51 protein-coding genes and 4 pseudogenes (2 of these 55 cut by a window edge) are annotated in these 56,279 nt (G+C 61.5%); 27 read left to right on the top strand and 28 right to left on the bottom strand.

The genetic code is table 11. The features are described from left to right. From ACETMP_RS00525 to ACETMP_RS00515, 3 genes and pseudogenes are all read right to left on the bottom strand, one after another. A protein-coding gene (locus ACETMP_RS00525) for an aspartyl/asparaginyl beta-hydroxylase domain-containing protein (RefSeq protein WP_375159519.1) crosses the window boundary here: on the bottom strand, positions 1–303 show its start. It extends 627 nt beyond the left edge of the window; the window shows 303 of its 930 coding nt (coding positions 1–303); the start codon lies at positions 301–303; the stop codon falls past the left edge of the window. Positions 304–439: 136 nt separating this feature from the next. Continuing rightward, on the bottom strand, positions 440–595 hold the full coding sequence (locus tag ACETMP_RS00520; RefSeq protein WP_007612486.1) for a hypothetical protein: 156 nt from the start codon (positions 593–595) through the stop codon (positions 440–442). Positions 596–739: 144 nt separating this feature from the next. Beyond that, positions 740–1,663 (bottom strand): annotated as a pseudogene (locus tag ACETMP_RS00515) (LysR family transcriptional regulator). Positions 1,664–1,880: 217 nt separating this feature from the next. Between ACETMP_RS00515 and ACETMP_RS00510 the strand changes: the two are divergent. Together ACETMP_RS00510 and ACETMP_RS00505 are read left to right on the top strand one after the other, a co-directional pair. After that, entirely contained in the window at positions 1,881–2,591 is a 711-nt protein-coding gene (locus ACETMP_RS00510; RefSeq protein ID WP_375159518.1) for an SDR family NAD(P)-dependent oxidoreductase, read from the top strand. A 16-nt stretch (positions 2,592–2,607) separates the two neighbouring features. After that, entirely contained in the window at positions 2,608–2,844 is a 237-nt protein-coding gene (locus ACETMP_RS00505; RefSeq protein ID WP_375159517.1) for a 4-oxalocrotonate tautomerase family protein, read from the top strand. Between the two features lie 97 nt (positions 2,845–2,941). Here the strand turns inward: ACETMP_RS00505 and ACETMP_RS00500 are convergent, their stop codons facing one another. The 4 genes and pseudogenes from ACETMP_RS00500 to ACETMP_RS00485 form a co-directional block, all read right to left on the bottom strand. Then, the gene (locus ACETMP_RS00500; protein WP_375159516.1) at positions 2,942–4,402 is read right to left on the bottom strand and encodes a flavin-containing monooxygenase; all 1,461 of its coding nucleotides are present in this window, start codon (positions 4,400–4,402) and stop codon (positions 2,942–2,944) included. A gap of 161 nt (positions 4,403–4,563) precedes the next feature. After that, a complete protein-coding gene (gene ahcY, locus ACETMP_RS00495) occupies positions 4,564–5,985 on the bottom strand; it encodes an adenosylhomocysteinase (protein ID WP_028137566.1) in 1,422 nt (473 codons plus the stop codon). Between the two features lie 123 nt (positions 5,986–6,108). Next, positions 6,109–7,306: pseudogene (gene metK, locus ACETMP_RS00490) on the bottom strand (methionine adenosyltransferase). 61 nt (positions 7,307–7,367) lie between these two features. Next, positions 7,368–8,724: pseudogene (locus ACETMP_RS00485) on the bottom strand (hypothetical protein). 173 nt (positions 8,725–8,897) lie between these two features. On the opposite strand from ACETMP_RS00485, the gene ACETMP_RS00480 reads away from it, so the two are divergent. Continuing rightward, positions 8,898–10,616: a caspase family protein gene (locus ACETMP_RS00480; RefSeq protein ID WP_375159515.1), complete on the top strand. Its 1,719-nt coding sequence runs from the start codon at positions 8,898–8,900 to the stop codon at positions 10,614–10,616. A 106-nt stretch (positions 10,617–10,722) separates the two neighbouring features. Here the strand turns inward: ACETMP_RS00480 and ACETMP_RS00475 are convergent, their stop codons facing one another. The 6 genes from ACETMP_RS00475 to ACETMP_RS00450 all read right to left on the bottom strand — a co-directional run bounded on the left by ACETMP_RS00475 (position 10,723) and on the right by ACETMP_RS00450 (position 16,599). After that, complete coding sequence (locus ACETMP_RS00475) at positions 10,723–11,841, bottom strand: cobalamin-independent methionine synthase II family protein (protein WP_375159514.1); 1,119 nt, start codon at positions 11,839–11,841, stop codon at positions 10,723–10,725. 77 nt (positions 11,842–11,918) lie between these two features. After that, positions 11,919–12,635 carry an ABC transporter ATP-binding protein gene (locus tag ACETMP_RS00470; RefSeq protein WP_375159513.1) on the bottom strand — a complete coding sequence of 239 codons (717 nt, stop codon included), beginning with the start codon at positions 12,633–12,635 and terminating at the stop codon, positions 11,919–11,921. After that, complete coding sequence (locus ACETMP_RS00465) at positions 12,628–13,383, bottom strand: ABC transporter ATP-binding protein (RefSeq protein ID WP_375159512.1); 756 nt, start codon at positions 13,381–13,383, stop codon at positions 12,628–12,630. Before ACETMP_RS00465 ends, ACETMP_RS00470 begins: the two co-directional genes overlap by 8 nt. Further along, positions 13,380–14,408, bottom strand: coding sequence for a branched-chain amino acid ABC transporter permease (locus ACETMP_RS00460; RefSeq protein ID WP_028137573.1), 1,029 nt, complete (start codon positions 14,406–14,408; stop codon positions 13,380–13,382). The genes ACETMP_RS00465 and ACETMP_RS00460 overlap by 4 nt, the downstream gene beginning before the upstream one ends. 8 nt (positions 14,409–14,416) lie before the next feature. Beyond that, positions 14,417–15,286, bottom strand: a complete 870-nt coding sequence (locus ACETMP_RS00455; protein WP_028137574.1) for a branched-chain amino acid ABC transporter permease — start codon at positions 15,284–15,286, stop codon at positions 14,417–14,419. Positions 15,287–15,420: 134 nt separating this feature from the next. After that, the gene (locus tag ACETMP_RS00450) at positions 15,421–16,599 is read right to left on the bottom strand and encodes an ABC transporter substrate-binding protein (RefSeq protein WP_375159511.1); all 1,179 of its coding nucleotides are present in this window, start codon (positions 16,597–16,599) and stop codon (positions 15,421–15,423) included. Positions 16,600–17,120: 521 nt separating this feature from the next. Here ACETMP_RS00450 and ACETMP_RS00445 point away from each other — a divergent pair. Next, the gene (locus ACETMP_RS00445) at positions 17,121–17,405 is read left to right on the top strand and encodes a hypothetical protein (protein WP_375159510.1); all 285 of its coding nucleotides are present in this window, start codon (positions 17,121–17,123) and stop codon (positions 17,403–17,405) included. Between the two features lie 119 nt (positions 17,406–17,524). On the opposite strand, the gene purU is transcribed toward ACETMP_RS00445, so the two are convergent. Continuing rightward, on the bottom strand, positions 17,525–18,388 hold the full coding sequence (gene purU / locus ACETMP_RS00440) for a formyltetrahydrofolate deformylase (protein ID WP_375159509.1): 864 nt from the start codon (positions 18,386–18,388) through the stop codon (positions 17,525–17,527). 176 nt (positions 18,389–18,564) lie between these two features. Between purU and ACETMP_RS00435 the strand changes: the two genes are divergently transcribed. Both ACETMP_RS00435 and ACETMP_RS00430 read left to right on the top strand, forming a co-directional pair. After that, on the top strand, positions 18,565–19,407 hold the full coding sequence (locus ACETMP_RS00435) for a uroporphyrinogen-III synthase (RefSeq protein ID WP_375159508.1): 843 nt from the start codon (positions 18,565–18,567) through the stop codon (positions 19,405–19,407). A 120-nt stretch (positions 19,408–19,527) separates the two neighbouring features. Further along, the gene (locus tag ACETMP_RS00430) at positions 19,528–20,790 is read left to right on the top strand and encodes an MFS transporter (protein WP_375159507.1); all 1,263 of its coding nucleotides are present in this window, start codon (positions 19,528–19,530) and stop codon (positions 20,788–20,790) included. A gap of 7 nt (positions 20,791–20,797) precedes the next feature. Here the strand turns inward: ACETMP_RS00430 and ACETMP_RS00425 are convergent, their stop codons facing one another. Further along, a complete protein-coding gene (locus ACETMP_RS00425) occupies positions 20,798–21,472 on the bottom strand; it encodes a Crp/Fnr family transcriptional regulator (protein ID WP_028137580.1) in 675 nt (224 codons plus the stop codon). 336 nt (positions 21,473–21,808) lie between these two features. Here ACETMP_RS00425 and ACETMP_RS00420 point away from each other — a divergent pair, with 336 nt between their 5' ends. The 6 genes from ACETMP_RS00420 to ACETMP_RS00395 all read left to right on the top strand — a co-directional run bounded on the left by ACETMP_RS00420 (position 21,809) and on the right by ACETMP_RS00395 (position 29,009). Further along, on the top strand, positions 21,809–22,630 hold the full coding sequence (locus ACETMP_RS00420; RefSeq protein ID WP_028137581.1) for an ABC transporter ATP-binding protein: 822 nt from the start codon (positions 21,809–21,811) through the stop codon (positions 22,628–22,630). Continuing rightward, a complete protein-coding gene (locus ACETMP_RS00415; RefSeq protein WP_375159506.1) occupies positions 22,627–24,558 on the top strand; it encodes a long-chain fatty acid--CoA ligase in 1,932 nt (643 codons plus the stop codon). The genes ACETMP_RS00420 and ACETMP_RS00415 overlap by 4 nt, the downstream gene beginning before the upstream one ends. Positions 24,559–24,737: 179 nt before the next feature. Continuing rightward, positions 24,738–25,631 (top strand): branched-chain amino acid ABC transporter permease, encoded by an 894-nt coding sequence (locus ACETMP_RS00410; protein ID WP_018317428.1) that lies wholly within the window; start codon positions 24,738–24,740, stop codon positions 25,629–25,631. A gap of 3 nt (positions 25,632–25,634) precedes the next feature. Beyond that, the gene (locus ACETMP_RS00405; protein WP_375159505.1) at positions 25,635–26,708 is read left to right on the top strand and encodes a branched-chain amino acid ABC transporter permease; all 1,074 of its coding nucleotides are present in this window, start codon (positions 25,635–25,637) and stop codon (positions 26,706–26,708) included. A gap of 44 nt (positions 26,709–26,752) precedes the next feature. Continuing rightward, positions 26,753–28,036, top strand: a complete 1,284-nt coding sequence (locus tag ACETMP_RS00400; RefSeq protein WP_375159504.1) for an ABC transporter substrate-binding protein — start codon at positions 26,753–26,755, stop codon at positions 28,034–28,036. Between the two features lie 133 nt (positions 28,037–28,169). Continuing rightward, positions 28,170–29,009, top strand: a complete 840-nt coding sequence (locus ACETMP_RS00395) for an ABC transporter ATP-binding protein (RefSeq protein ID WP_375159503.1) — start codon at positions 28,170–28,172, stop codon at positions 29,007–29,009. Positions 29,010–29,021: 12 nt separating this feature from the next. On the opposite strand, the gene ACETMP_RS00390 is transcribed toward ACETMP_RS00395, so the two are convergent. Next, positions 29,022–30,176 (bottom strand): AGE family epimerase/isomerase, encoded by a 1,155-nt coding sequence (locus ACETMP_RS00390; RefSeq protein WP_375159502.1) that lies wholly within the window; start codon positions 30,174–30,176, stop codon positions 29,022–29,024. An 86-nt stretch (positions 30,177–30,262) separates the two neighbouring features. Here ACETMP_RS00390 and ACETMP_RS00385 point away from each other — a divergent pair, with 86 nt between their 5' ends. The 5 genes from ACETMP_RS00385 (at position 30,263) to ACETMP_RS00365 (ending at position 34,759) form a co-directional block, all read left to right on the top strand. After that, positions 30,263–31,486 carry a phenylacetate--CoA ligase family protein gene (locus ACETMP_RS00385; RefSeq protein WP_375159501.1) on the top strand — a complete coding sequence of 408 codons (1,224 nt, stop codon included), beginning with the start codon at positions 30,263–30,265 and terminating at the stop codon, positions 31,484–31,486. Between the two features lie 530 nt (positions 31,487–32,016). Beyond that, complete coding sequence (locus tag ACETMP_RS00380; RefSeq protein WP_375159500.1) at positions 32,017–32,427, top strand: hypothetical protein; 411 nt, start codon at positions 32,017–32,019, stop codon at positions 32,425–32,427. Positions 32,428–32,513: 86 nt separating this feature from the next. Further along, the gene (locus ACETMP_RS00375; protein WP_375159499.1) at positions 32,514–33,800 is read left to right on the top strand and encodes a site-specific DNA-methyltransferase; all 1,287 of its coding nucleotides are present in this window, start codon (positions 32,514–32,516) and stop codon (positions 33,798–33,800) included. 138 nt (positions 33,801–33,938) lie between these two features. Further along, the gene (locus ACETMP_RS00370) at positions 33,939–34,322 is read left to right on the top strand and encodes a DUF5681 domain-containing protein (protein WP_375159498.1); all 384 of its coding nucleotides are present in this window, start codon (positions 33,939–33,941) and stop codon (positions 34,320–34,322) included. Between the two features lie 131 nt (positions 34,323–34,453). Then, positions 34,454–34,759: a hypothetical protein gene (locus ACETMP_RS00365; protein ID WP_375159497.1), complete on the top strand. Its 306-nt coding sequence runs from the start codon at positions 34,454–34,456 to the stop codon at positions 34,757–34,759. Here ACETMP_RS00365 and ACETMP_RS00360 read toward each other — a convergent pair. Continuing rightward, positions 34,743–35,258 (bottom strand): hypothetical protein, encoded by a 516-nt coding sequence (locus ACETMP_RS00360; protein ID WP_028137592.1) that lies wholly within the window; start codon positions 35,256–35,258, stop codon positions 34,743–34,745. The two genes, ACETMP_RS00365 and ACETMP_RS00360, sit on opposite strands and share 17 nt — an antisense overlap. A 179-nt stretch (positions 35,259–35,437) precedes the next feature. Here ACETMP_RS00360 and ACETMP_RS00355 point away from each other — a divergent pair, with 179 nt between their 5' ends. The 5 genes from ACETMP_RS00355 (at position 35,438) to ACETMP_RS00335 (ending at position 38,665) form a co-directional block, all read left to right on the top strand. After that, entirely contained in the window at positions 35,438–35,683 is a 246-nt protein-coding gene (locus ACETMP_RS00355; protein ID WP_028137593.1) for a helix-turn-helix domain-containing protein, read from the top strand. A gap of 158 nt (positions 35,684–35,841) precedes the next feature. Continuing rightward, on the top strand, positions 35,842–36,069 hold the full coding sequence (locus ACETMP_RS00350; RefSeq protein ID WP_375159496.1) for a hypothetical protein: 228 nt from the start codon (positions 35,842–35,844) through the stop codon (positions 36,067–36,069). A 124-nt stretch (positions 36,070–36,193) separates the two neighbouring features. Next, a complete protein-coding gene (locus ACETMP_RS00345; protein WP_375159495.1) occupies positions 36,194–37,870 on the top strand; it encodes a recombinase family protein in 1,677 nt (558 codons plus the stop codon). Positions 37,871–37,920: 50 nt separating this feature from the next. Next, positions 37,921–38,103, top strand: coding sequence for a hypothetical protein (locus ACETMP_RS00340; RefSeq protein WP_028137595.1), 183 nt, complete (start codon positions 37,921–37,923; stop codon positions 38,101–38,103). Positions 38,104–38,458: 355 nt separating this feature from the next. After that, positions 38,459–38,665, top strand: a complete 207-nt coding sequence (locus ACETMP_RS00335; RefSeq protein ID WP_257175623.1) for a hypothetical protein — start codon at positions 38,459–38,461, stop codon at positions 38,663–38,665. Positions 38,666–38,845: 180 nt separating this feature from the next. Here ACETMP_RS00335 and ACETMP_RS00330 read toward each other — a convergent pair whose 3' ends face one another. The 3 genes from ACETMP_RS00330 to ACETMP_RS00320 all read right to left on the bottom strand — a co-directional run bounded on the left by ACETMP_RS00330 (position 38,846) and on the right by ACETMP_RS00320 (position 40,793). Continuing rightward, positions 38,846–39,058 (bottom strand): hypothetical protein, encoded by a 213-nt coding sequence (locus tag ACETMP_RS00330; RefSeq protein ID WP_080672243.1) that lies wholly within the window; start codon positions 39,056–39,058, stop codon positions 38,846–38,848. Between the two features lie 426 nt (positions 39,059–39,484). Further along, entirely contained in the window at positions 39,485–39,790 is a 306-nt protein-coding gene (locus tag ACETMP_RS00325; RefSeq protein ID WP_375159494.1) for a hypothetical protein, read from the bottom strand. Between the two features lie 217 nt (positions 39,791–40,007). Further along, the gene (locus ACETMP_RS00320; RefSeq protein ID WP_375159493.1) at positions 40,008–40,793 is read right to left on the bottom strand and encodes an outer membrane protein; all 786 of its coding nucleotides are present in this window, start codon (positions 40,791–40,793) and stop codon (positions 40,008–40,010) included. A gap of 88 nt (positions 40,794–40,881) precedes the next feature. Between ACETMP_RS00320 and ACETMP_RS00315 the strand changes: the two genes are divergently transcribed. Continuing rightward, positions 40,882–41,505, top strand: coding sequence for a DNA-binding protein (locus ACETMP_RS00315; protein WP_375159492.1), 624 nt, complete (start codon positions 40,882–40,884; stop codon positions 41,503–41,505). 1,194 nt (positions 41,506–42,699) lie between these two features. On the opposite strand, the gene ACETMP_RS00310 is transcribed toward ACETMP_RS00315, so the two are convergent. Beyond that, positions 42,700–42,960, bottom strand: coding sequence for a hypothetical protein (locus tag ACETMP_RS00310; RefSeq protein WP_375159491.1), 261 nt, complete (start codon positions 42,958–42,960; stop codon positions 42,700–42,702). A gap of 42 nt (positions 42,961–43,002) precedes the next feature. After that, the gene (locus ACETMP_RS00305) at positions 43,003–43,566 is read right to left on the bottom strand and encodes a D-glycero-alpha-D-manno-heptose-1,7-bisphosphate 7-phosphatase (RefSeq protein ID WP_375159490.1); all 564 of its coding nucleotides are present in this window, start codon (positions 43,564–43,566) and stop codon (positions 43,003–43,005) included. 412 nt (positions 43,567–43,978) lie between these two features. On the opposite strand from ACETMP_RS00305, the gene ACETMP_RS00300 reads away from it, so the two are divergent. Genes ACETMP_RS00300 through ACETMP_RS00290 form a run of 3 tightly spaced genes read left to right on the top strand, consistent with a single transcriptional unit; the run spans position 43,979 to position 46,546 of the window. Beyond that, positions 43,979–44,797, top strand: coding sequence for a YqaJ viral recombinase family protein (locus ACETMP_RS00300; protein ID WP_375162054.1), 819 nt, complete (start codon positions 43,979–43,981; stop codon positions 44,795–44,797). Beyond that, positions 44,781–45,944 (top strand): ERF family protein, encoded by a 1,164-nt coding sequence (locus tag ACETMP_RS00295; RefSeq protein WP_375159489.1) that lies wholly within the window; start codon positions 44,781–44,783, stop codon positions 45,942–45,944. The genes ACETMP_RS00300 and ACETMP_RS00295 overlap by 17 nt, the downstream gene beginning before the upstream one ends. After that, positions 45,941–46,546 carry a hypothetical protein gene (locus ACETMP_RS00290; RefSeq protein ID WP_375159488.1) on the top strand — a complete coding sequence of 202 codons (606 nt, stop codon included), beginning with the start codon at positions 45,941–45,943 and terminating at the stop codon, positions 46,544–46,546. Before ACETMP_RS00295 ends, ACETMP_RS00290 begins: the two co-directional genes overlap by 4 nt. 969 nt (positions 46,547–47,515) lie before the next feature. On the opposite strand, the gene ACETMP_RS00285 is transcribed toward ACETMP_RS00290, so the two are convergent. From ACETMP_RS00285 to ACETMP_RS00270, 4 genes and pseudogenes are all read right to left on the bottom strand, one after another. Continuing rightward, positions 47,516–48,466 carry a GDP-L-fucose synthase family protein gene (locus tag ACETMP_RS00285; RefSeq protein ID WP_375159487.1) on the bottom strand — a complete coding sequence of 317 codons (951 nt, stop codon included), beginning with the start codon at positions 48,464–48,466 and terminating at the stop codon, positions 47,516–47,518. Continuing rightward, positions 48,447–49,517 (bottom strand): GDP-mannose 4,6-dehydratase, encoded by a 1,071-nt coding sequence (gene gmd / locus ACETMP_RS00280; protein WP_375159486.1) that lies wholly within the window; start codon positions 49,515–49,517, stop codon positions 48,447–48,449. The genes ACETMP_RS00285 and gmd overlap by 20 nt, the downstream gene beginning before the upstream one ends. 1,324 nt (positions 49,518–50,841) lie before the next feature. Continuing rightward, a complete protein-coding gene (locus ACETMP_RS00275; RefSeq protein ID WP_375159485.1) occupies positions 50,842–51,858 on the bottom strand; it encodes an NAD-dependent epimerase in 1,017 nt (338 codons plus the stop codon). Between the two features lie 23 nt (positions 51,859–51,881). Next, positions 51,882–53,155 (bottom strand): annotated as a pseudogene (locus ACETMP_RS00270) (nucleotide sugar dehydrogenase). Between the two features lie 185 nt (positions 53,156–53,340). Here ACETMP_RS00270 and ACETMP_RS00265 point away from each other — a divergent pair. Continuing rightward, complete coding sequence (locus ACETMP_RS00265) at positions 53,341–54,315, top strand: GDP-mannose 4,6-dehydratase (RefSeq protein WP_375159484.1); 975 nt, start codon at positions 53,341–53,343, stop codon at positions 54,313–54,315. Positions 54,316–54,335: 20 nt separating this feature from the next. On the opposite strand, the gene ACETMP_RS00260 is transcribed toward ACETMP_RS00265, so the two are convergent. Together ACETMP_RS00260 and ACETMP_RS00255 are read right to left on the bottom strand one after the other, a co-directional pair. Continuing rightward, positions 54,336–55,295, bottom strand: coding sequence for a UDP-glucose 4-epimerase family protein (locus ACETMP_RS00260; RefSeq protein ID WP_375159483.1), 960 nt, complete (start codon positions 55,293–55,295; stop codon positions 54,336–54,338). Continuing rightward, positions 55,292–56,279, bottom strand: partial view of a glycosyltransferase family 4 protein gene (locus tag ACETMP_RS00255; protein WP_375159482.1) — the 3' portion only. It continues 167 nt past the right edge of the window; the window shows 988 of its 1,155 coding nt (coding positions 168–1,155); its start codon lies beyond the right edge, outside the window; its stop codon occupies positions 55,292–55,294. Before ACETMP_RS00255 ends, ACETMP_RS00260 begins: the two co-directional genes overlap by 4 nt.

The following is a 56,279-nucleotide window of genomic DNA, read 5'->3' as shown; positions in this document are numbered from 1 at the left end:
ATTGTTCTTGGCCGCCGCGCGGATAAAACCTTCGTCGAACAGGCGCACGGCCTCGTCGCGGATGGTCTCCCAATTCTCGCTCAGCGGCTTCAGCTCCGGAAACTGCTCGACCGGGATCACCGGCTTGTTCGGCACCGCCGAGCCCGCATACATCAGCACATTGTAAGGTGCCAGATAGGTCGAGTGATCGCCGAGCTGGCGGGCAAAACGCAGCCGCTGCTTGCCGCGGAAGTGAACGTAAATCGTCGAGGCCGCCAGCACGTAAAGAATGACAAGTTGCGGCGCAAAAAGCTGTTTCAACATCTCCCCGTTCCCCAGTGAACCCAGCCGGGGACGTCATCTACTCCGGCCGAACGTGTGCGACAAGATACTCGCTGCTGGGTTGCGTTCACACTGGGGAGAGCAGATTGGCGGACCTGGGGCGGTCAATCGACCCAGGTCACGCCCGGGACAGCGCCTGGAGACCCTTGAAGGTCAGGCGCTTGGGATCGGTGACGCCGGCCAGATAGAGACGGCGGATGAAGGCGATGACGGCATCGCGGTCGCAATCGGTCAGCGCGACGACGGCATCGACGGCGATTCTCTGGGCTTCCATTGGGCTCACCTCGGCCTTGCGAGTAACCCCGGCCGAGACAGGCTAGGATTGATCCGTAAATTCGGCGTTAACCGTTCGGGAACATGGCCCGATTCAGCGAGGCGGCCGTATACGCAAAACAACGCATTGCCAGGCGCCGGCCGCTCAGCGCGCCTTGATGCTCTTCCTCAGCTGCGAAAACTGCTTCTTCAGCCGGGGCACGGCAAAATCGGCGAAGGCGCGCACCTTCGGCACCGCGAGCCGGCCCTGCGGGCAAATCAGGTGGGCCGGCATTTCAGGATCCGCATCACCAGCCAGTACAATCTCGAGGCTCGCCGCGGGCGACCTGCTCGGCCACCTGGTACGAATACATCCGCGCAACGCCGCGCCCAGCGACCGTGGAGGCTACCGCCGCATAGGTGCTGTTGACGACAAGCCGAGGTGTGAACTGAACCGTGCGCGGCACTGACGTGCCGGCCTGCGGGGCAAAGGTCCAGGAATTGGGCAGGTGCGCCATCGCCACGATCTGGTGCTTGGCGAGATCGCCGGGCTCGTTGATGTGTGGATGCTGCTTGAGATAGCGCGGTGCTGCCACGACGATGCGGCTGATCTCGCCGACTCGCATCGCGATCATCGCAGAATCCGCGAGAGGCCCGATGCGAAGCGCGATATCGATGCCCTCTTCGATCAGGTTGACCGCCCGGTCGAACAACAGCAGCTTGGCCGACACGGTCGGATAAGCATCGAGGAACGCATCGAGGATCGGCCGCAAGACCATTTCCCCCGAGACCACCGGAGCCGTGATCGTGAGCAGGCCGCGCGGTGCGGTGCGCGGTCCAGCCGCGATGTCATCCGCTTCCTCGAGCTCGGCGAGCACACGGCGGCAAATCGCGGCATAGCGTTCCCCCTCCTCGCTCAGCTTGATCGCGCGAGTCGTCCGGTGCAGCAGTACGGCGCCGACGCGTTCTTCCAAAACGCGATGGCCCGGCTCACCGCAGCCGGCGAGCGGCCGAGCTTGCGCCCGGCGCCAGCCAAGCTGCCCTCGTCCACGGCCAGGACGAACACTTTCATCGCATCAAGACGATCCATTCCCTTCCCGTCGCCCCCTGAGCTTCCGCTCGCAGGCTAGGCGCTCGCCGCAAGCTCGACAACCACCGCCGGGGCGGCCGCCCCCGCATTCGTTCGCGCGGCGAAAGAGTGTCTGCCGGACAGCGGATATTCGCGACCGGCCCGTCGCAGCGTACCTCAGCACGCAAGCCGGCCGCTGCCGGCACAGATTCTCCAGAGGCAACAACAGGAGCCCATCATGGGTATCGAGCAGAAGGTCGCCATCGTCACCGGTGCATCGCAGGGCATCGGCGCCGCATTGGTGCAGGGTTTTCGCGATCGCAACTACCGCGTCGTCGCCACGGCGCGCTCCATCAAGCCGTCTGGCGACGATGATGTCCTCGCCGTTCCCGGCGACATCGCCGACCGTTCCACTGCCGAGCGCGTAGTCTCACAGGCGATCGGCCGCTTCGGCCGGGTCGACACGCTGGTCAACAACGCCGGCATCTTCGTCGCAAAGCCGTTCACGCAATACACGGCCGAGGACTATGCGGCGGTGATGGGAACGAACGTCGCGGGCTTCTTCAACATCACGCAGCTCGCCATCGCCGAGATGGAGAAGCAGGGATCCGGCCACGTGGTGCAGATCACGACCACGCTGGCGGATCAGGCCAATTCGAACGTACCCTCCGTGCTGGCCTCGCTGAGCAAGGGTGGATTGAACGCCGCGACCAAGTCGCTCGCGATCGAATACGCCAAGCGCGGCATCCGGGTGAACGCGGTCTCGCCCGGCATCATCAAGTCGCCGATGCATCCGGTCGCAACGCATGCGCAGCTCAGTGCGCTGCACCCGGTCGGCCACATGGGCGAGGTGTCCGATATCGTCGACGCGGTCCTCTATCTCGAGGGGGCCTCCTTCGTTACCGGCGAGATCCTGCACGTCGACGGCGGGCAGAGCGCCGGACATTGAGACGAGAAGACGCACGATGCCCATCGTCACCATTCAAGTGACCCGCGAGGGAACGACGCCGGGAGCGACGTCGCTCTCGGCGGCGGAGAAGGCCGCACTGATCGAGGGTTCGAGCCAGCTCCTGCTCGATGTGCTCGGCAAGCCGCTGGAGTCCACCTTCGTCGTGATCGAGGAAGTCGATACCGCCAATTGGGGCTGGGGCGGGCTGCCCGTGCAGGAATTCCGACGCCGGCGCGCTGCCCAGACGGGATGATCGGCCGGTCATGCGCGCAAGGGGGGCGCCGTGACCGAGGCAGACACGAAGCAGTCCGTCGCGCCCCGGCCGAAACCGCATTGCGAAGGGGGCGCCGTCAGGAGTAGCGCATCACGCCGTCGTCGATCCGGCCGAAGCGCAGGGACACGATGTCGAGCGCGTAGTTCTGGTACAGCCGCCACGGCCGCTTCGAGCCCTGCTTCGGCATCTTGGCCACCGAGCGCTGCACATAGCCCGAGGTAAAATCCAGCGACGGCTGCGCTGTGATGGTCGAATCGTCGTTGTGCGGCACGCATTGACGGAAATTGTGCCGGTCCATGTAGTTGATGAGACGGCAGACATATTCGCAGGTGAGATCGCATTTCAGCGTCCAGGACGCGTTGGTGTAGCCGAAGGCCGAAGCCATGTTGGGCACGTCGGCATACATCATGCCCTTGTAGGTCAGGGTATTGGCAAAATCGACGGCGCGGCCGTCGACACTGACCTCGAGGCCGCCGACGACCTGGAGCACCAATCCGGTCGCCGTCACGATGATGTCGGCCGCAAGCTCGCTTCCGTCCTTCAGGCGGATGCCGTCACGCGTGAACGTGTCGATCTCGTTGGTCACGACGCTGGCGCGCTGCTCGCGGATCGCCTCGAAGAGGTCGCCGTCCGGCACCAGGCACAGCCGCTGGTCCCAGGGATTGTAGCGCGGGGTGAAATGGGTTGCGACGTCGTAGTCGGGACCGAGCGCCATTCGCACACCCTTGAGGATGAGGTCCTTGACCTTCGCGGGCTTGCGCCGGCTGAGCTGGAAGAAGAACATCCCCCACATCACGTTGCGCCAGCGGATCAAATGATAGGCCAGCCGCGCCGGGAGGTTGCGCCGCAATTTGTTGGCGAGCGGATCCTGCGCCGGCCGCGATACCACATAGGTCGGCGAGCGCTGCAGCATGGTGACCTGCGCCGCCTTCTTGGCGAGCTCCGGCACCAGCGTGACCGCGGTCGCGCCCGAGCCGATCACGACGACGCGCTTGCCCGCATAGTCGATGTCCTCGGTCCATTTCTGCGGATGGACGATGCGGCCGGCAAAATCAGCAACGCCCTTGAACTCCGGCGTGTAGCCCGCCTCGTATTTGTAGTAGCCCGAGCACATGAAGAGGAAATTGCAGGTCAAGCGAACCAGCTCGCTCGCGCCCTCTTCCGTGATGCGCTCGGCTTCGACGGTCCAGCGTGCCTCGCTGGTCGACCAGGAAGCGCGCTTGACGCGATGGCGGAAGCGGATGTGCTTGTCGATGCCGTTCTCGCTGGCTGTCTCGCGCACATAGTTCAGGATCTGCGGCCCGTCGGCGATCGCCTTCGGGTCGGTCCACGGCTTGAACGAATAGCCGAGCGTGAACATGTCGCTGTCGGAGCGGATGCCGGGATAGCGGAACAGGTCCCAGGTGCCGCCGATGCAGTCGCGTCCCTCCAGGATGACGTAGCTCTTGGTCGGACACCTGGTTTGCAAATGATAGCCCGCGCCGATGCCTGATAGCCCGGCACCGACGATGAGGACGTCGAAATGTTCTTGTTGCATGGTTTCCTCCGCCGGGGAGGATTGTCCGCCCGCCGCTGCTGGCCGTCAATTGGCAATCGGCCGTGTCGCGAACGCAAAGCGAGTTGAATTCCATGCGCCGAAACAAATGAAGCCCCGGATCACTCCGAGGCTTCGCGTCGATGGTCGATCAGATCACTCGATCAGTAGCGGTAATGGTCGCTCTTGTACGGGCCTTCCTGCTTCACGCCGATGTAGTCGGCCTGGTCCTTGCGCAGCTCGGTGAGCTTGACGCCGATCTTGGCGAGGTGCAGGCGGGCGACCTTCTCGTCGAGGGTCTTCGGCAGCACATAGACTTCCTTCTTGTACTTGCCGTCCTTGTTGTTGGCGAACAGCTCGATCTGCGCCAGCGTCTGGTTGGTGAAGGACGCCGACATCACGAAGGACGGATGGCCCATCGCGTTGCCGAGATTCACGAGACGGCCTTCCGACAGCAGGATGATGCGGTGCTTGTCAGGGAATTCGATTTCGTCGACCTGCGGCTTGATGTTGGTCCACTTCAGGTTACGCAGACCCGCGATCTGGATCTCGTTGTCGAAGTGACCGATGTTGCAGACGATGGCGCGATCCTTCATCGCGCGCATGTGCTCGATGGTGATGATGTCCTTGTTGCCGGTCGCGGTGACGAAGATGTCGGCACGGGGAGCCGCGTCTTCCATGGTCACGACCTCGTAGCCTTCCATCGCGGCCTGCAGCGCGCAGATCGGATCGACTTCCGACACCATGACGCGGCAGCCGGCCTGGCGCAGCGAGGCGGCCGAACCCTTGCCGACGTCGCCGAAGCCGGCGACCATCGCGACCTTGCCCGACATCATCACGTCGGTGCCGCGGCGGATGCCGTCGACCAGCGATTCACGGCAGCCATAGAGGTTGTCGAACTTCGACTTGGTGACGCTGTCATTGACGTTGATGGCGGGCCACAGCAGCGTGCCGGCCTTCTGCATGTCGTAGAGACGATGCACGCCCGTGGTGGTCTCTTCCGAAACGCCCTTGATGCTCTCGGCAATCGCGGCGAAGTAACCCTTCGGCTTCTCCTTGAGCTGCTTCTTCAGCAGCGCGAAGAAGACTTCCTCTTCTTCGGAGCCGGGCTTGTCGAGGAAGGCGGTGTCACCCTTCTCGGCGCGCAGGCCGAGATGCACATACATGGTGGCGTCACCGCCGTCATCGAGGATCATGTTCGGGTGACCGCCGCCGTGCCAGTCGAACAGCTTCGCGGTGTAGTCCCAGTACTCGGTCAGCGTCTCGCCCTTGACGGCGAAGACGGGAATGCCGGCGGCCGCGATCGCGGCGGCGGCGTGATCCTGCGTCGAATAGATGTTGCAGGAGACCCAGCGGATGTCGGCGCCGAGTGCGGCCAGCGTCTCGATCAGCACGCCGGTCTGGATCGTCATGTGCAGCGAGCCGGCGATGCGGGCGCCCTTCAGCGGCTGCTTCGGGCCGTACTCCTCGCGGGTGGCCATCAGGCCGGGCATCTCGGTCTCGGCCAGCGAGAGCTCCTTGCGGCCGAAATCGGCGAGCGAAATGTCCTTGACGATGTAATCGGTGAAGCCGGGCTTCGCGTTCATAGGAGGTTCCTGTTTGTTTGGCTCGTCATTCCAGGGCGCTGGTGAAGCGAGCGAACCTGGAATCCGGAAGTGCGAGATTCCGGGTTCGCCGCGGTTGCGGCGCCCCGGAATGACGCAAGTGACTTAGAGCGCGCGCTTGAGCTGCTCGACGAGGTCGGTCTTCTCCCAGGAGAAGCCGCCCTCGTTGTCTGGCGTGCGGCCGAAATGGCCGTAGGCCGAGGTGCGCGCGTAGATCGGACGGTTGAGGTCGAGATGGGTGCGGATGCCGCGGGGCGTCAGATCCATCGCCTGCGCCGCCGCCTTCTCGAAGCTGCTCCTCCGGCACCTTACCGGTGCCATGGGTGTCGATGTAGATCGACAGCGGACGCGCCACGCCGATGGCGTAGGCGAGCTGCAGCGTGCAGCGGTCGGCCAGGCCAGCGGCAACGATGTTCTTGGCGACGTAGCGGGCGGCATAGGCCGCCGAACGGTCGACCTTGGTCGGATCCTTGCCGGAGAACGCACCGCCGCCATGCGGGGCCGCGCCACCATAGGTGTCGACGATGATCTTGCGGCCGGTCAGGCCGGAATCACCGTCCGGGCCGCCGATGTAGAACTTGCCGGTGGGGTTGATGTGCCAGATCGTCTTCGGCGTGATCCAGTCCTTCGGCAGCGCCTCGCGCACATAGGGCTCGACGATCTCGCGGACCTGGTTCGAGGTGAGGTCCGGAACCAGATGCTGGTGCGAGACCACGATCTCGCGCACGGCCACCGGCTTGCCGTTCTCGTACTGCACGGTGACCTGGCTCTTGGAATCCGGTCCGAGCACCTTCTCCTTGCCGGAGTGGCGGGCTTCGGAGATCAGGCGGAGGATCTTGTGGGCATAGAAGATCGGCGCCGGCATCAGATCGGGCGTCTCGTTGGTGGCGTAACCGAACATGATGCCCTGGTCGCCCGCGCCCTCTTCCTTGACCTCGCCCGGCTGCAGCGCATCGACGCCCTGGGCGATGTCGGCCGACTGCGGATGCAGCAGGATCTCGATGTCGCAGGTCTTCCAGTGGAAGCCTTCCTGCTCGTAGCCGATGTCCTTGATCGCACCGCGGACGACGCCCTCGATCTGCTCGTTGGTCACCGACTTGGGACCACGGGTCTCACCCGCAATCACCACCTTGTTGGTGGTGGCGAGCGTCTCGCAGGCGGCGCGGATCTGCCAGGGGTCGATGCCGGCCTTCGGGCCTTCGCGGTAGAACAGATCGACGATCTCGTCGGAAATGCGGTCGCAGACCTTGTCCGGATGACCCTCGGACACGGACTCGCTGGTGAAGAGATAGGACGCGCGCATCAGTAACCCCTTGTTCCGCCGCTAAGCCGGCGGGCGTTTGCGATGTTTACTTTTGATGATGTCAATCACGCCGGCGCGAGATGACGTAGGATTCGTCGAGAAACCAGAGCCCATTGTACTTTCGCAGCACGTCCCTGGCGGCATCCAGAGTGCGGCCGTTTTGAGTCATTTCTGTCAATCGGTCGTCCTCAATCTGAGCGACATACACCGCCGCATTCCACGCTGCAAAGGCCGTGGAGGTCCCGATCGTACCGGTGACCTCGTTGGGCAGCGCTTCCATATCATACCTGAAGATCGAACGGTTATCCGCATAAGCATTAAAATTTAAGTCGCGGCCCACCGATCCGAGTTCATACTTAACGGCGCGCAATAGCTCATGACGGCTGACCGCGAAAGGATTTTCTCCGGGCCAGATCGCCTGGATCATTTCCATGCCCGGATCCTGGCCATGGGAGTGGATCCCGATCAGCCGCCCTCCCGGCCGCAGCGCCCGCGCAAGAGGTGCGATGATCCGCTTGGCCCGGAAGTTCACCGACGACAGGGCGCGGTAGGGCTGGGAGGCGATGACGAGATCGAAATTGGCCTCGGTCTGGCCCGGCCGCGGAATGGTCGAATCCAGCAGGAACCTGTGATCCTCGCGATACAGCACCAGAACGACGGGCCGCTCATACAGCGGCATGGCGGTGCGCGGGCTGATCGCGGCGCGCCAGTTCTGCTCCAGGAACGGCCTCAGCTCGGCGATCTGCTGCTCGAACTCGCCCGATGAGGCGCCCCGCAGCGGGACCTCGTGCCAGACGGTCGCGGCCGCCGCCGCAGGCGATGCCGGCGTGAGCCAGGGGGGCCTCCGAATAGAACATGTTGGTGAAGACGAACACCGACGCCGGGTGCTCGAAAATGCGGTCCGGCACCTTCTCCAGCGTCAGGCGCAAATCCTCGAGACTGAGCTCCTTGCCGGCGACGTAGAACGGCATGTGGGGAAAGCGCTGGTGCGTTGCGCGCAGCACCCGCGCCAGCACGGTGCCGTCGCCGACGCCGGCGTCGAACAGGCGCAGGGCCGGGGGCCGCGGATGGATCGAGGCGAGCTCCAGCGCGACCCTGTCCGCGACCACCCGCTTTTCGCTGCAGGTATGGACGAACAGCAGGTATTTCTGGCGGTTCTCGAAGAAGCGGAAATTGCCGCGCGGATCGCGCTTCTCGGGCGGCACCTGAAGCCCTCGCGGTGGCGGCATGCCGCCGGCCATCGAGGCCGCCATGTAGGCCTGGATCCGCTCCAGCGTGTCGATGGTGATGCGCTTGCCCTCGCGCAGGCGATGCACCAGCTTCCCATCGTTCACCGCGCGCCGGCCAAATGTCGATTCCGCCATGTCCGCCTTGCGGCAGAACTCCGTGATCTGGCTGAGGATTTCGTCGTTCTTCATGAGGTGGGACGCGGTGGGCAGACTGGGTGGGACGCCCCCTCCTAGCAAAGTCTGCCCACTAAGGGAATAGCGGATCGAAGCGCGTCCCCTGCCGTTCGTGTCGGCGCCAGCCCTGAACCGCTGCGGTCTGCCCGGCAACAAACAGGCGCCTCTCCTCTGAAGGGCCATTCGCCATGCGCCGCCTGCTCGTCGCGCTCAGCCTGCTCACGGCAATCCTTGGATCCGCACCGGCGGTCGCGCAGGCGCGCAATCAGCTTGGGCCGCTCTGCACCACCGAGACGACGCCGGCGGAGCAGATGATCGATGCCTGCAGCAAGATCATCGCGTTGAAGGTGTTTCGGGGCGAGCAGCTCGCGACCATCCATTTCTGGCGCGCGGTGGGCTGGAACAAGAAGGGCAATTACTCGAAGGTCATTGCCGATGCCACCGAAGCGATCCGGCTCCAGCCTAGCCAAGCGGCCTACAATCTCAGGGGATCGGCTTATTACGACAAGGGCGACTACGAGATCGCCATCGCCGATTTCGACGACGCACTGAAGCTCGGACCGCCCAGCGGCACCATCTTCCACAATCGGGGCAACGCCTGGCGCGGCAAGCACGACTTTTCCAAGGCCATCGCCGACTACGACATGGCGATCAAGGCCGATCCGAAATCGGCATTCTCGTTCCAGAACCGCGGCATCTCAAAACAGGCACTCGGCGACCTCGACGGTGCGCTCGCCGAAATCAACCAGGCGATCCGGCTTGACCCTTCGCTGCCGCAGCCGCTGATCAACCGCACCGCGATCTGGCGCGCCAGGGGCGAGCTCGATCGCGCCATCGCCGACGGCAGCGAGGCGATCCGGCTGGCCAAGGACAAGCCACCGGTCAACATCATGACGCCGCCGAACAGCGTGCTGATCTCCGGCTATACCCATCGCGCGCTGGCCAATGAAGCCAAGGGCGACTACGCCCGCGCGCGCGACGACTACCAGGCGACGCTGGCGATCGTGGCATCCGACGCCGGCAGCAAGGCCAACCAGGCCACCGCCAAGGTACGGCTGTCGCTGCTGACGGATGCGGGCGCGCCGATCCCGCGCGATGCGCCCTCGCCGAGGACGCAGCCGGCGAATAATCCCGCCCTACAAGAGACCGGCGCGGCAGCTGCGCCCTCGCCTGCTCCGGCCGCTCGCGTCATACGCATGGCGCTGATCATCGGCAACGGCGCCTATGCCCATGTCAAGGCGCTGCCCAATCCCGCCAACGACGCGCGCGCCGTCGCCAAGAGCCTGCGCGATATCGGCTTCACCGTGTCGGAAGGGATCGACCTCGATCGCGCCGCAATGCAGAGGATGACGCGCGACTTTCTTCGCGCGGCCGCACGGGCGCAGGTGGCATTGGTCTATTATGCCGGCCATGGCGTGCAGGTCGACGGCCGCAACTATCTCATTCCGGTCGACGTCGCGCTCAAGCCGGGCGCTGGCATGACCGAGGCGATGATCGACATGGACACGATCATGGCCGGCCTCGACGACCAGGTTCGCACCAACATCCTGATCTTCGATGCCTGCCGCAACAATCCCATGGCGCAGCAAGTCGCGTCCGCCGGCCCCAATCGCGGCATCGAAAGCGCCCCGGGCCTCGCGGCACCGACGAGCCTGGGCGCTGGCGCGACATTGGGCGCCGGCACGCTGATCGCCTTCGCGACCGCGCCGGGCCAGGTCGCGCTCGACGGCGAAGGCGCCAACTCGCCGTTTTCCGCCGCGCTCTCCCGCCATATCGGCACGCCGGGGCTGGAGGTGCAGCAGATGCTGACGCGAGTGCGGGCAGAGGTGGTCTCGACCACCAGGAACAAGCAGGTGCCGTGGTCGAACTCGTCGCTGCTGGGCGAGGTTTATCTGGCGGAGAAGTGACGAGGCGTTGACGCGTCGTCATCCCGGGATGGTGCGCAAGCACCAGACCCGGGATCTCGAAATTCCGGTTTCGATGCTTCGCATCGCCCCGGAACGACACTTGACGTCAGTTGCCCCACACTTCCTTGGCGATCTCGACAGCGAGGCTGAGCTTGGCCCATTGCTCTTCCTCGGAGAGGATGTTGCCTTCTTCCGTCGAAGCGAAACCGCATTGCGGGGAGAGCGCGAGCTGCTCCAGCGGCGCGAACTTGGCGGCCTCCTCCAGGCGGCGCTTGATGTCGTCCTTCTTCTCGAGCTCACCGAACTTCGAGGTGATGACGCCGACCACGACGACCTTGTTGCCCTTGGGCAGGAAGCGCAGCGGCTCGAAACCGCCGGCACGATCAGAATCGTATTCCAGGAAGTAGCCGTCGTAATTGGTGCCGGCCAGCATGGTTTCGGCAACGGGCTCGTAGCCGCCCGAAGAAATCCAGGTCGAGCGGAAATTGCCGCGGCAGACATGGGTCGTCACCACCATGTCGGCAGGCTTCTCGGCCAGCGCGTAGTTGATGATGCGCGCGTAGATCTGCTGCAGACCATCCGGATTGTCGCCGCGCTCGCGCGCCTTCTGCAATTCGTCCTGCGAGCAGAGATAGGCCCACACGGTGTCGTCGAACTGGAGATAGCGGCAGCCGGCGTCGTAGAACGCCTTCACCGCCTTGCGATAGGTCCTGCCGAGGTCCTCGTAGAAGGCCTCTAGATCGGGATAGACGTCCTTGGAGATCGACTTGCGGCCGCCGCGGAAGTGCAGCACGGCAGGCGACGGTATCGTCATCTTGGCGGTGACGTGGGCCTGGTCGGCGACCTTCTTCAGGAAGCGGAAGTGGTCGAGCATCGGGTGATCGGCGGGAAAGTCGAGCTTGCCGATGACGCGCACCGCGTCGTGACGGGTCTGCACGCCCGCGAACTGGATGCCGGTGTCGGGGTGGAACAGCTCGCAGCCGGTGAGCTTGGCCAGGAAGTCGAAATGCCACCAGGAGCGGCGGAACTCGCCGTCGGTCGCGAGCTTGAGCCCGATCGAGGCCTGCTTGTGCACGACCTTCTCGATCTCCATGTCCTCGATCTTGCGCAGATCGTCGGCCGAGATCTCGCCCTTCTCCAGCCGGGTGCGGGCTTCCTTGATCTTGGCCGGACGCAGGAGGCTGCCGACCTCGTCGGCGCGGAAGGGGGCTCTGGTTCGCTGCATTCTTGTTTCTCCCGAAATTTCAGTCGGCGCTCGTTGTACCTCCTCTCACCGCAAGCGGGGAGAGGCGAAGAAAAAAGTCAGTGGGCCGCCGCCCCCGCGACGCCGAGATGCCGCTCCAGGACCGAGGAGTCGGCCCTCAGCGCGGCGCTCGGGGCGTCGTGGACGATCGTTCCGCGCTCCAATATCACAACGCGGTCGGCCAGCCCCAGAATCTTTTGGGCATTCTGCTCGACGATGATCGAGCAGATGCCGCCCGCCCGGGTGATGGTCCCGATCGCCTTCAGGAGCTCTTCGACGATGATGGGGGCAAGGCCCTCAGTCGGCTCGTCCAGCAGAAGCACTTTCGGGTTGAGGGTGAGCGCGCGCCCGATTGCCAGCATCTGCTGCTCGCCGCCGGAGAGCTGATTGCCAAAGTTGGTCCGCCGCTCCTTCAGTCGCGGGAACATCTCGTACACCTTCTCGACCGTCCAGAGGCCCGGCTGGGCCACCGCGGTCATGTTCTCCTCGACCGTGAGCGAGCGGAAGATGTTGCGCTCCTGCGGCACCCAGCCGATGCCGGCGCGCGCGCGCTGGTCGGGCCGCAAGCTGGTGATGTCGGTGCCGGCCAGCACGACCGAGCCGGAGAAGCGGCGGGTGACGCCGACGACGGAGTTGATCAGCGTGGTCTTGCCGGTGCCGTTGCGGCCAAGCAGCGCCAGGACCTGCCCCTCGGCGAGGCGCAAGGACATGTTGGGCAGCACCACCGCTTCGCCATAGCCGGCGCGAAGTGAGTCGATCGCGAGCAGGTCAGACATTGACCGCCTCCTCGCCGAGATAGACCGCCTTGACCTGCGGATCGCGCGCGACCTGCTCGGGCGGCCCTTCGGTCAGCAGCGCGCCGGAGACCAGCACCGAGATGCGGTCGGCAAAGGAGAAGACGAGGTCCATATCGTGCTCGATCAACAGCACGGTGACGTCGCGCGGCAGCGCGCCGACCACGGCGAGGATGTCGTGGCGCTCGCTCTCGGGCACGCCCGCGGCGGGCTCGTCGAGCAGCAGCACGCGCGGCTTGGCCGCGATCGCGACCGCGATCTCGAGCAGGCGCTGCTTGCCGTAAGGCAGCGTCACGGTCTGCTCGTTCATGACGTCGAGCAGGTGGAAGCGGGTCAGGAGATCGGCGATCTCGCCGTTGACGTCGCTGCGCGTGCCCATCCGCCGCCACCAATCGCCGCCATGGCCGAGACGTTCGGAGACGGCCAGGCCGATGGTTTCGAGTGGGGTGAGATCGGGATAGAGCTGGTTGATCTGGAAGGTGCGCGACAAGCCGAGCAGCACGCGCTTGTGCACGGGCAGATCGGTGATGTCCTGGCCTTCGAGCAGGATGCGGCCCGAGTTCGGCTTCAGCACGCCGGTGAGCTGGTTGATCACCGTGGTCTTGCCGGCGCCGTTCGGGCCGATCAGCGCGTGGCGCGCCCCCTGCTCGATCCTCAGGGACAGATCGCGGGTGACGCGCAAGCCGCCGAACTGCTTTTCGAGCTTCTGGGTTTCGAGCGCGATGGTCATGCATCGCTCTCCGGCACGGCGACGACCGCCTTACGGCCTGCAACCTGCCTGATAACCAGATTCGGCACATACAGCACCCAGCGATGCAGGCGCTGCCGGCCGACCAGCACGATCACGACCAGCACGAGGCCGATCCAGAACTGCCAGTATTGAGGGGTGATGGTGGAGAACAATTCCTGGAGCATGCGGAAGATCACCGCACCAATCAGCCCACCATAGAGATAGCCGGTGCCGCCGATGACGAGCACCAGCATCAGATCGGCCGAGCGCTCGAAGGCGAAGACGTCGAGCGAGGCGATCGCGGTGGTCTGGGTGAACAGCGCGCCCGCGATGCCGGCATAGAACGCAGCCAGCGTGTAGATCGCGATCAGGCGGCGGTTGACGGGAATGCCGATCGCCGCAGCCCGCAGCGGGTTGTTCTTGATAGCGCGCAGCGACAGGCCGAACGGCGAATGCACGACGCGGCGGGCGAACAGGAACAGCAGGAACAGCACGGCCAGCGAGTAAAAGAAGCCGGCCTTGCCGAACATGTCGAACGGAATCTGGCCGAGGATCGGCTGCATCTCGATGCCCTGCAGGCCGTCGGTGCCGCCGGTGATGTTGGAGAAGCGTTCGGCGAGCGCTTCCAGCAGCAGCGCGATGCCGAGCGTCACCATCAGGCGCGTGAGGTCGACGCCGCGGATCACCAGGAAGCTGGTGGCAAAGCCAAGCACCATCGCGGCCAGGCCCGCGACGAGCAGCGCGAGCACGGGCTCGTTGACGATACCGTGAAGCGCGAGAAGTCCCGCGGCATAGGCGCCGACCCCGAAGAAGGCGGCGTGGCCGAGCGAGACGATGCCCGCATAGCCAAGGATGAGATCGAGCGACATCGTGAAGAGCGCCAGGCGCAGGATGTCGGTCATGATCAGATAGCGCGAGGGAAAGGCGAAGCCGCAGGCCAGCACGATCAGCCAGAAGGCGATTTCGCCGTAGTGCCAGCGCGCCTGGCGCTGGGCGTGATAACCGACGTCGGAAGCAGCGCTCATCGGCGAACTCAACGCGCGGCCGTGCGGCCGAACAAGCCGTTCGGGCGCCAGATCAGGATCACGATCATCATGGTGTAGATCACGAAGGGGCCCATCTTCGGTACGTAATATTTGCCGGCGACGTCGCCGATGCCGAGCAGGAGCGAGGCCAGGAACGGGCCTGTTATCGAGGAGGAGCCGCCGACGGTGACCACGATAAGGAAGTAGATCATGAACTTCAGCGGGAAGTACGGATCGAGGCCGAGGATCTCGGCGCTGAGCGCGCCGCCGAGGCCTGCGAGCCCGCAACCAAAGGCAAAGGTGAAGGCGAACACCTGCGGCACGTTGATGCCGAGGCCGCTCGCGGCACGGGGATCGTCGACGGCGGCGCGCAGGCGGCTGCCGAAGCGGGTCTTGGCGAGCACCATCTGCAGAGCGATGGTGAGCAGGCCGCAGATCACGATGATCATCAGCCGGTAGCGGCCGATGCCGACGCCGAACAGGTCGAACTGGCCCTGGAGCGCGGCCGGCAGATTGATGAAGACGCGCGATGAGCCCTGGATGTAGTCGACGGCGGCAACCGACATGAAGGTCAGGCCGATGGTGAACAGCACCTGGTCGAGGTGGCTGCGCGTATAGAGGTGGCGATAGAGCGTCCGTTCGAGCGCAATGCCGATCGCGGCCGAGGAGACGAAGGCGAGCGGCAATGCGGCGAAGAACGGCCAGCCCATCCGGTTGACCAGCACCATGCAGATATAGCCGCCGGCCATAGCGAAGGCGCCGTGGGCGAGGTTGACGAAGTTCATCAGCCCAAGCGTGACCGCAAGCCCGCAGGCGAGCACGAACAGCAGCATGCCGTAGGCAACGCCATCGAACAGGTTGGTGAGGATTGCGGTCATCGGGAGCGGGTGAATCCTGGTAGTCACTAGTCATTCCGGGGCAGCGCGGAGCGCTGAACCCGGAATCTCGTTTCAACAATCTCGAAATCCCGGATGCGCGCCATGCGCGCGCCGGGATGACGCGCTTTCGCGCGTCACTTCTTGGTCTTGCCGAGATCCTTGACCGCCTCGAAGGTTGCGAACTCGACATTGTACAGCTCGCCGTCGACCTTCTCGACCTTGCGGATGTAGATGTTCTGCACGATGTCGCGGGTTTCGGGGTCGATCGAGATCGGACCGCGCGGGCTCTCCCACTTCTGGCCCTTCATGGCTTCGATCAGCTTGTCGCCGTTGGTATCGCCGCCGGTCTTCTTCAGCGCTTCGTAGATCAGGTGGATGCCGTCATAGCCGCCCACCGCCATGAAGCCCGGACGATTGCCGAACGCCTTCTTGTAGGCGGCGACGAAATCCTTGTTCATCTGCGAAGGGTGCGCCGCGGAGTAGAGATGCGCGGTGACCGTGCCGAGCACGGCGTCGCCCATGTTGTTGAGCAGGTCGTCGTCGGTGACGTCGCCTGGTCCGATCACCTTGATGCCGGCCTTGTCGAGGCCGCGCTCGGCATACTGCTTCATGAAGTTGCCGCCCTGGCCGGCCGGCACAAACACGAAGATCGCGTCGGGCTTAGCGTCCTTCATGCGCTGCAAGAACGGCGCGAAGTCGGGGTTCTGCAGGGGAACCTTGACCTCTTCGACCACCTCGCCGCCGCCCGCGGTGAAATTCTGCTTGAAGAAGTTCAGCGCGTCGTTGCCCGGCGCGTAGTCCGAGGTCAGCGTCGCCACTTTCTTGATGCCGTTCTTCGCCGCCCAGTCGCCGATGATGGTCGAGGACTGTGCCAGCGTGAAGCTGGTGCGCACGATATAGGGCGAGCGCTCGGTGATGATCGAGGTGCCGGCCGCCATGACGATTTCCGGAATCTTGGCCTGCGTTGCCAGCGGCGCCGCCGCGAGTGCGGCGGGCGTCACGCCGAAGCCGGCGATGAAGTTGACCTTGTCGTTGACGATCAGCTCCTGCGCGGCGGTCTTGGTCTTGTCCGGGATCGCGGCATCGTCCTTGAGGATGATCTCGATCTTCTTGCCGGCGACGGTGTCGCCCTTCTGCTGCATGTAGAGCTTGATCGCGTTCTCGATCTGCTTGCCGGTCGAGGCTTGGCCGCCTGTCATCGGCAGGATCAGGCCGATCTTGACGCTGTCCTGAGCCTTCGCAGGCCCGACGGCCGCGAGGCTTGCGATGGCGGCCGCGACGGCAGTCCGCGAAAGAATCTTGCGTTCGAACATCAGATGTCCCTCCCCTTCATTCCTGCTCTTGTGCCCTGGACCGAGTACCCGGCCCTTGCCTCAAACTTAGCCGACGCGCGAGCAACAATCGCTGGCCACATGGGCGTCTTTCGCGCCAACCTTGTCAATCGAACGTTTGGCGACTATTCGGCGAGCCGTGCGTTCCGATGACTTACCGGCCGAAGCGGCGACCCGGGTCACGTCGGTTTCCCTGCGGCAACTCGCCCGCCTCTCATTTGTACGAATGTACAAAGAAAATGGACTTGTCAACGAGAACCCCGCCGCCAACCCACGCCATGTTGTCGCGAGCGCCGCATTGCAGTCTAGAACCGGCAGGGATCGCAGGCATGGAGGATTTCGTCTTTCGCTTGCAGAATATGTACATCCGCGCGCCCGGGCTGCCAGCATCTCGGTAACAAATTACCTATCTCGAATAAGTCTATTTTACCTTGTTCAAGGCTAATCTTCCGCCCTTGCCGGCCCAGGCTGGCGTCCACTGACCGACTGCGCGCTCCCACACAATGTCCAAGACTTTTCGTTCCGCCCTCGTCCTTGCTGCGCTCGCTGCGGGACTGTCCGGCTGCGGGACGGTCAACGAAAAACTCTCCGCCGGCATGGGCGACTATGTTCCGCAATGGGCCGGCGGCCTGCCGGCCGATGCCCCGCCGCGACCGGGCACACCGCAATACGACGCTTACATGAAGGAACGCGAGCGCAAGCGGCTGCTGCCGGCGGCGGAGCGCGAGAAGGAAGAGCAGGCGCAAAAGGGCGCGACGGGAACGACGTCGGCCGGCACGGTGCGCTAGGTTTTGGATCGTCATTCCGGGCGCCTCGCAGAGGCGAACTATGGTGCGCAATTGCGCACCTGAGAATCTCGAGATTCCGGGTTCGATGCTGGCGCATCGCCCCGGAATGACTCCCACGATCAATCCACGAACACCACGGTCTTGCGGCCGTTGAGAATGACGCGGTCGTCGAGATGGTAGCGGATCGCGCGAGCGAGCACGCGACGCTCGATGTCGCGGCCCTTGCGGACGAGATCCTCGGGCGTGTCGCGATGGCTGATGCGCTCGACGTCCTGGTCGATGATCGGGCCTTCGTCGAGATCGCGCGTGACGTAATGCGCGGTGGCGCCGATCAGCTTGACGCCGCGCTCATGGGCCTGGTGATAGGGCTTTGCGCCCTTGAAGCCCGGCAGGAACGAGTGGTGGATGTTGATGCAGCGGCCCGAGAGCTTGGCTGACAGATCATCCGACAGGATCTGCATGTAGCGGGCGAGCACGACGAGATCGGTCTTCGTCTTGCCGACGAGGTCCATGATCTGCGCCTCCTGCTCTCGCTTGGTTTCCTTGGTCACCGGCAGGTGGTGGAACGGGATGCCGCCGAAATCGAGCCCACCATAGACCTCGCGCGGATGGTTGGAGACGATCGCAGTCACCGTCATCGGCAACTCGCCTGTGCGCCAGCGATAGAGGATGTCGACCAGGCAGTGGTCGGATTTCGACACCAGCAGCATCACCTTGCGATGAGCGGCGCGGTCGCGCATCTGCCATTCCATGCCGAAACGCTCGGCGATCGCGGCAAAGCCGGTCTGCAGCGCCGACAGTTCCACGGCAAGGTCGGCCGCGGTGAACACCACGCGCATGAAGAACTTCTTGGTCTCGACGTCGTCGAACTGCTGGGCGTCGAGAATGTTCTGTCCATTGTGGGCGAGAAACGTCGACACCGCCGAGACGATGCCGGGCCGATCCGGACAGGACAAGGTCAGAACATATTGATGGTCGGGCATGTTGATGGACGGGCTTGGATCTTGATGAAGGTTTGTGCAGCGGAACGACCCCGCGATTTGCGCCCTGCTCTAGCACCGACGCCGCCCTTGCGCCAATCCCAAGACAACCCCAAGACTTGCTTCGACATCATGCGCGGAGTCAGGATGAACGGACGATTGCGATTACGGAGAATCCCATGGCCGACCGCCTGAACGGCTACCACATCCTGATCCTGGAAACGCGCGAGGAGGCGCAGTTTTCCAAGCTGCTGGCCGAGCAAGGCGCCGAGGTCGTGCAATGCCCGATGTTCACCATCCTCGACGCGCCGGACCCGGCCCCGGTCGAGGCCTGGATCCGCCGCGCCATCGACAAGCCGCTTGACGATCTCGTGCTGATGACCGGCGAAGGCCTGCGGCGGATCATGAAGCTTGCCCGCGCCCGCGGGATCGACGCCGCCCTTGTCGCCGCGCTCGCCAAGACGCGGACATTCACCCGCGGCCCAAAGCCCGGCAGGGCGCTGCGCGAGGTCGGCCTGGAACCGCAGCAGACGACCGAGAAACCGACCACCGAAGGCGTGATCGAGATGCTGGGCAAGCTCGACCTCACCGGGCGGCGGCTCGGCCTGCAGCTCTATCCAGACAAGGACCATAGCGCACTGACCGGCGCGCTGGCCGCACAAGGCGCCGCTGTCGATACGGTGCTGCCCTATGTCTACGATTCCAAGGCAGCCGATACCAACATCATCGCCGCCGTCGACGACATGGCCGCGGGACGGATCGACGCCCTCGCGCTCACCAATCTCGGCCAGGTCCGCCGCCTGATCGAGGCCGCGAAGGCGCATGGCAGCGAGGCCAAGCTGCGCGCCGGCCTCGAACGGACGCTGATCGCGTCGGTCGGCCCGGCGGTCTCCGGCGAGCTCGCCGCCCACGGCCTGCGCACCGACGTTTCGCCGGCGGAGGAAGCGTACTTCATGCGACCGCTCATCTCGGCGATGGCCTCAGCCCTGGCGCAGCGGAAGCCGAGAGCCGCGGCGAGGTAAGAGCCGAACGCGGGGGCGGCCTGCGGCAGCTGCGATTGACACAAGCATCGCTGGCGCTAGCTTGCGAGCAAGAAGAAACCACACGGGCTGGGGAATCGCCGTGATACGAGCCTTCGCGCCTTGAGCAGAGCCGCACGACCTTCCGCGCTCGCGCCGTTCCGCATTCGCAATTATCGCTTTCAATGGCCGTCGGATCTGCTCACCTCCTGGGCGTTCGAGGTCGAGACGCTCGTGCTCGGCTGGTACATCCTGGTCGAGACCGGTTCGGTGCTGCTGCTCACCGTGCTTGCCTCGCTCCAGTTCGTCGGGACATTGGTCGCGCCAGTGTTCGGCATGATCGGCGATCGCATGGGCCATCGCGATCTCCTGATCGTGATGCGTCTTGCCTATACGGTGCTCTCGTCAACCATCATGGTTCTGGCGCTGACCGGTCATCTGTCGCCGCTGAGCGTCATGATCATCGTCGCGATCATGGGCTTGATTCGTCCCTCCGATCTCGGCGTCCGGGGCGCGCTGCTCGCCGAGATCATGCCGGCCGAGCAGCTGGTGGGCGCCATCAGCGTTGCACGCACCACCCAGGACAGCGCGCGCATCGCCGGCGCGTTGACCGGCGCCGGGTTGTTCGCCGTCCTCGGCATCGGCCTCGTCTATGTGGCGATCGCCTGCCTCTATCTGGCGGCCGCGCTCCTCATGCTCTGCCTGACCCGGCCCAAGAGAACCGTCGTCACGAGCGATCTTCCGGCCAACAGCCACGCGGTGTCGCGATTGCTGGGCGAGCTCAAGGAAGGAATCGTCTACGCCTGGAATGGCCCGGGAATGCGCGCAGCGCTGTGCGTGGCGTTCCTGGCCAATCTCACCGCATTTCCCTTCACTGGCGGGCTATTGCCCTACATCGCCCGCGAGATCTTTCATACCGACCAGACCGGCCTCGGTTACCTCTCGGCGAGCTTCGCAATCGGCTCGCTGATCGGCTCCATCACGCTCAGCCTCGTCGGCGGACTGCGCATTGCCCGGCTGCTGATCGGCGCAACGCTGGCCTGGTACGCCATGCTGCTGGTGTTCGTCGAAATCAGGACCATGCCGGTGGCGATGGCCTGCCTCGTTCTCGCCGGTATCGCCCAGAGCATGTCGATGATCTCGGCAGCCGTGATTCTGATGCGGTCGGCCAGTGCGCACCTTCGCGGCCGCGTGATGGGCGTGCGCATGATGGTGATCTACGGCCTGCCGATCGGATTGCTCGCGGCCGGCAGCATGATCGACGTCATCGGCTATTCCGCGACCGGCTCGCTCTATGCCGCCGCGGGCTTCATCACGATGCTGGCGATCGCGATCCGCTGGCGCGCCGATCTCTGGCCGGTGCACGCGCCCGCCAATGCGCGATGAGGTCGCGTTAGTCCCCGTATCCGCGCAGCCGCTCGATATCGAGGATGGTGACGCCGCCATATTCCAGCCGCAGCAGCCCCTCCTTCTCCAGCCGGTTCAGCGCGCGGTTGGCGTTCTGGCGGGACATGCCGGAGAGCGCGCCGATCTCCTCCTGGGTAATCTCCAGATGCGCGGTCGATTCCGGGTAGAGGATCGGGTTGAACAGTGAGGCGATGCTGCGGGCAAGGCGCGCCGTCGCGTCGAGGGTCCGATTGACCTCAAGCATGCCGATGAACTGGCCGAGCCGCTCGTTGAGCTGGCGCACCAGAAAGCGGTTGAAGCCGACGCTGTTCTCGAACAGCCACATGAAGGCGCTGCGTTCCATCAGCGCGACGCGGCTGTCGCGCAGCGCGACCACGTCATAGCGGCGCGGCTCGTTCTTGAGCACGCTGCCCTCGCCGAACCAGGCCCCTGCCGTCAAACCGGCCAGGCTCGTCTCCTTGCCGTCCCGCGAGACCCCGCCCATGCGGGCAAGACCGCTGACCATGCCGGCCCAATAGGCGAAGATATCGCCACGCATGAACACGGTCTCGCCGGTGCCGTAGGACCGCTCCGTGATTCCGGCGCGCGCGACCTCGATCTCCGCTTGCGTGAGCTCGCGCGACCAGGCGGCGACGCGCTTCAGATGATCTTCTGAAATCATGATCTCGCGGCCAGCCGCACCGTTTCGTCACTCCACCTTCTGTTGCATTGCAACATGATTATGACGGCTGCCACCCGACGAAAGATGAAGGCCGCTGCCGCCCGGCAAACTTTGTCGCAGAATTGTCAGCCGGGAGACATTTCAAAATAGCGCTTTCCCCTATTGAGAACCACCTCGGCGATGCGGCTCTTGATCCCAAACCGGAACGAGAGTGGCGCGGCTCCGGTCGAGACCATCTGCTGCATGGCCTCACCGGCACCACCGTACTAGGATCGCCGGACAGAACGGACGAAGAGCGCTGCTAAAAAGCGCCATCACCGGGAGGGTTTTCGTTTGGTGGCTACCAGTCTTGAAGTGCGCGGCGTGTCCTTGCGATTCGGCGGCGTCCGTGCCCTGACCGACGTCAGTTTCGCCATCAAGGACGGCGAGCTGTTCTCGATCATCGGTCCCAACGGCGCCGGCAAGACCTCGATCGTGAACTGTATTTCCGGTCGCTACAAGCCGACTGAAGGCCAGCTCTTCTATGGGGACCGCGACATCACCGGCTTGACGCCGAATGCCCGGGCCTCGCTCGGCATCGGCCGCACCTTCCAGAACCTGGCGCTGTTCCACCACATGAGCGTGCTCGACAACATCATGGTCGGCCGCCATCACCTCCTGAAGAACAATTTCCTGACGGGCTCGCTGTACTGGCTCACCGGGGCGCGCAAGGAGGAGCTCGAGCACCGCCGCAAGGTGGAGGAGATCATCGACTTCCTCGATCTGCAGTCGGTGCGCAAAGCCACAGCCGGCACCCTCTCCTACGGCCTGCGCAAGCGCGTCGAGCTCGCCCGCGCCATGGCGCTGGAGCCTCGCCTCATCCTCCTCGACGAGCCGATGGCCGGCATGAACTTCGAGGAGAAGGAGGACATGGCCCGCTACATCGTCGACCTCAACGAGGAGTTCGGGATGACGGTGGTGATGATCGAGCACGACATGGGCGTGGTGATGGACATCTCCCATCGCGTCATGGTGCTGGATTTCGGCAAGAAGATCGCCGAAGGGGACCCCGCGACGGTGCTCGCCGATCCTCACGTTAGGCGCGCCTATCTTGGCGAAGAAGACGAGGTGCTGGTCGATCCCGACGATGCACCGCCTGCGCAGGAGAGCGCGGCATGATGGATTACGCAGGCCGCGTCGCGCAGGCCGACACCTATCCGAAAATGCTCCGGCTCAATGCCAAGGAGCACGGCAACGAGATCGCTTTGCGCGAGAAGGATCTCGGGCTCTGGCGCATTTTCACCTGGAACGACTACCAGGCCCGCGTGCGCGACTTCGCGCTCGGTCTCGTCGAAATGGGCCTTGGCCGCGGCGACGTCATCGGCATCATCGGCGACAACCGGCCGGACTGGGTCGCGGCGGAAGTCGCGACGCACGCCATCGGCGGCCTCAGCCTCGGGCTTTATCGCGACGTGCTGGACGAGGAGGCCTCCTATCTCCTCAACTATGGCGAGGCGCAGCTCGTCTTCGCCGAGGACGAGGAGCAGGTCGACAAGCTGCTCACCCTCGCCGAGCGGGCGCCGAAGCTGAAGCACATCATCTATTCCGATCCGCGAGGGATGCGGAAATACGACGATCCGCGCCTGATGTCGGCGGAGGCGTTTGCCGAGCTCGGCCGGGCACGTGCCGCGCGCGAGCCCGAGCTCTACGACGGATTGGTCGATGCCACCAAGGGCGAGGATGTCGCCATCCTCTGCACGACGTCGGGCACCACGTCTCATCCCAAGCTCGCAATGCTCGCCGCCGGCCGGGTGCTCGGTCACTGCGCGACCTATCTCGCCTTCGATCCGAAAGGGCCGGACGACGAATACGTCTCGGTGCTGCCGCTGCCATGGATCATGGAGCAGGTTTACGTGCTCGGCAAAGGCCTGTTGTGCCGGATGAAGATCAACTTCGTCGAAGAGCCCGACACGATGATGAACGATCTGCGCGAGATCGCGCCGACGTTCGTCTTGTTCGCCCCCCGCGTCTGGGAATCCATCGCCGCCGACGTCCGGGCCAAGGTGATGGACGCCACGCCTCTCAAGCAGCGCCTGTTCGACATCGGCATGAAGAGCGGCCTCGCCGCGCTCGAACAGGGCAAGCGCTCCGCCCTTGCCGACGCCATCCTGTTCCGCGCGCTGCGCGACCGCCTCGGCTTCACCCGCCTGCGCTCGGCCGCGACCGGCGGCGCGGCGCTCGGCCCCGAGACCTTCAAGTTCTTCCAGGCGATGGGCGTGCCGCTGCGCACGCTATACGGCCAGACCGAACTGCTCGGGGCCTATACGCTGCATCCCGAAGGCAAGGTCGACCCTGATACGACCGGCGTGCCGATGGCCGACAGCATCGAGATCCGCATCGACAATCCCGACGTCCACGGCGTCGGCGAGATCGTGGTGCGGCATCCCAACATGTTCCTAGGCTACTACAAGAACCCGGAAGCGAGCGTCGCCGACGTCAAGGACGGCTGGATGTGCTCCGGCGATGCCGGCTATTTCAACGCCAACAACCAGCTCGTCGTCATCGACCGCATCAAGGATCTCGCCGAGACCTCGCGCGGCGAGCGCTTCTCGCCGCAATTCATCGAGAACAAGCTGAAATTCTCGCCCTATATCGCCGAAGCCGTGGTGCTGGGGGCCGGCCGCGACGCGCTCGCGGCGATGATCTGCATCCGCTACTCCATCATCTCGAAATGGGCGGAGAAGAACCGCCTCTCCTTCACCACCTACACCGACCTCGCCTCGCGGCCCGAGGTTTACGCGCTGCTGCACAAAGAGGTCGAGACCGTCAACGCCACGCTGCCACCGGCCCAGCGCATCTCGCGTTTCCTGCTGCTGTACAAGGAGCTGGACGCCGACGACGGCGAGCTCACCCGCACCAGAAAAGTGCGTCGCAGCGTCATCAACGAGAAATACGCCGGCATCATCGACGCGATCTACCGCGGCGATTCCGACATTCCCGTCGACACCGTGATCCGCTTCCAGGACGGCACCACACAGCGGGTGCGGACGACATTGCGAGTGGTGGACCTCGGGGTGCACGGGCACATGGCGGAGGCGGCGGAGTGAGCCAGATGTTCATCGCGCGCGGCGCTGCCCTTCGCTTCTCCCCGCTTGGGGCAGGGCAATCGCATATGCCGTCCGTCGTTGCGAGCACAGCGAAGCAGTCCAGACTGCGTCCGCAGAAAAGACCCTGGATTGCTTCGTTGTGCTCGCAATGACGATGCAGGTGCAGCAGGAAATCATAAATGAACACCGCCTTCCTCATCCAGCTTCTGGTCAATGGCCTCGTGGTCGGCACGCTCTACGGCGTGGTCGCGATGTCGTTCGTGCTGATCTACAAGGCGACGCAGGTCGTCAATTTCGCGCAAGGCGAGCTGCTGCTGGTCGGGGCGTGGGTGTGCTGGGCGCTGCTGGCGAAGTACCAGGTGCCGTTCTGGATCGGCATGCCGATGACGCTGGTGTTCATGTTCGTGTTCGGCATCGCGGTCCAGGTCCTGATCCTGCGGCCGATGATCGGCGAGCCCATCATCTCCGTGATCATGGTGACGATCGGCCTCTCCACGGTGCTGCAGGCCACGCTGAAATGGATGTTCGGCGTCAACCCGCAGCCGTTCCCGCGCGTGTTCGAGAGCCAGTCGGTCAGCCTGCTCGGGCTGCAGATCCAGACCGTCTATGTCATGAGCCTGGTGGTCTCCGTCGCCATGATGATCGGCATGGCATGGTTCTTCCGTGCGTCCAAATATGGCCTTGCGATGCGCGCCACCGCGTTCAACCAGCAGGTCGCGCAATCGCTCGGCATTTCCGTCAAGAGCGTGTTCGCGATGGCCTGGGCGATCTCGGCGACGGTCTCGGCGGTCGCGGGTGTGGTCGTCGCGGTCGTGAACGGCGTGTCGTCGGGTCTTGCCGCTTACGGCATCAAGGTCTTTCCGGCGGCGATCCTCGGCGGGCTCGACTCCGTCGGCGGCGCCGTGCTCGGCGGCATCATCATCGGCCTGCTCGAGAACGTCGCGCAGTATGTCGACAGCGAATATCTGCACTGGGGCAATCTCTACGAGATCGCGCCGTTCTACGTCCTCATCATCGTGCTGATGATCAAGCCTTACGGATTGTTCGGCACCCACGACATCGAACGGATCTGACCCATGGCCGGCCCTGCCCTCATTCCTGCTGGTGATTTCCGCACATCCTACGCGGCGGACACCACGATCTTCCCGACCGCCACCAGCCGCAACTTCGCCATCGCGGGCGTGGCGCTGCTGTGCCTCGCGCCGCAATTCTTCAGCGGATACTGGCTCAGCATCCTGATCCAGATCGGCATATTCTCGATCGCCGCGCTCGGCCTCAACATCCTGGTCGGCTTTACCGGCCAGATCTCGATCGGGCACGCCGCCTTCTTCCTGCTCGGCGCCTTCACCTCAGCCTACATCTCCAACAACGCGCCGATCCCGGTGTTCTTCGCCATTCCGCTTGCGGGAATCGTCACCGCGCTGGTCGGCCTGATCTTCGGCATCCCGGCGGCGCGGCTGAAGGGCCTCTATCTCGTCATCGCGACACTGGCTGCGCAGTACATCCTGCTCGACTTCTTCTCACGCGCCGAATGGTTCTCCGGCGGCTCGGTGCCGGCGAGCGCCGCGCCTTTCTCGATCTTCGGCTATACGCTGCGCGGCGACCGACAGTATTTCTACGTCGTGCTGGCCTATGTGCTCGTGAGCTACATCCTCGTCACCAATCTGATGCGCACGCGGGACGGCCGCGCGCTGGTGGCGATCCGCGACCACTATCTCTCCGCCGAGATCATGGGCATCAACCTGACGAAATACCGCACGCTGTCGTTCGGGCTCGCCGCCTTCTTCGCCGGCATCGCCGGCGCGCTCTACGCGCACTACCAGCTCGTGGTGTCGCAGGAAGGTTTCGGCATCGAGCGCTCCATCCTGTTCCTCGCCATGATCATCATCGGCGGCACCGGCTCGGTCATGGGCACGCTGATGGGCACCGCCTTCGTGGTGCTGCTGCCGGAATCGATGGAGTGGCTGAGCCATCATCTGAAGGGCGGCGCGATCGACCAGGCGCTGTCACTCAACACCAACATCACCTTCCTGCGCGAGATCGCGATCGGGGTGATCATCATCGCGTTCCTGATGTTCGAGCCTGACGGGCTCGCGCATCGCTGGCGGCAGATCAAGGCGTATTGGAAACTCTACCCGTTCTCGCATTGAGCGCGGGCAACTTCACTTAAACAATAAACAGGAGGAACCGACCCATGAAGATGAAGTCACTTTTGAGCACCGCATCGCTCGCGATCGCGATCGCCGCATTTTCGACCGGCGCGCAGGCGCAGATCGCGATCGGACACCTCGCCGACTATTCCGGCGGCACCTCCGACGTCGGCACGCCCTTTGGCCAGGCCGTCGCCGACACCTTCGGCTGGGTCAACAAGAACGGCGGCGTCGGCGGCAAGCAGCTCAACCTCGACACCAACGACTATGGCTACCAGGTGCCGCGCGCCATCGCGCTCTACAAGAAGTGGTCGGCGCCGGACGCCAAGGTCGCCGCGATCATGGGCTGGGGCACCGCCGACACCGAGGCGCTGACCGGCTTCCTGGCCCAGGACAAAATCCCCGACATGTCCGGCTCCTATGCCGCCGCCCTCACCGATCCCGGTGGCATCAGCGGCAAGGCCAAGCCCGCGCCCTACAACTTCTTCTATGGCCCGAGCTATTCGGACGCGCTGCGCGCGATGCTGATGTGGGCCGCCGAGGACTGGAAGGCCAAGGGCAAGTCCGGCAAGCCGAAATTCGTGCACATGGGTGCCAACCATCCTTACCCGAACGCGCCGAAGGCCGCCGGTGAAGCGATGGCGCAAGAGCTCGGCTTCGAGGTGCTGCCGCCGCTGGTGTTCGCGCTCGCACCGGGCGACTACAGCGCGCAGTGCCTGAGCCTGAAATCCTCCGGCGCCAACTACGCCTATCTCGGCAATACCGCCGCCTCGAACATCTCGGTGATGAAGGCCTGCAAGACTGCCGGCGTCGAAATCCAGTTCCTCGGCAACGTCTGGGGCATGGACGAGAACGCTGCGAAAACCGCGGGCGATGCCGCCAACGGCGTGATCTTCCCCTTGCGCACCGCGGTGAGCTGGGGCGGCGATGCGCCCGGCATGAAAACGGTGATGGAAATCTCCAAGATGTCCGACCCGACCGGCAAGGTCTATCGCCCGGTGCACTACGTCGCGGCCGTCTGCTCCGCGATGTACATGAAGGAAGCGATCGAGTGGGCCGCCAAGAACGGCGGCGCCACCGGCGAGAACGTCGCCAAGGGCTTCTACCAGAAGAAGGATTGGGTGCCGGCAGGAATGGAAGGCGTCTGCAATCCCTCGACCTGGACCGACAAGGACCATCGCGGCACGCTGAAGGTCGATCTCTATCGCACCAAGATCTCGGGCACGACCGACGGCGACCTCAACGATCTCATGGCCAAGGGCACGATCAAGCTCGAGAAGGTCAAGACCGTCGAGCTGCCGCGCAAGCCGGAATTGCTGGGCTGGTGAGCCGTACTCCGTTCGTCGTTCCGGGGCGATGCGAAGCATCGAACCCGGAACCTCGAAATTCCGGGTTCGGTCCTGCGGACCGCCCCGGAATGACGGAGGTAGAGCGGCGCCGACATCGAGAGAACCATTGACCATGAGTGAAACAGCTCACATCGAGCGTCCCTCCCCGAGCGTCGTAGCCGCGCCTCCACTCCTCGCCGTGCGCAACATCGAGGTCGTCTATGACGACGTCATCCTGGTGCTGCGCGGCCTCAGCCTCGACGTGCCCAAGGGCGCGATCGTGGCGCTGCTGGGCGCCAACGGCGCCGGCAAGTCGACAACGCTGAAGGCGATCTCGGGGCTGCTCAAGACCGAGGACGGCGAAGTCACTCGCGGCGAGATCCTGTTCGAGGGCGAGCGCATCAACGGCATCGATCCCGACAAGATCGTCCGCCGCGGCATCTTCCAGGTGATGGAGGGCCGGCGCATCGTCGCCGACATGACGTCGCTGGAAAACCTCAAGCTCGGCGCCTTCACCCGCAGGGACCGCGAGGTCGATTCCGACCTCGACATGGTCTTCAATTATTTCCCGCGCCTGAAGGAGCGCACCGGCCTCGCCGGCTATCTCTCCGGCGGCGAGCAGCAGATGCTCGCGATCGGCCGTGCGCTGATGGCGCGCCCGAAGATGATCCTGATGGACGAGCCCTCGATGGGTCTGTCGCCGCTGCTGGTGAAGGAAGTGTTCTCAATCATCCAGAAGATCAACCGCGACCTCGGCGTCACCATCCTCCTGGTGGAGCAGAACGCACGCGCCGCACTATCGGTGGCGAGCCACGGCTACATCATGGAGCAGGGCAAGGTCGTGCTCGACGGCAGTGCCGACGAATTGCGCGACAACGAGGACGTCAAGGAATTCTATCTCGGCGGCGCCGGCGACCAGCGCAAGAGCTTCAAGAACCTCAAGAGCTTCAAGCGGCGCAAGCGCTGGCTGTGATCCACAAGAAGCCTAGCCCAGCACCTGCTCCGCTTCCGTGACCGCGCAGAGAACATGATAGAACGACGACGCAGGAATGGTGTCGATCAGCGATTTGCCGTCGCGATCGAACTGGTCATACCAGCCACCCTTTACGGGATGGCTGAGATAATGCCGTTCGAGCCGCACCAGCGCCGCGCGCGCTTCGTCGGCCGCGCCGGCCTCGCCCGACTCGGCTTGCGCGATCCACGCCTTCGCGATCTCGGTCTGCGGCCACAGCCGGCGGGTGCTGCGGCGGATGTTGCCGACGTCGTCCCCTTCATCGATCAGGCAGCCCGTGGTCTCGTCGCGATAGCGCATCGCGGTCGCCAGGAGTTCGGCGCGCCGCTGCCCGGTCGGGCAGCCCGTGATGCGCTCGAACCCCTTCAGCAGCCAGACCCATTCGGCCTGATGGCCCGGCTCGACGCTGACCGGCTCGATCTTCGACCAGTCCTCCTCGAAATACTCGGTCAGGATGCGCTTTTGCTTGTCGTAGAGATTGGCCAGGAACAGCGCGAAGAATTCGCCGGCGCGGTTCTGGAACGACAGATCGTGGGTCGCGTCGAAACAGGCGATCATCGCCTCGAACAGATGCATGTGCGGATTCTGCCGGCGCGGCAGCGAGACCGGAAGGCCTTCATGCACGCCGCCATGCGGCGAACGGAGATGGCCGTCGAGGAAAGCGAGCAGCGCGTCGATCTCGGCGCGCACCTGCGCGTCCTGGTCGAGCGCGTAGACGGTCGCGAGAGCAAACAGGATGAAGGCGTGGTCGTAGGCATCGCGCCGGCCGTCCAGCACCGTCCCCTCCGGCGTCAGCCGGTGCACAAAGCCGGGCCGGCCGTCGGGCGCCTTGGCTTTGGCCAGCAGATGTTCCAGTCCCTTCAGCGCGACTGCGCGCCCCTCAGGATACCAGCCCATCTGCGCCGCCTTGGCGTAGCAATAGATTTGGCGGGCCTGAACGAACACGCGCCGCGGCGCAGCCGCATCCGCAGTACCGTCGCGGTGCAGCCGGTCGATGAAGCCGCCGGTGGCCTGATCCCAGCCGACGGTCGACCACAGCGGCAGCGCCTCGTCGACCATGCGCAGCTTCAGGCGCGCCACGACATCCGCAGCCTCATTCGCCGCCGCAACGCTTCCCATGTCTGCCATCGGGTCCTCTCCAGGCCTCAACAATGGCGGTCTGATACCCATGCCGGTGGCGGTGCGCAACGGATGCCAACACGGAAAGCACAGCCATGACCGCCCATTACGATGCCCGCGAGACGCGCGAGCCGGCAGCCCGCGAGGCCGATCTGTTCTCCCGCCTGCCAGAGGTCTTGCGCGCCGCGATGGCCGCACCGGCCTACGCCGAGCGGCTGAGGGGCCTTGATCCCGCCGCCGTGGCCTCCAGGACCGCGCTGGCTGGCCTGCCGGTGCTGCGCAAGTCGGAACTGCCCGCTTTGCACAAGGCTTCTGCGCCCTTCGGAGGCTTCGTCGCGGCGCCCCCCGGCTCATTCGCCCGCCTCTTCACCTCTCCCGGGCCGATCTTCGAGCCGGAGGGACGGCAGGCCGATCCCTGGCGCGGCGCAAGGGCCCTGTTCGCGGCCGGATTCCGGCCCGATGACATCGTCCTCAACACCTTCAGCTACCATCTCACCCCCGGCGGCTTCATCTTCGATGCCTCGGCGCGTGCGCTCGGCTGCGCCGTGATTCCCGCAGGGCCGGGCAATGCCGAGCAGCAATTCGAGCTGATCGAGGCCTACCGCCCGGTTGGCTACAGCGGCACGCCGGACTTCCTCAAGATATTGCTCGATGCGGCGGCGAGCTCGGGCCGCGACGTCTCCTCGATCAAGCGTGCACTGGTTTCCGGGGCCGCGTTCCCGCCCTCGCTCCAGGCCGAGATCAAGGCGCGCGGCATCGACGCCTACCAGGCCTTTGGCACCGCCGATCTCGGCCTCATTGCATTCGAGACCGCGGCGCGCGAAGGCATGGTCGTGAATGAGGACCTGATCCTGGAGATCGTCAAGCCCGGCACCGGCGATCCCGTGGCGCCCGGCGATGTCGGCGAGATCGTGGTGACGTCGCTCGACCAGCATCATCCCTGGATCCGCCTTGCGCTCGGCGACCTCACCGCCGCTCTCCCAGGTCCAAGCAAATGCGGGCGCACCAATATGCGCATCAAGGGCTGGATGGGCCGCGCCGACCAGACCACGAAGGTCAAGGGCATGTTCGTGCGTCCCGAGCAGATCGCCGAGATCGGCAAGCGTCATTCCGCGCTCGGAAGACTGCGCCTCGTGGTGACGCGACAGGGCGAGACTGACGCGATGACATTGAGAGCGGAAACGGCGACCGCGAGCGAGGCGCTACGCGAGGAGATCGCCGGAACTTTGCGCGCCGTGACCAAGCTCGGTGGCGCCGTCGAACTGGTCAGCCCCGGCGCACTGCCGAACGACGGCAAGGTGATCGCGGACGAACGCTGAAGATGCCCTTGTTCTGGTAACAGCGAATATTTCGCAAATCCGCGCCCTGTTCAGACGCGAACCCGCGCAAAACCCGCGGAATATCCGAGGTTTACGCGCCTCTGGCGAGCAGCGGGCGGAAAATAACAGGGAATTCCAAACCGCTATCAGGGAATTCCCAGGCCAAGAACAGGGAATCTGCAGAGCCGAAGCAGGGAAGCTAATCGGTCGGCGCGAATAGCTGCGTGCAAGACGTCTGGTTTGAGCCCTGGCGCGCCTGCCGCTCCAGCAACGCGCGGCCACAGGCATCAGTCCATCGATCTTCTTCCGTCGCATTGGAGGCCAGCTTGTTTGTCACGAGCTTGTGATCGAATCCGAAAATCCAATAGGAGGCCTCTACATTCGTCAATTGGACTCACCCGCTACCCCCATAGCCCTCCGAATCCGCAATATCGAATTTTGAGCGTTTACCAACGCGGTGCGCCGCGTTCCGCTGCAGCTCCATTCTCGGCTAGCGTCTCCGCACCAATCATCTCAAGGAGACACACAGGATGGGCATTCCATTCGATCAACAGCAGCTTCGCAACGATCCGCCTTGGTTCGTCCGGCACGAGCTTCCCACCACCAAGCGCCGCGGTCGCCCCCGCAACCATCCGGCCTTGGAGGACTTTACGCTGGATCAGATCGACCGGATCTATCCGTGGCTGTGCAGGCGGCTCAAGGCACGTCACGTGGCGAAGCCGCGCACCGCCGATCATAAGGTTATCAGCGAGCAGGCTTACGAGCTGTTGACCGATTGGACGATAAAGCGCTTTCCGAACATTCATTGGACGACCCTCCGCAACAAGCACACCTTGTGGAAGCACCGCTGCCTTCCCGAAGAAGACCGCCGGGATTCGGAAGATTTCGACGCAGAGATCGATCGCCAGTTTCCGCATCGTCTCGAAATCCGCAATCCCTGATTTTCCGTGAGCGCCTTTCAAGGCTCGATCTGCAAAAAACTCTTCCGGGGCAAGCCGCCTCAAGCGAACTCAATAGGAGAGAACGTATGCAGATCGAGCACCTTTCGACTGACTCACTCAGGCCCTACGCGCGCAATGCCCGTACGCATTCGGCAAAGCAGGTCAAGCAGATCGCACACAGCATCGAACGGTTTGGGTTCAACAATCCCATTCTGATCGATGATGAAGGCCTGGTGATTGCAGGTCATGGACGTCTCGCAGCGGCAAGCCTGCTGAACCTTCAGACGGTGCCCTGCGTCCGCCTTTCGCATCTGAGCGAAACCGACAAGCGGGCCTATGTTCTTGCCGACAACCGTCTTGCTGAAAAGGCCGGCTGGGATAACGCACTCCTTGCAATCGAATTTAAGGAGCTCGCAGACGTCGGGTTCGACATCGATTTGACCGGCTTTGAAGCCGCCGAAGTCGACTGCATCATCGAAAACTTCGACGAGGACAGTGAGCAGCCCGAAAACCGGATTCCGGAGCGCGGTGAAGGTCCACCCGTGAGCCGCCTCGGAGATACCTGGCACCTCGGTAAGCACGTCCTCATCTGTGGTGATGCAACGGATCCCGCGACGTACCGCAATCTCTTGGATCGCGAGCGGGCCGACTTCATTTTCACCGATCCCCCTTACAATGTTCGCATTGGCGGCAATGTATCCGGGCTGGGCGCCATCAAGCATCGCGAATTTGCCATGGCGTCGGGGGAAATGAGCGAGGAGGAATTTACCACGTTCCTCTCAAAGACCTTTCGGCTGCTTTGCTACTACTCCAAGGACGGCTCGATCCACCAGATCTGCATGGACTGGCGGCATATGCGGGAGATCCTCCGCGCCGGGGATCGGTATTATGCCGAGCTCAAGAACCTCTGCGTCTGGAACAAGACCAACGCCGGGATGGGATCGTTCTACCGCTCCAAGCACGAGCTGGTGTTCGTCTGGAAGAGCGGATCGGCCGCGCATACCAATACCTTCGAGCTCGGCCAGCACGGGCGCTATCGGACCAACGTCTGGGATTATGAAGGCGCAACCAGCATGCGGGCGGGTCGGATGGAGGAGCTGAAGCTGCACCCAACGGTGAAGCCGGTGGCCATGGTGGCCGACGCCATCAAGGACTGCTCTAAGCGCGGCCAGATCGTGCTTGATCCGTTCTGCGGCAGCGGAACGATCTTGATTGCAGCGGAGAAGACTGGGCGCTGCGCCCGCGCAATCGAGCTTGACCCCGCTTATGTCGACGTCGCCGTGCGGCGCTGGGAGCAGTACACCGGACAGAAGGCTTGGCTCTATCCCATGCAGGAGACCTTTGAGGAGCTTGCGGAGACAAGGGCGGCTTGACCGCCCTTAATTTACAAATCGTTCGACTCGTGGTCTCGCGGCCCACCGCTGATATCCCCCGCCCGCAATTGTCGTGAGCGCTAAGTCTCCTGTGCACGTGGTACTTATCTCGCGCACCTCAGACCGGCGCGGGAACATATGGACGAACAAGCCAACTCACACACACTTCCAGCGGTCGAACTGACACCACCTGGGTATGCGATCGGATACAAGCGTCCGCCCAGGCATGCGCAATTCCCTAAAGGAAGATCAGGCAATCTTAAAGGGCGCCCGAAGCGGCCTAAGGGGATCAACCTTGGGGAGCTTCTCGATGGGGTCCAATACACCAAGGACGGAAGTACCATCTCGCGACGAGAACTCATCGTGCGCCGTATCTTGAAAGACGCGATGGCAGGGGATCCACGCCAATTTAAGAAGTTTCTCGATCTCTTGGAACGCGCCGGGTTAATCCTGCGAGCAACCGCAAAGAGCCCCGGTCCGATCATCGTAAAGCGCGGGCGGACTACCGTTCCAAACGCCTGATTCTGCATGCAAACGGTATGACGAACAAAAAGGCAAACTGAATGGATCAAGATAATAAGCCGCCAATTCCCCCTACCACAGCGAGACGCCGCCGCTCCCGCCGCGGCTCTAGCGCGAACGCATCTGACAGCGTGATCGCCATCTTCAAACGACTTGTTATGGAGCCCGTAAAGATACCCATCAACGGCCGGCAGCGGAAAATGCCGCTAGCCGAAGCTATCATCCTGAAGAACCACAATGCAGCTCTTCAGGGTGACAGAAACGCTCAGAACAACATGTGGCGCCTTATCGAACGAAGCGGCGAGCTAATCGATCAAAATGACCCCGCGACGGTCGGTAGGCCAATCGTCGTTCCGGAGAAGGTTTGGAATACGGACGAGCTTCTAGAGGAACACGGCGTCACGATTGTCGAGGTTAGAACTACCCAAACAACCTGACCAGGAGTTCATCCATCCCGCTCAAGACCGCAAAGCTCGCCTTGCCGAGATCGCGGTGCATAGGACGTTCCAGCTTCTGCCCATTGCTATCGCCGCGCGAATGCCGGCTGACCTTGGCGCCGAGATCAGGCAGTCGGGCTCCCGGCTCGCCACCGAACCAGAAGTACCGTTCGAACGCCAGCGTACGCTGATTGACTTCGAGCCAGATGACACAGGCGCTTGGCTTCTCCATCAGCCGGGTGCTGACGGTCACCTGGCGGACGCTCGACCCCGAGAAGGTCGACTTCAGCTGGACGTGCCGGACGATGCCGTTGGCCTCCAACACGATGTCATAGCCGCCCCGATCGACCTCACTCGTGAGCACCTCGATATCGTGGCGGCCCTGCTCCCAGCGTTCCGCCATCAGCTGTCCAAGAAAAAGATGCAAGAGCGCCTGCTCCCGAATGTGCGAGGCCCTGGAGTGAGCGGTAAGCGGGTTCTGGTGAAGTTCAGCTAACATTGGTGAGGCTCCTTTGGGTTGGTATGCCGCGCCAGTTGCGCTCCACAACCGCTACAAGTCCAGCGCAACCCGGGCTCTCGCACGCAGCTTCGCACTCCAAAGTTAATACAATCCTTTTTTGGGATAATCCCGATCTGGGATCAAATTGGCTGCCGCCGAATCACGAAGGCCCGGCGGCTATGGAAAAGTCCCTCAAATCCGCCGAATATGCCCGTTTCATCGCAATTCTTGTCGCAGCGCGACATAAAGCGGGCATCCGTCAGCAAGCCTTGGCCAAGAAGCTCCGCAAACCGCAGTCCTTCGTCGCGAAATATGAGGGCGGCGAACGCCGTCTGGACGTCATCGAGTTCATTGTCATAGCCGAAGCGTTGGGCGCCGATCCGCTCAAGCTGCTGCGCCGGTTCCTACAAAGCAGGACACGCTAGGCGGCCTTGCAAACCCTCTCTGGCGCGAGCATCTCAACCACCTGGCGCGGATCAGTTTGTGCTCCAACGCCCTCATGAGCCAAGAAATTGCTCGAAATCTGCTGGACTTCCCGGCAGATCCGAGCGTGCATGGCTCACCAAGCAACCGGTGAGCAGATATGGATACGAGGTCGATCGCACCGCTAATCAAATCCTGTTTCGGACAGATAGAAACGAAGCTGGAGGACGCTCGGCAAATCGCCAAGGCCGCGGAGGCATGTGCGGAGGCCGGTCGCGTCAATGAGGCCGTGCAGGTCTCCATGGGCATTGAGCAGCTCGTCTATGATGTGGACCGGCTTCACGATGCTGCTGTACTGCTCGGCCAAATGATTGCGGGGGACCGGTAGCGCCGAGCCATCCCCTTCGCGAGCGCAACAACGGTTTCAATACCAATCAGGAATGGTCCATCTTGAAGAGTCGAGTTCGAAGGAGTTTCATTCCTCCGTAGGCCGGCGTCGGGATGAGGTGAAAATGAGTAATGCGCTCGTCGTTCACAAAGCTCATCTGCCAAAACCGCTCCTTAGCGTACGGGCAGCGCAATATGTCCGCATGTCAACCGATCGGCAGCAGTACTCAATTGAGAATCAGGCTGCCGTCATCGCCACCTACGCCCATGCCCATCATCTTACGCTGGTGCGAACCTACAAGGACGAGGGCGAGAGCGGGTTGCTCCTCAAGAACAGGTCCGGGCTCCTCCAATTGCTTGAGGATGTCGAGAGCAATCTGGCCGACTTTGGTCATCTGCTGGTCTACGACGTAAGCCGATGGGGCCGCTTCCAAGACGTTGACGAAAGCGCGCATTATGAATTCGTTTGTCGGCGCGCTGGAATCAAAGTCGTCTATTGCGCCGAGCAATTCGAAAACGATGGGAGCATGCTCGCGAGCATCGTCAAGAACATCAAGCGCGTGATGGCCGCCGAGTACAGCCGCGAGCTGTCAGCGAAGGTCTATGCCGGTCAATGCCGCTTTGCGCGACTGGGCTACAAGCCTTGCGGACATGCCGGCTACGCGCTCGTCCGGGAGCTCGTCGACGAAAAGATGCAAACCAGACGAGTGATGAAGAAGGGCGACCGAAAATACCTCCTGACTGACCACATTCGCATTAGGCCGGGCGATCCCATGGAAATCGCCGTCGTGAAGTGGATCTTCGAACGGTTCTTGGAGGTTAGGTCAGAGACGGTCATCGCTTGGGAGCTCAACCGGAGGGGGCTTGTATCGAGTACTGGCGCGCCATGGACCCGCGCTGCGGTCGGCACCGTTCTCAGAAATGAGAGCTATATCGGAAATCTCATTTTCAACAGAAGGTCCCAAAAGCTCCGACAGAAGGCAGTGAAGAACCCGCCCGAACAGTGGATTAGAAGCGAGGGTTGCATCGAGCCCATCGTCGCTCGCGAGGTCTTCTTCAGCGTTAGAAAGATAATCGAGGAGCGACGAGTTGATCTGACCGAGGAGGAAATGCTCGTTCGGTTGCGCAAAGCTCTTCTCAGAGAAGGCCGTCTGACACCGACAATTATCGATCGAACGCCAGGGCTGCCCTGCTCTGCCACCTGCCAAACTCACTTCGGCAATTTTCGAAATCTCTATCGGTTGCTCGGCTATACCCCGAAGCGGAACTATGAGTTCTTGGACTCTCGTTCTGTCTGGTCTCAGTTAAGGGCAAAGCTGGTCGAGCAAGTTGCGAGCGCCATTAAGGCGGCGGGCGGACGCACAAGTTCGGGCGGCTGGAGCGATTCTCTGCGCGTGAATGGAAGGGCTTGCCTTTCGGTCAGGGCGGCCCGTTGGACACCCGGCCAAAAGCCAACCCATGCACCCTACTGGAGCATCGAGCGCGAGGCGTGTCTTCCAGACGGCTGGATTGCCGCCATCCGCCTAGCCGAACACAACAAGACGGTCCTCGATTACGTCCTGTTGCCGACCGACGGCAAAGTGAAGCGCACCATCCGCTTCTCTGAATCGGCGCGGGCGCGACGAGGGATTCTGCGCTTTAAGACGGTCAATGGTCTCGTTCAAGTGATCGTCCGCCAATTTGTGAAGGCGCGCTCCACCTCGCGAACGCGGGCGGATCCGCAGAGCCAGCCGCCGAGGGCAAGGCGGCGCAAAGCCAAACTTTCCCCTGACCGCGCTGCCCGGCGACCTACAATCGACTAGCTTGTGCAGCCCGTCGCGTTGAGCTTTGATACCGGCTTTGGGATCGTATGATGAGCGTCACGGCAATTGTCGCAAAAATCCTCAGAGAGGAATTGGCGGCGATCGGTATCCGATCACTGACCATCCCCGAGTCAGAGAAGATCGCAGCTCACATTTTCGAGCGGATCACTTATCTTGAATTGGGGCTTGCTGCGCGTGACTTCGGTGCTGCAGGCGGGAATGGAAACCAGTAGCCCTCCAGCATTCTGACGGTTACCGCTTCGACCCGGCAAGCTGCAAGCCAAGGCTGCCTTCTCCAACGACCATGTCTCGGGGCAGATTTCGAAGAACCAGGCGAAAAAGTGGGCAAGTTCCAGCCGTTCACGTTGGCCGTTCGCTGTGTTAAGCGTCTCTGGCGATCACAAGCCGGTCGCAATCTCAGTTCACTTCCCGCCGGCTCCCAGGCCGGCGGTTTTCTTTTGTATCCTTGGATCCACGGACGCTGCCAGCTTCTGTGCGATCTTAACGAAACTTTTAAGATCTATTGTGCGGCGGCATCCCTTATGGCTAAAAGGACAACCGGTCTCAGGACAGTTGCGTTTAAGAGTCATGATTACGTACAAGCAGTACCACATCCAGCGAGTTGAGCACGGCCACAAGCGCTGGACGGCCCGCATCACGCGGGCGGATGGCCAGAACATTCGCACCATCCTACCGGCTTCCGAGCATCCATACCTTGATACGAAGCCGGCCGCCTCCGCCGAGGAAGCCGAGGAGCTCGCAAAGGAAGGCATCGACTTCGGCGGGATGGTTTAGCTCAGCCTCGCGCGCAGAAGCTTACATCCCAGCGCTTTGCGGACGAGAACTCGTCATAGCGCTCGGAACATTGCTCATGCCTGAGTGCACCGCCGTCCGTGAATCTCCGTAGCGGGGGGAGTATGGCCGAAACCATGCGGGTCGATGTCGTCGATTGCCGCTCAGTCTGAAATCTGCAGCTCACAACGCGACACCCCGCCTCCCCAGCCACGCCAGTGCCGCTGAACAAATGGCTGAAAGCAAAGCGGTCCAGAACCAGGACCGTCCGCGGGCGGCGCTAATCGAACGCAGATACAAGAATGCACCGAGTAGCTTTCCATAGTTCTTGCGAAATTCCCCGTTGAGCTTAGCTACTTCCGGCAGATCAGATAACGCCTTGCATTCGTCGGCCATCGGCTGGGCTCCATTTTCGATTGGACCAGCACCCCATAAACCAGTGTTTTGCCCGACGACGCAAGTTCAATTTCGGTTTTTCGATACGCCTGTCGCCGGCAACGCCTTCGTGCGCCAAGCTAAGAAAAGGCCCCCCTGTACCGATGTCACTCAATTTCATGAGCGCCTAGCCTTTTACCGCCTGTTAGCTCTCTCTCTGTGAATTTCCTTGCAACAGAGCAATCGTTCGTAGCGACCAGATCAATCCACCGTCCCGCGCCACTGTGGTGCGCAAGAGCGGTTGATAAGGAGGATCGTGGACTGCGAGCCGATTTGCGCGGCGACGAAGGTAAGAAGAGAGAGTCATCGAACAGATTGGCTACAATACCGGCCGCCCCGGGCCCAGCAAGGTTGCTCTACGCTCTACTCGTTTCCCTAACCGTGAATCTAGAGCATGATGTCTTTATACAGAACATTGCCTGAGTTCTTGAAGTAGTTGATGCACTCCTCCTCGGCTAAGAAATCGAGGAGTTCACCAAACTTTCTCCAATGGGCCTGTACGTTCCGAGGCTTAGCAGCCCGCATGAGCCGTTTGAATTTGGCGAGGACCTGCTCGATCGGGTTGAGGTCAGGACCATAGTAGCGGCAAGAAGATTCGGCGGGCGCCCTGCACGGTGGCTGGTGAGCCGCTTTGCCCTTGTGGCCGCCAAGATTGTCGAGGATGACGATCTCGCTCGTTGCGAGCTTGGGCACCGAGGGCTGCGCGACCTACAGGGGCAAGAGCTCTCCATGATGCGACCATGCCGCCTGGCAAACGAGGCTCTACGCTCCCTTGCTGCGAGCTCAACGGGATTAAAAAGCAGGTTACGCGAACCAGAAAGTTTTCATTCGCTGTCGAGAATGTGCCTTCGGCACCAACGAAAAAGCCCCGGACAATACCGGGGCTTTGACGTTTGATCGTGAAATCAGATCAGTACTTCGCGACGACCGGACCAGTCCAGTTAAAGCGGTAGACCAGCGAGGTCGAGATCGTCTGGTTCCAGCTGTTGGCGCGGATGCTGTTCACGCCCGTCGGCAGGCCGGTGGCATCAACGATCTGATCCTGCGTCTTAGCATCGTAGAAGGCCGAACGATACTCGGTCTTCATGAACCAGCCGGGCGAGGTGATGCCGAAGATGTTCAGGCTGTTCTCGACGCCGCCGCCGATGAACCAGCCATGGCGGTCGTAGCCGTTGAGGTGGAGACCAACCGGAGTACCGCCGAGGTCTGTGAAGTTAGTGCGACCGAAGTGGGCGCCAGAGTAGCCGCCGTTAACGTAGGAGAGAACATTCGGAGCGACCAGCCAGCCGAGGCGCACGCCTGCGGCCCAAGAGGTTTCCAGCTTCTGGCTGCCAGTGATGTTAAGGAGCGGATCCTGGATGGTGGAGCGGATGCTGCCGAACTGAGCGTCGCCGAACACACCGGCAACCCAGGTGCCGCTGAACTGCCAGTCGTAACCAGCGCCAACCGTACCAAACCAGCCGGAACCGCCCTGACGCTGAGTGATCGTCAGCGGTGTACCCGTGAGGGTATCGACAACCTGCTGGTCGGCATTGGAGAGGCCACCGCCGCCACCGCCGAACACGTAGAAGCCCGTCCAGTTGGCGACGGGCGCAGGCATCGGAGCCTTCGCGTAGGGACGAGCCGCTAGGTCAGCCGCCGAGGCCGAACCGGTCATGGCAGCAACCGCAACCAGAGCGAGCAAAATCTTCTTCATTGTCGAGGTCCCCCAGATGAAAGCGGTCAATGTCTGATGGCGGTAATCTAGACGCATTCCGCAGAAATGCTGTAGCTCAGCGGCCACAGTGACGGACAAAGGCCCGGTGATGCTGGAGGATGACAGCCCGGATTTAAACAAACTGCTCCGCGACAACCCGGCGGAGATATCCTCGTATCTTACTGAAAAATTTGAAGAAAACGATCCAGAAGGAGCACGGACAGCCCTTAACGTGGTGTTTGTCGCCCAAAACGTGCAGATGCTGGCGCGGGACGCGGGACTCAGGCGCGATGCTCTTTACAGGACGTTTGGGGGTCGAATCGACCCTCAACTGAGCCGGGTTCTCAAGCTCCTAGCCGCCATGAACGTGGTACCTAGAGTGGTTCCCGCGCAGGGCGGCTCCGAGGTGATTGCGACGCAATTGACCGAAGCCTTCGCTCGAGAGGACCCCGCCGAGGCCATCCTTGGATTGAGCGAACTCGTTAAATCCCAGAACGTGAGCGCCTTGGCCCTTGAACTTGGGATCATGCGGACGACGGTCTACAAAACTTTCGGAGGGTCCGTCGATCCACAACTGAACCGCGTCCTAAAGCTCTTCGCAGCGTTGCAAGTCAGATTGGCAGTCGAACCTGCGACGCCGCCAAAGATCAGGTCGAGCCGGCCAAAACTAGGTCGGCCACCAAAAGCGCAAGTGCCCGAAATCGACGAGTAGTCCAATTTCTTGGGAGCGAGCTGCTGGCGGTCAAAAGTCCGAACTATGGCCCGCTCTAACCAGCGCCTTCGTATTGGGCGGCAGACTGCGCGCAGACGAGCTAATAAACTGGCAAGCGACTCCGTCACGCCAGCGAGGCCCCCCTGCTATCCTCAGCGGGCGGCCACATACGCGGTTGCAATCTCAGTTAACTCCCGCCAGCTTCCAAGTCGGCAGGCTTTTCTATGAGATTGAACCGATGACGTGCTTCGGCTCGGACTGGCAGACAGTTCCTCGGCATTTACACCGCTACGCGGCCGCGTTGCGTCACATTGATAGAGCCTGTGTTGGCGTCAGCTGCATTGACCTCGCCCCCATTTGTGCGCGAGCACTCGATACCCCTTTCCTGACGAGGCAATTCACGTTGCTTAGGAAGATATCACCCGGCTGCTCACTGTAGAATTCGCTTCCCAAGCCAGGCCGCCCCGCCAAGCAAGCGGTCGAAACCAATGCTGTCCAAAACCAGGAACGGCCACGAGCGGCGCTGATCGAGCGCAGATAAAGGAAAGCACCGAGAAGCTTTCCATAAGTCTTGCGAAATTCCCCGTTGAGCTTAGCTACTTCCGGCAGGTCAGATCGCGCCTTGCATTCATCGGCCATCGGCTGGGCTCCATTTTCGATTGGACCAGCACCCCATAAACCGGCGTTTTGCCCGACGATTCAAGCTTCAATTTCGGTTTCTCGGTGCGGCTTCCGCTGGTAACGCCTTGTTACCGTCGTGCACCAAGCCACAATCCAGACTCAAGGGCGTACTTGCCTATCTCAGACTTGAATCAGGCCATTGAGGGATTTCATCGACCGGCCGAGATCGATGCAGATGCGGCCGCAGCATCGCATAGAGCACAAACAGACCCACGGTGATGGCTAATGCCAGCAGTGGAAAAATGTAATTCATGCATCCTCCAGAACTTCGAACAGATACTACCAATTCTGCAAATACCGTCCAAGGGACGATGTTCCCCGTCTACTAGCCGGCCCCATTCTACTTCCGCTTCGATGCTCCTCCCCTGCTTCAAGGTCCTGATCCGTCGTCTCGCTTCACGCGTTTGAGGCCTCGCCGTTGCCGCGACAGGGCCGCTTTCTCATACCGTTCCAAGCGCGACAGAAATTTCATTTGCTTTGGTTCGGCCTTCTCAATCACGGCCAAGATCAGACCTATCCTGATAGCTCGCAACCGATCTTGCCGATTCTAGCTTGAGCCAGATCTTGAAGCGCGATCTCCATTCCCGCGCCTTTGAATTCCTTCGTCAATATTGCATCGAAGCCGGCGAGACCAGAACCATCGGAATCGTCCCAGCGAGACAAGCCATGCCGATAAGCATTGCGGCTCGAGATGATCTTCCCGGTGCTGGTTCGCGGGCCGGTACTCTTCGCCGCGTTCGCACGATTGGCTTCGACTTGTCGCTTTGACGCCAAGTTCCCTCCTTCATTTCCCGAGCCAGCAATCGACCACAGATCCTACGTTACCCCGCCTCCGCGTGACGCCCGTGATCGATGAGGACCGCCATCGGACCCGTCCGCCAGCAGCGGAGCTAGGAAAGTGTGCAGGTTAGACCCATCAAACAGATGGGCTGCGATGCCGGCCGCCTGCGCTGCAGCAAGGTCGCTCTGCTTGTCCCCGATCATGAAGCTAGCATCGATATCCACTGCATAACGCTGAAGCAGGGCTCTAATCATGCCCGGTTGCGGCTTGCGACAGTTGCAGAGCACACGGTAGCGCTCAATCAAGCCGTCGGGATGGTGGGGGCAGAACTCAAACGCATCGATATGCGCACCCACAACAGAAAGTTCACGCGACATCCATTCGTGCAAATTGCGAACATGCCGCTCCTCATAAAACCCCCTCGCGATTCCTGACTGGTTCGTCACGACAAACGCAAAATAACCGGCGTCATTGACTGCTTTTACTGCTTGTTGGGCTCCTTTGATCCACCGAATCTTGTCCGGATCAAAAGCGTAGCCATCATCCTCATTGAGGACGCCATCGCGATCAAAAAACACTGCCGGACGCTTCAAGCTCATCAGCTCGCGCTTGAGGGGATATTACCGATCTTCCGACAATCGCCGCTTCATTTCAACACATCCGGCGCGGTTGAACAGGCTTCTAGGGCGGGCCGCGCCGCCCTCGGGGCATAGATTGGCTTCGTTTTGTCGTTTTGATGCTGGTCAGCCTCATCGTCGTCCCTGCCCTCCAAAGGTGAGAACAAGAGCAATTCCAGCCGCTAGAACGAGCAACAAGATTGCTGCAGAAAGGACTGGCGTTCCCCCGCGATTGGAGCGTTACTGAGTCGGCCGGGCGCCAAAACCGATTATAGCGCCGGTATCTCGCCTCGCGGACGCGGGGCTTCGGGCAGTGCGGCGAAGATCGCCGCTGTTCTTGAAGGAGATACCAGTGCGTAGCGTACCGAGTGACCAAGTCGAGCCACAGCATCAAATCATCAGGTTCAATCCCAACGACCGTCGCCATTTCATCGGCGGCTCAGACGCCCGCATCATCATGGGCGATGACCAAGAGAGCCTCATACGCCTCTGGCGCGAAAAGCGCGGCGAGGCTGAGCCGCAGGATCTCTCGGACAATCTGATCGTTCAGCTCGGGACCGTGACCGAGGTCTTGAACCGCGCCTGGTATCAACGGTCAAGCGGGCACACCGTCAAAGACATCCAGAAGCGCGTCCGCCATCCCGTCCACAAATGGATGGCGGCAACGCTGGACGGGACCGTCGAGCAGACCGGCGCGGTCTTCGAAGCCAAGTTCATGTTGCCCTGGGCCTTCACCGAGGAAGCCGCAGCCGACAAGCACATGGCCCAGCTGCAGCACAACATGTGGGTCACCGCGTCCCGCAGCGCCGTTCTCTCCATCATCACCGGCGGCGGCAAATGGGTCGAGATCAAGCTTCACGCCGACCCGCTGTACCAACACCTCCTCCTCACGGCCGAGAAGAAGTTCTGGCGGTGCGTCCAGAGCGGTGAACGCCCTGCCCTGTTCAACATCGAAACGCCCCGCCCAAGGCTGGAGGCCGTCAAAATTGTCGACATGTCCTCGTCCAACCAATGGGCGGAGCTTGCGGCCACCTACCTCCGAACCCGAGAGGCGCATGGTGAGCATGAAACCGCCAAGGCCGATCTGAAGAAACTCATGCCGGAAGATGCCAAGGAAGCAACTGGTCATGGCGTCAAGGCCAAGCGCTCCAAGTCCGGGGCGATCAGCTTTGAAGCCCAAGCAGCGGAGGCTTCGCATGCATCAGTCCAGTGAGCGCATCGGAACCATCGCCGCCGCCCTCGCTCGGGCCCAGGCTGAACTGACGAACCCCGAAAAGACCCTGACCGCCGTGATCCGGTCGCCATTCCCCCGGGAGGATGATCGCACCTTCCGCTACGCGTCCCTGGCCTCCGGCCTGGACATCGTCCGCAAGACGTTAAGTCAGCAAGAGATCGCTACCATCCAGACCACTCGGATCGACCAGGGCACAGGTCAGATCCACCTCACCACCCTGCTCGCCCACGCTTCAGGGGAATGGATCTCCTCGGACCTACCGGTCTGCGCCTCCAAGGAGGTCGAGGCGCCGCACCGGATGGGCTCCGCGCTGACCTATGCCCGCCGCTATGCCCTGTTTGCCTTGGTTGGAATCGCCGGAGAGGACGATCTGGACGCGCCTGACGTCGTCACGGAGCCTCCCGCTGCCCCGGAGCCGCAGGCCGCGTCAGGACCGAAAAGGAGGCCGCCTGGCGGCGTACTGAACCGTCCCCCGGTATTGCCGCCCGAGAGCTCCGCCGAACTCCTGGACCGGCTTCTGGGTCAACTATCCGTCCTGGAGGACCACGACGAACTGCTCGCCTGGGCCAGGATCAGCCTCCCCCTCAAAAACACTCTCCTGGAAGCGGACGCCCGCGTTCTTGAAGCCGCCTATCAAAGACGGATCGGTGATACCCCTCTTCTCGATGTTGATTTGGCGGACCTGCAGCCTGCATCCTCCCTACGCGCACTTCCCGACGAAGGCCCTGCGACGACGTCCAGCAACATCGATCTCACTACCGACCCGCAAGCCGGCCTCGCCTTTCCCAAAGAGCCGCCTCGAAAACGTAGCAAGGATCACCTTGCCTTCATCCGCGCCCAGGGTTGTCTTGTCTGCCAAAAGACTCCCGCTGATGCGCATCACCTCAAGTTCGCCCAGCCACGATCCTTGGGACGCAAGGTCAGCGACGAGTTCACCGTCCCGCTTTGCCGATCTCACCACCAATCCCTGCACCGACACGGAAATGAGAAAGCTTGGTGGACCAATCTGCAAATTGCACCTCTACCGATCGCGAAGGACCTTTGGGATGCCAGCCCCGTCCATCTGACGGAAGGCACACCGGTCACTCTACCGCCGCGCCCGCCATTGGAGGCGCAAGGTCAATGAATGGTCCGATCGATCTGCGTAAACCGCATCGGGCGAGCATCTTGCCGCCTCAGTACGAAGCGTTATGTCCTCCGCCCCAACTTCTCCCTGGAGAAAATATCGACCACTATCAGGCTCTTCAAGCCGCAATCTTCCGCGACCTCGATCCCCAATCTGCCATCGAATGGCTGCTCGCCATCGATATCGCCGAACTCTCCTGGGAGATGCAGCGGTACCGATTACTGCGACATAGGCTCCTTGGGGCCTTTCGGCAGAAGGCCATCGAGATGATCCTTCGCCGCGTGGATCTGGCGGGCATTGCTCCAGATTTTCAGGATGTAGCCGAAATCTACACCATCGGAAATGCGTTAGATTGGCAACTGGATGCTTCCGCGGCTGTTGATATCGAAACGCGTCTTGGATCACACGGCTTTGACCAACACGCCATCAGCATGGAGGTGTACGTTCAGGCGCGCGAACTGTTCTCTATGTTCGAAGCGCTTCTAAATGGAGTTCAGCTTCGTCGTCTGATGTTAGTGAAGGAGATGAATCAACTCAGATGTACGCGCAAGACACATCAGACGATTGGTCTCTCCGACCAGTCGCGAAGGGCTATAAGCTGAATCTGCACTTTCCGGTAAGAAGACAATCTCCCAACTCTTCTTCCCTGCAGATTGGGTCCTACCGCCTGTCCACCGTCATCTTGCAGATCAAGGTCTGGGATGCCCGGAATAGATTTGAGATCGGTCTTGGGGAGCTTGATCTTCATCGAGGGGCATTAGCTAAAATAACCTCCCGGACAACCATAGACCTTAGTGCGCATCGGTGCGCATCGATTTTGGGCCAGATGGGCTAGGTTCGGCCATTAGCGCACGCCAACCTGCAAATCGCGAGGGCCAGCAGCGAACAAGCAGCAAGCTTCCGACCAGAACTAAAACGTATCGGGAGCAGCAGGCAAGTGATCAAACCAATAACGACAAGAGATTTGGCAAAATGCACAGCACGCCGAGTGTCTTTGGCAGCCGGAACACAGGTTAGCACGAGGCTTAGTTCCGATCCGTCGTCATCGTGCTTTCGAACTCTTTGACCTGTTCAATATTGATTTTCAGAACGATCCCACAGCAAATCGCGAACGCGATCCATCCGATTGCAACAAGTTTCACGTCTATCCCCATTAGTTTCAACAGCTGAAGCCTTCCATCTTATCCAAAACGATGACTGGTATCAATTGCCGTTGGAGCGCGGCAGAGAAGTCGTTCGCCCGCCAAAACAGGGGCATCGAGAACCGCGACACATCAGAGCACCCGAGGGTGCGGTTCACCGTCTGTCAACATGTTGGCAACAACCTCATGCCTGTGAGTTTCCAGGAGCCTCCGCCGAAATGCAACCGACGGGTCGCCGTCCTGGCTTAGCATTCAGGGGCAATGCAACTCCGCAGGCCCCTGCAATAACGATGACATCGGAAACTCGATCAACGACGACATCGATGGCAAACAAGTTTTCCTCAGTGACAGCCTATTCGCTAGATCATTGGCGACCGTTGCACCGAAGGTCTAAATGCCAGGGAATAATCCGGAACAGCTATCTACAATTCAAGAGTTCTGACTGTAAGATAGATATGCTCCATAGGCCCGCTTCAGGCCTTCCCGAAGCGGGGTCGGGGCGCACCAACCTAGCTTAGCGAGACGGCTCACATCGAGCAGCTTGCGCGGTGTGCCGTCAGGCCGCGAGGTATCGAACTCAATCTCTCCGGTATAGCCGACTACATCTGCAACGACGCGCGCGAATTCGGCAATGGTTATATCCGTCCCAGTGCCGATGTTGATTAGCTCCCCACCGGAATAAGTCTTCATGAGGTGCACGCAAGCATCTGCCATGTCGTCCACATAAAGGAACTCACGCCGGGGCGTGCCGGTGCCCCAGACCATAACTTTCTTTGCGTTCGCGACTTTTGCCTCGTGAAAGCGGCCGATGAGGGCTGCAACCACGTGGCTATACTCGGGATGATAATTGTCTCCCGGACCATAGAGATTTGTCGGCATCACGCTGATGAAGTCGTGTCCATACTCGTTGCGATAGGCCTCGGCCATTTTGATGCCGGCGATCTTGGCGATTGCATAAGGCTCATTCGTCGGCTCTAGCGGGCCTGTAAGCACATAATCTTCGCGCAGAGGCTGAGGCGCAAATTTCGGATAAATGCATGATGAACCGAGAAACAGTAACTTCTCAACGCTGCTCTGATGCGCGGCATGGAGAACGTTCGCGGCGATCGCGATGTTGTCGTAAATGAACTCAGCTCGCAAGGTGTCATTGGCGACGATGCCGCCGACTTTGGCAGCGGCGAGAAATACGACCTGGGGTCGCATCTTTGCGAACCAGTTGAACACCGCAGCCTGATTGCGGAGATCGACCTCGCTCCGTTCGACCGTTACGAGGCTGATCTCCTCTTGGGCGAGCCGACGCACAAGCGCCCCGCCGACCATCCCGCGATGGCCGGCGACGTAGACGCTCTTGCCCTTAAGCTCAAACGGCATGCTTGCCACTTCCGGCGTCCTGTTTTGCTTCGGCGAGATCGCTCGCTACCATCTCCTCGACGAGCTGCGCAAAGGTACGCCTTGGCTTCCAACCGAGCACCTGCTGCGCCTTGGTGGCGTCGCCAATGAGCAGATCTACCTCGGTGGGTCGGAAATAGGTCGGATCGATCTTCACAACGATCTTGCCGCTTTTCGCATCGACGCCAATCTCATCGATCCCCGCTCCGCGCCACTCAATGCGGCGACCGACCTGTGCAAAGGATAGCTCAACCATCTCGCGCACCGAGTGCATCTCGCCCGTCGCGAGCACGAAGTCGTCTGCCTTCTCTGCCTGTAGGATCTTGTGCATGCCCTCAACGTAGTCTTTCGCGTGGCCCCAGTCGCGCTTGGCCTCAAGGTTGCCGAGATAGAGCATTTCCTCCAACCCGACCTCGATGCGGGCGACGCCACGCGTAATCTTGCGGGTGACGAAGGTCTCGCCGCGGATTGGGCTCTCGTGATTGAACAAAATGCCGTTGCTAGCAAACATGCCGTACGCTTCACGGTAGTTTACTGTGATCCAGTAGCCGTAGAGTTTTGCTACGCCGTAAGGCGAGCGTGGATAGAACGGCGTGGTCTCCTTCTGCGGGATTTCTTGAACGAGACCGTAAAGCTCGGAGGTCGAAGCCTGGTAAAACCGCGTCTCCTTCTCCATACCAAGAATGCGGATCGCCTCCAAGAGGCGCAGCACGCCAACTGCGTCAGCGTTGGCCGTGTATTCCGGGCTCTCGAAGCTGACCGCAACGTGGCTTTGTGCGGCGAGATTGTAGATTTCGGTCGGCCGGATCTGTTGCACTAGGCGGATCAGATTCGTTGAATCAGTCATGTCGCCGTAATGCATTAGGAACGGGACGTGCCCGGTATGCGGGTCGTGATAAAGGTGGTCTACCCGCGCTGTATTGAACGAGGATGATCGTCTCTTGATACCGTGTACTACATAGCCGAGCGATAGTAGATGCTCGGCTAGATAGGCACCATCCTGTCCCGTCACTCCGGTGATCAAAGCAACACGCCCGTTCATATAGTAGTGTCCCCTTGAAGGTAAAACAGATCGGTCTTGCATGGTAAGCAGCAAGCGGCGGTAAGGACTGTTTCTCTCAAATAGACCACGCTCAGTGAGAAATGGAGACTGAGATCAACTAATCCTACCCACACACTATCGGCGGCGCTAGCAATAAAGTCACCGCGCCAGTGCGCCAGTCGCTTTGGGCGTCCTAGGCACCTCTCACCGCTGTGTAATGTTGGACATATTTGATAACGGGCAAGTAAAGCAAGGGAGACGGCATAAAAAAGGCGCTTAGGATCCGAGGTTCAGAAAATTGAAGATCGGGCACCGAGGCAAACTGCTGCGCTTGTCACGACGATTAGAATGAGGAGCTTTTGCGGAAGCCATGACCCAGGCTCGGGAAGGCCACTGCGGAGGCGCAATCCAACACCGCCAACGCCCACAACTGCAGCTAGGGCCATAAGCCAGAAAGCGGTTCGATCAGAGCCACCGACAAGCACGAAGGTGGCAAGCAGTGCAATCAACCATTCCATCCTTGCATCACCTGTCCGCAAGATGGCTACCTTTGCAGGCGCCCAACCAAACACTCACCTATGACGGCAATGGGAGCCAATTGTTAAATGGTGTCAGCCTTGCCTATTCCGTCTTAGACTTGGTGGTTCCAATAGGAGTGATGGACTCCGTCGTTAGGATGCTTCTCAAGTAGATCACGTGAAAAGAAGGCCTAAAAGGAACGCGCGCATCAGACGCAACCATTCTATTATTCTAACGACCTTGAAAGGGCAAATACAATTCGGCGCCGCCGCCGGCCCTTCTCGAACGAGAAGGTTTGAATTCAATATGGCAGCTCTTTTTCGTCTAAACCAGGCACCGAGCTACTCTTTGACGCCTAGACTCGTTGAGCCTTCCGTCGCAGCAATTCCATCACTTCCCGAGATGGAACATTCCGACTGAAGGAACATAGCGAAGCCCGCTTCATTCCAACTCGTCCATCGCTAATCGGGCCCGCCATCCGGGTAGACCTCGGCGATGGATTGCTGGGCCCTCTTCATCTCCTACGACAGTCGAGGAATCGGATCAAAAACTTAGACTAGAAGATCGCAGATACCTTGCGATTCGAGCAAGCCCTTTGATAGATCTGCACTATGTCAACGAGCATCTGTTCGGCGATCGGGATTCCGAGCCGGCTTTTTTGATTCCAAGAGACGCAGCTCCAGTTGATCTTATACCGAACGCTTAAAGGTGTTGAAAATCGCTCACCCGGCGTTGAACGTACAGCAGCCACTGCCGGGAGCACTTGTCGGCTAGTCGGAAGTTGGCTCCCCACGCGCCACACCAATTAGACTTTGTGATATCTGCGATACCACTTCACGAACTTGCTGATTCCTTCTTCGGCGCTGGTTGCCGGCCGGAAACCGACGTCTCGCACGAGATCATCGACATCGGCGTATGTCGCCGGTACGTCACCGGGCTGCATCGGAAGCATCTCCTTCACCGCAACTCGACCCAGCTCCTTCTCTAGCAGGGAAACGACATGCATGAGCTGCTCGGGCCTGTTATTTCCGATATTATAGATCTTCCAGGGCGCTGCGCTGCGTGAGGGATCGGGATCATCCGTCGCGGCCTGCTGCCCGGGACCAGGCGGCCGATCAATCAGCCGGACAATCGCTTCCACCACGTCGTCGACGTAGGTGAAGTCGCGCGACATCTGTCCGTGATTGAATAGCTTGATGGGGCTGCCCTCCACGATCGCCTTCGCGAAAATAAACATCGCCATGTCGGGACGTCCCCACGGTCCATAGACCGTAAAGAATCGCAAGCCCGTGGTCGGCAACGAGAAGAGATGGCTGTACGCATGCGCCATCAACTCGTTTGCCTTCTTGGAAGCTGCGTATAGGCTGATCGGGTGATCAACGTTGTCGTGCACCGAGAACGGCAGCCTCTTGTTCGAGCCGTACACCGAGGATGACGAAGCATAGAGAAGGTGCCGACATTGCGTATGCCGGCACCCCTCAAGAATGTTCATGAAGCCTTGCAGGTTCGCGTCGACGTAGGCATACGGATTCTCCAGAGAATATCGCACGCCGGCTTGAGCCGCCAAATGCACGACATGGGAAAAGCAGGATTCGGAAAAGAATGGAATGATTGCGGCGCGATCGGCGAGATCCATCCTGACAAAGCGGAAGGATGAAAGCTCTTGCAGCACACGAAGCCGCGCTTCCTTCAGCGCGGGATCATAGTAGTCGTTGACGATATCGAGACCAATTACTTCCCGACCAGCCGACGCAAGCCGATGCGCAACGTGGAAACCTATGAATCCGGCGGCGCCGGTCACCAGTATCTTTTGATCAGTCATTGCGCCCATTATCTACTCAAGAGCTAAAGTCGCCAAATTTCTATCTCGGCCGGCTTGCTCACCCGATCCAGCCGAGACTTAACGTCCAGGACTAGCCCCCGCCCCTCTTTCAGTAGCGACTGCAAGAATGGCCAGCCCATGTTGACGAAAGTGTCGTGCGCGACGGCGAGTATGACCGCGTCGGCCGATTGCTGCTCATTGTAATCGGAGAGCACAATTCCATACTCTTGGAGGGCCTCGGCACGGTTTGCCCAAGGATCGCTGATCTGAACCTTAATGCCGAAGGATTCCAGTTCCCGGACAATGTCGACGGCCTTAGAGTTGCGCAGATCCGGCACGTTCTCCTTGAATGTCACGCCCAGCACTGTGACAACCCCGCCGTGAGATCCCCTCTTCAGGAGGCGCCGAACACACTCGCGCGCAATTCGTGCACCCATATCGTCATTGATGCGCCGGCCCGCCAAAATGACTTGAGGATGATACTTCGCCATCTCGGCGCGATAGGTCAGATAATATGGATCGACCCCGATACAGTGTCCTCCGACCAGGCCGGGCTGAAACGGGAGGAAATTCCACTTCGTGCGGGCAGCCGCCAGCACGTCGCCAGTATCGAGATCGAGCGCGTGAAAGATCTGCGAGAGTTCGTTCATGAAGGCGATATTGAGATCACGCTGCGTGTTCTCGATGACCTTGGCCGCTTCAGCGACCTTAATCGAAGGGGCTTGGTAGATGCCGGCCGTTACGACCGCACCATAGACCTCGGCAACGATCTTGAGTGATTCGGCATCCTGGGCGGACACTACCTTCTGAATTGTCTCGAAGCGATGTTCCTTGTCGCCGGGATTGATCCGCTCAGGGGAGTATCCGACATGGAAATCAACGCCCGCCCTGAGGCCGGAGGCACGCTCAAGAACCGGCATGCACTCCTCTTCGGTTGCGCCGGGAAACACGGTCGACTCGTAAACGACAATGTCTCCCTTCTTCAAGGCCCCGCCAACGAACCTAGATGCGCTCAGCAGCGCACGAAGGTCTGGCTTGTTCGCGCCATCGATCGGTGTTGGAACCGTCACGATGAAGAAGTCTGCCGCAACCAGACGTGTCGGCTCGTCCGTGTACTCGATCCGTGCCGCATGCAGATCGGCCGTCTCGATTTCACGAGTCCGGTCTTCCCCCGACGCAGCTCGGCGATGCGCTCTGCGTTAACATCGAATCCGATAACCTGATATCCAGCCCGACCAAACGCCACCGCCACTGGAAGGCCAACGTAGCCAAGGCCTATGACGCCAATGTTTCGGATAGTCGGCAAGCCGGTCCGCTCCCCACCAAAAATACTCCGCTGCAGTGTCTCGTTAGCTAGGAAGCCCCTCTCTTGCAATCCCCTTTCTTTTGGCGACGTGCTCTGCCCTGGGCCGCTAGCCCTTGAGGCAGCTTACATTTAGAGCTAGCTATAGTATTGCAAACCGGTTCGGAAGTCAGTTCGTCATGTCCAAAAAGGCACTAATATTTGGAATATCCGGACAGGACGGCTCGCTATTGGCCGCGCATCTCCTCAAACTCGGCTATACGATCCACGGAACATCACGCGACAAGGAGCTCGGCATCTTCGCGAATTTGCTCCGGCTGGGTATCCGCGATCAGGTGACGCTCCATTCCGTGGACCCTACCGATTTTGGCAGCGTGCTGCATGTCATTTCTGACACGACTCCCGACGAGATATACAATCTGGCGAGTCAGTCTTCCGTCGGCCTGTCATTTGACCAACCGATTCAGACTCTCGAATCCACCATCTTCACCGCTCACAATATTGTCGATTCCGTCCATCGATTGAAATTGAGCTCTCGCGTCTACAATGCGTGCTCGAGCGAGTGCTTCGGCAATACCGATTTGCCTGCCGACGAATCCACACCGTTCGGTCCACGGAGCCCATATGGCGTCGGCAAAGCCGCGGCATTTTGGACCGTGGCAAATTACAGAGACGCACACGGGCTCTTTGCGTGCTCGGGACTCCTGTTCAACCACGACTCGCCGTTGCGTCCGCAGCGCTTTGTCACCCGAAAGATCGTGTCGGGCGCCGCCGATATTGCCGAGAAGAAGACGGACAGCCTACGCATTGGAAACCTGCACGTCTCCCGGGACTTCGGCTGGGCGCCGGAATATGTTGAAGCCATGGCGATGATGCTCCAGGCCGACACGCCCGAGGACTTCGTGATCGCAACTGGACAAACCAATACGCTCGAGAGCTTCGTACGCGAGGCGTTCAGCTATTTCGGACTCGATTGGCAAAAGCACATCGACTTCGACGAAAGCCTGCTTCGTCCGATCGACCTGAAGTGCAATTCCGCCAACCCTGCCAAAGCGAAACGGATTCTCGGCTGGGAAGCAAAGGTCTTCATGAAGAGCGTCGTCAGGCTACTGGCAGACGGCGAACTCGAATATCGTCGCGGAGCGAAGGCCTGAGCCAAACGCTTCACTAATCCTTATCCATCGGTCTTGGCGAGAAACGCTCGCGCGGTGCGCTGCAATTCCTCATCGACGCTGAACGGCGGTCTCCAGCCGAGCATCTTGCAGGCTTTCTGGTTATCGATACAGAGCGAGAGGCAGAGCCGCTGGGCCAACGCCCGCTGGCCTGTTAATGCGGCCACGCCCTCCAATAGACTGACGGGAATGGGCAGCAGGCGGGCCTTGGTGTCGAGAGCCATCGCCAACCTTTTCAGAAGCTCTGGTGTCGAGAGGTCTTCACCATCGCTGGCCATGAAGACTTCTCCGGCCGCCGCAGGATGCCGCAAGCAGGCGCAGATCAGGTCGACCATATTGCCGACACCGATCAAACTGCGGCGATTTTCGATGCTGCCAAGCGGCAGCGGAACACCGCGCCGCAACCAACGCATCATGGATAGAAAATTCGCGCGTACGCCTGGCCCGTAGATCAACGGCGGACGTAGGACGACGATCTGCATGCCGCTCGTGCGGCCGAGTTCGAGCAGGCCGCGTTCGGCTTCCAGCTTCGACAGCCCGTACGGGTCTTGCGGGTGTGGCGTTGTGGTTTCGTCGAAAGGCGTGTCCGGAGCTGTGGATTCGCCGCATACCTTGACCGAGCTGAGAAACACGAAGCGGCGAACGCCGGCAGCCGCGGCTTGACGCGCGAGACGCAAAGTCCCGTCCACGTTGACGCGACGATATGCATCCAGTGCATTTGCACTATTCTCGCGCATCACATGCACCCGCGCCCCTAGATGGGCAACGGCATCACATCCCGCGACCGCAGACCTCCAATCGAACGAGCCTTCGAGATCAACATTCTCAACAACGTCGATTCCGGCCGGTATGTTTCCTCGATTGCGATGCACACCGGCGCGTAGAGGAATTCCATCGGCAGCGAGGCGACGGACGAGATGCCCGCCGACAAACCCTGAAGCGCCGACAACCAGAATGTTCATTGCGCCAAAAGCTCGGAATAGATCGCAAGTGTCTGGGCAACAACGATCTCCTGAGAGAACTCCGCCTGGACGCGCTTTCGACCTTGCGCTCCCATACGACGTCGCTGCTGCGGGTCTGCCAGCAATTGCGCGATGGCCTCGGCGAGCCGGCGGACGTCGCCGGCCGGGACGAGCAGACCGTTGACACCGTCGGTCACGATTTCCCGGCAACCCGACACGTCATAGGTGACGATGGGGCACTCGCCGGCTGCAGCCTCTATCAGGGTCTTGGGAACCCCTTCGCCGTACGTGGTCGGCAGACAGACGATCGCAGCCTCACGAATGATCTCAGGGATGTTGTCGCGATGTCCCCACCACTCGACGAGTCCATCCTCATGGTATTGCCTGAGAACGGCTTCAGGAATTGTGTGCGGGTTTTCAGGGTCGGGCGCGCCCGCGAGAACCAACCTTGCAGTCGCACCTTCCTTACGCAGCTGAGCTGCGGCTCGCACAAAATCCTCGACCCCCTTCTCCTTGATCATCCTGGACGCCAGGAGCACAATCGGTGGAGAACTCTCCCGGCGTACTTGGGAGAACTCTGCGAGATTGACACCAGATCCCTTGACGAGACGTATCTTCTCCGGTGCGACGCCGATTTCATCTGCCAATACCCGTGCGTCATCACTGTTCTGGACAATCGTCAGTGCCCACCGCTGCTTCAATGCATATCTTAGCAGCGGAGCGATCAGGCGGCGAAGGGTCTGCGCGTAGACGGCCTTGGACGAGAACACGAATCCCAATCCCGCTACGTTATTGACAATCGCGGTCACACCCGCGAGCCGTGCCGCGACCGAACCGTACAGGACGGGCTTCATTGCTACGTGATGAACGATGTTCGGACGATAGCTTCGGTAGAGCGTCACCAGTTCAGCGATGCTTGCCAATTCGCGAAACGGATTTCGGCTGGAGCGCCGCATGCGCTTGAGGCCGATGGGCGTGAATCCT

This window comes from Bradyrhizobium dasycarpum (genome assembly GCF_042019905.1).
Classification (GTDB): Bacteria; Pseudomonadota; Alphaproteobacteria; order Rhizobiales; family Xanthobacteraceae; genus Bradyrhizobium; species Bradyrhizobium japonicum_B.
Note: the sequence above shows the minus strand (reverse complement) of the source record. Positions and strands in the feature narration are given on the sequence as shown.

What these genes read in the sequence shown, in the direction of transcription:
- ACETMP_RS00305 (WP_375159490.1), bottom strand. Translation starts at nt 43,566, where the DNA reads ATGAGCTTGAAGCGTCCGGCAGTGTTTTTTGATCGCGATGGCGTCCTC.
- ACETMP_RS00355 (WP_028137593.1), top strand. Translation starts at nt 35,438, where the DNA reads ATGGAAAAGTCCCTCAAATCCGCCGAATATGCCCGTTTCATCGCAATT.
- ACETMP_RS00375 (WP_375159499.1), top strand. Translation starts at nt 32,514, where the DNA reads ATGCAGATCGAGCACCTTTCGACTGACTCACTCAGGCCCTACGCGCGC.
- ACETMP_RS00330 (WP_080672243.1), bottom strand. Translation starts at nt 39,058, where the DNA reads ATGGCCGACGAATGCAAGGCGTTATCTGATCTGCCGGAAGTAGCTAAG.
- ACETMP_RS00455 (WP_028137574.1), bottom strand. Translation starts at nt 15,286, where the DNA reads ATGACCGCAATCCTCACCAACCTGTTCGATGGCGTTGCCTACGGCATG.
- ACETMP_RS00415 (WP_375159506.1), top strand. Translation starts at nt 22,627, where the DNA reads ATGATGGATTACGCAGGCCGCGTCGCGCAGGCCGACACCTATCCGAAA.
- ACETMP_RS00410 (WP_018317428.1), top strand. Translation starts at nt 24,738, where the DNA reads ATGAACACCGCCTTCCTCATCCAGCTTCTGGTCAATGGCCTCGTGGTC.
- ACETMP_RS00475 (WP_375159514.1), bottom strand. Translation starts at nt 11,841, where the DNA reads ATGCAGCGAACCAGAGCCCCCTTCCGCGCCGACGAGGTCGGCAGCCTC.
- ACETMP_RS00425 (WP_028137580.1), bottom strand. Translation starts at nt 21,472, where the DNA reads ATGATTTCAGAAGATCATCTGAAGCGCGTCGCCGCCTGGTCGCGCGAG.
- ACETMP_RS00450 (WP_375159511.1), bottom strand. Translation starts at nt 16,599, where the DNA reads ATGTTCGAACGCAAGATTCTTTCGCGGACTGCCGTCGCGGCCGCCATC.
- ACETMP_RS00520 (WP_007612486.1), bottom strand. Translation starts at nt 595, where the DNA reads ATGGAAGCCCAGAGAATCGCCGTCGATGCCGTCGTCGCGCTGACCGAT.
- ACETMP_RS00390 (WP_375159502.1), bottom strand. Translation starts at nt 30,176, where the DNA reads ATGGCAGACATGGGAAGCGTTGCGGCGGCGAATGAGGCTGCGGATGTC.
- ACETMP_RS00435 (WP_375159508.1), top strand. Translation starts at nt 18,565, where the DNA reads ATGGCCGACCGCCTGAACGGCTACCACATCCTGATCCTGGAAACGCGC.
- ACETMP_RS00385 (WP_375159501.1), top strand. Translation starts at nt 30,263, where the DNA reads ATGACCGCCCATTACGATGCCCGCGAGACGCGCGAGCCGGCAGCCCGC.
- ACETMP_RS00320 (WP_375159493.1), bottom strand. Translation starts at nt 40,793, where the DNA reads ATGAAGAAGATTTTGCTCGCTCTGGTTGCGGTTGCTGCCATGACCGGT.
- ACETMP_RS00340 (WP_028137595.1), top strand. Translation starts at nt 37,921, where the DNA reads ATGAGCGTCACGGCAATTGTCGCAAAAATCCTCAGAGAGGAATTGGCG.
- ACETMP_RS00460 (WP_028137573.1), bottom strand. Translation starts at nt 14,408, where the DNA reads ATGAGCGCTGCTTCCGACGTCGGTTATCACGCCCAGCGCCAGGCGCGC.
- ACETMP_RS00275 (WP_375159485.1), bottom strand. Translation starts at nt 51,858, where the DNA reads ATGACTGATCAAAAGATACTGGTGACCGGCGCCGCCGGATTCATAGGT.
- ACETMP_RS00395 (WP_375159503.1), top strand. Translation starts at nt 28,170, where the DNA reads ATGAGTGAAACAGCTCACATCGAGCGTCCCTCCCCGAGCGTCGTAGCC.
- ACETMP_RS00500 (WP_375159516.1), bottom strand. Translation starts at nt 4,402, where the DNA reads ATGCAACAAGAACATTTCGACGTCCTCATCGTCGGTGCCGGGCTATCA.
- ACETMP_RS00290 (WP_375159488.1), top strand. Translation starts at nt 45,941, where the DNA reads ATGAATGGTCCGATCGATCTGCGTAAACCGCATCGGGCGAGCATCTTG.
- ACETMP_RS00380 (WP_375159500.1), top strand. Translation starts at nt 32,017, where the DNA reads ATGGGCATTCCATTCGATCAACAGCAGCTTCGCAACGATCCGCCTTGG.
- purU (WP_375159509.1), bottom strand. Translation starts at nt 18,388, where the DNA reads ATGCCCGACCATCAATATGTTCTGACCTTGTCCTGTCCGGATCGGCCC.
- ahcY (WP_028137566.1), bottom strand. Translation starts at nt 5,985, where the DNA reads ATGAACGCGAAGCCCGGCTTCACCGATTACATCGTCAAGGACATTTCG.
- ACETMP_RS00350 (WP_375159496.1), top strand. Translation starts at nt 35,842, where the DNA reads ATGGATACGAGGTCGATCGCACCGCTAATCAAATCCTGTTTCGGACAG.
- ACETMP_RS00510 (WP_375159518.1), top strand. Translation starts at nt 1,881, where the DNA reads ATGGGTATCGAGCAGAAGGTCGCCATCGTCACCGGTGCATCGCAGGGC.
- ACETMP_RS00505 (WP_375159517.1), top strand. Translation starts at nt 2,608, where the DNA reads ATGCCCATCGTCACCATTCAAGTGACCCGCGAGGGAACGACGCCGGGA.
- ACETMP_RS00445 (WP_375159510.1), top strand. Translation starts at nt 17,121, where the DNA reads ATGTCCAAGACTTTTCGTTCCGCCCTCGTCCTTGCTGCGCTCGCTGCG.
- ACETMP_RS00465 (WP_375159512.1), bottom strand. Translation starts at nt 13,383, where the DNA reads ATGACCATCGCGCTCGAAACCCAGAAGCTCGAAAAGCAGTTCGGCGGC.
- gmd (WP_375159486.1), bottom strand. Translation starts at nt 49,517, where the DNA reads ATGAACGGGCGTGTTGCTTTGATCACCGGAGTGACGGGACAGGATGGT.
- ACETMP_RS00405 (WP_375159505.1), top strand. Translation starts at nt 25,635, where the DNA reads ATGGCCGGCCCTGCCCTCATTCCTGCTGGTGATTTCCGCACATCCTAC.
- ACETMP_RS00470 (WP_375159513.1), bottom strand. Translation starts at nt 12,635, where the DNA reads ATGTCTGACCTGCTCGCGATCGACTCACTTCGCGCCGGCTATGGCGAA.
- ACETMP_RS00345 (WP_375159495.1), top strand. Translation starts at nt 36,194, where the DNA reads ATGAGTAATGCGCTCGTCGTTCACAAAGCTCATCTGCCAAAACCGCTC.
- ACETMP_RS00260 (WP_375159483.1), bottom strand. Translation starts at nt 55,295, where the DNA reads ATGAACATTCTGGTTGTCGGCGCTTCAGGGTTTGTCGGCGGGCATCTC.
- ACETMP_RS00360 (WP_028137592.1), bottom strand. Translation starts at nt 35,258, where the DNA reads ATGTTAGCTGAACTTCACCAGAACCCGCTTACCGCTCACTCCAGGGCC.
- ACETMP_RS00295 (WP_375159489.1), top strand. Translation starts at nt 44,781, where the DNA reads ATGCATCAGTCCAGTGAGCGCATCGGAACCATCGCCGCCGCCCTCGCT.
- ACETMP_RS00480 (WP_375159515.1), top strand. Translation starts at nt 8,898, where the DNA reads ATGCGCCGCCTGCTCGTCGCGCTCAGCCTGCTCACGGCAATCCTTGGA.
- ACETMP_RS00370 (WP_375159498.1), top strand. Translation starts at nt 33,939, where the DNA reads ATGGACGAACAAGCCAACTCACACACACTTCCAGCGGTCGAACTGACA.
- ACETMP_RS00400 (WP_375159504.1), top strand. Translation starts at nt 26,753, where the DNA reads ATGAAGATGAAGTCACTTTTGAGCACCGCATCGCTCGCGATCGCGATC.
- ACETMP_RS00335 (WP_257175623.1), top strand. Translation starts at nt 38,459, where the DNA reads ATGATTACGTACAAGCAGTACCACATCCAGCGAGTTGAGCACGGCCAC.
- ACETMP_RS00265 (WP_375159484.1), top strand. Translation starts at nt 53,341, where the DNA reads ATGTCCAAAAAGGCACTAATATTTGGAATATCCGGACAGGACGGCTCG.